The sequence below is a fragment of the Acrocarpospora corrugata genome (assembly GCF_009687845.1).
GTDB classification, from domain to species: domain Bacteria; phylum Actinomycetota; class Actinomycetes; order Streptosporangiales; family Streptosporangiaceae; genus Acrocarpospora; species Acrocarpospora corrugata.
In genome coordinates this window covers 123358-179749 of sequence record NZ_BLAD01000048.1, presented here as the reverse complement: position 1 = coordinate 179749, position 56392 = coordinate 123358, and the positions used below count along the sequence as shown (strand labels likewise).

Below are 56392 nucleotides of genomic sequence, written 5' to 3'. Positions count from 1 at the left end.
CTGTCCGGCGACCTGATGGACCGGGGGATCGCGCTGACCGGCGGCGGCGCGCTGCTGAAGGGCATGGACGAACGACTCCGTGACGAGACCGGCATGCCGGTGCACCTGGTCGACAACGCGCTCGACTCGGTCGCGCTCGGGTCGGGCCGGTGTGTGGAGGACTTCGACGCGCTCCAGCAGGTTCTGGTCCCCGAACCGAGGCACTGAGGGCACTGGCGATGAGGGACACACGGCGGACGCGGATCGTGGTGGGCACGCTGCTGGCGGGCTCACTGGTGCTGATCACGCTGGATCACCGCAGCGAGAACGTACCGGTGCTCGGGCCGATCCGGGGGGTGGTCGCGGGGGCGTTCGGCGCGGCCGAACGCGCCACGGCGGCGGTGACCGAACCGGTCGGCGCGTTCTTCGGGGCGCTGGCGGGCGCGTCGACGGCGCAGCGGCAGATCCAGCAGCTGTCCGCCGAGAACGGCAGGCTGCGCGGCGAGCTGACCGCGCAGCGGCTGGACAAGACGCGGGCTACGCAGCTGCAGGGCATGCTGGGCCTGGCCGGCCGGGGCGGCTACCGGGTCGTCCCGGCGCAGGTGATCGCGCGGCGGTCGGCGCCCGGGTTCGAGGAGGCCGTGGAGATCGACGCGGGCGCCAAGGACGGCCTCCGGCGCGACATGACGGTGCTCAACGCCGACGGCCTGGTCGGCCGGGTGGTGCAGGCGCAGGCGCATACCGCGACCGTGGTGCTGCTGTCGGATCCGGCCTCCTCGGCGGGGGCGCGGCTGGAGGGCGGCAACGAGCTCGGCGTGGTCAGCGGCCTGGGGCAGAACGGCAGCGACGGGCGGTTCGTCCGGTTCCGGCTGCTGGACTCGGCGGCGCCGCTGACGGTCGGGCACCGGATCGTCAGTTTCGGTTCGCTGCAGGGCACGCCGTATGTGGCGGGTGTCCCGGTCGGCGTGATCGAGCGGGTGGAGGCCACGCCAGGCGAGCTCACCCGCACCGCCTACGCGCGGCCGTTCGCCGATCTGACCTCGCTGGACGTGGTCGGCGTGGTGGTCCAGGCCCCGGCCAGGGCGCCCCGCGACTCGGTCCTGCCGGGCGGGCAGCCGGACGTGCAGAAGCCGCGCAAAAAACGCGACCCGAAGGTCTGACATGGGCCGGAACCTCGGCACCGCGGCGCTGATCTTCGGCGCGCTGGTGGTGCAGATGACCTTGATCAACCGGATGGGTTTCGCGGTCGCGCCTGATCTGGTGCTGCTGGCGGTGATCGCGCTGGCCGCGCTGCGCGGCCCGACGGCGGGCGCGGTCATCGGGTTCCTGGCCGGGCTCGCCGCCGACCTCGCCCCGCCCACCGACCACGTGCTGGGGCAGTACGCGCTGGTGATGTGCCTGACCGGATACCTGGCCGGGCGGGGGGCGGACCGGGCGCCGATGCTGTCGGTGGCCGCCTGCGCCGTGGGCGCGCCCGCGTTGGCGGTGGCGGTCGGGTCGCTGCTGGGCGATCCCGGCGTGGACTGGTCGACGTTCGTGGCCGTCTGGCCGGGCGCGGCGCTGTGCAACCTGGTGGCCGCGCCGTTCGTGGTGTGGGCGGTGCACGCGCTCTTCCGGCCGCGCCGGTCCAAGGACGTCCTGGTAATGGGATGGAGGCGGCCGTGAGCCGGATGCGTACCCGTTTCGTGGTCCTGCACGTGATGGTGCTGTCGTTGCTGGCGGTGCTGGCCGTGCGGCTCTGGCAGGTCCAGGTGGTGCGCGGGCCCGAGTTCGTCGCGGTCGCGACCGAGACGCGGACCAGGGATGTGGTGGTGCCGGCCATCCGGGGGCAGATCCTGGATTCGGCCGGTCGGCCGCTGGTGCGTAACCGGTCCGGGCTGGTCGTGTCGATCGACAGGACCCGGCTGGAACGCATGCGGGACAAGGGCGCGGGGGTGCTGGCGAGGCTGGCGGCCGTGCTCGGGTCGACGCCGGAGACGTTGCGGGAGCGGATCCGCGCCTGCGGGCCGGGGGTGACGCGGCCGTGCTGGACGGGCTCGCCGTACCAGCCGATTCCGGTGGATGACGCGGTGACCACCAGGGAGGCGCTCCAGATTCTGGAGCGTCAGGAGGATTTTCCGGGTGTGACGGCCGAGGTGCAGGCGGTGCGGGAGTATCCGGGGCGGAGCCACGCGGCGCAGGTGCTCGGGTATCTGCAGCCGGTCACCGAGCACGAGCTGGAGAAGCGTAAAGGGCTGAAGACCAGCTATTCGGGTGTGGACCTGGTCGGGCGGGACGGACTTGAGTCGGTCTACGACCAGGCGCTGCGCGGGAAGCCGGGGCTGCGGCGGGTGCAGGTCGACCGGATGGGCAAGGTCATCGGGATCGAGCAGCAGGTCGCGCCGGTGCCGGGGGACACGCTGATCACCAGCATCGACGCCGGGGTGCAGGGCCTGGTGGAGAAGGCGCTGGCCGGGGCGATGAAGCGGGCGCCGCAGGCGGACGGCGCGGCCGGGGTGGTGCTGGACGTGCGGACCGGGCGGGTGATCGCGATGGGCAGCATGCCCACCTATGACCCTTCGGTGTGGACGGGCGGGATCTCCGAGAACGAATATCAGCGGCTGCTGTCGGACAAGTCCGGCCGTCCGCTGGTGTCCCGCGCGATCAAGGGCACCTTCGCGCCCGGCTCGACGTTCAAGGTCACCTCGGTGTCGGCGATGGTCAAGGACGGGTATCCGCTGAAGGGCATCTACGACTGCCCGGGGGCGTTCATGGTCGGCAGCCGGCCGTTCCACAACTTCCGCGGGATCGGGCTCGGCCCGATGAACCTGCACACCGCGCTGGTGAAGTCGTGCGACACGATCTTCTACCGGGCCGCGTACGAGATGTGGCTGCGCGACGGCGGCATGAAGCCGAAGGCCAAGACCAAGGATCCGATGGCGGCGATGTCCCGGGCGTACGGGTTCGGGAAGGTCACCGGGATCGACATTCCCGGCGAGTCGCCGGGGCGGATTCCGGACCGGTACTGGAAGAAGAACCTGTGGGCGGCCACCCGGGCGACGAACTGCATCCGGGCCAAGTCCGGATATCCGGAGGTCAAGGACGCGAGCAGGGCGGCGTTCCTGAAGCGGCTGGCGTACGAGAACTGCCTGGAGGGCTTCCAGTGGCGGGCGGGTGACGCGGCCAACTTCTCGATCGGGCAGGGCGACGTGCTGGTGACGCCGCTGCAACTGGCCAACGCGTACGCGGCGCTGGTCGGGGACGGCAAGGTGCGCAGCCCGCGGATCGCCTGGGCGCTGGTCCGGCCGGACGGCACCAGGGTCAAGGAGATCAAGCCGCCGGTGATCGGCAAGCTGTCGATCAACGAGGAGACCCGGGCCTACATCAAGAACGCGCTCAGCCAGGTGGCCTCGGACGGAACTGCGGCCGGGGCGTTCGGCGGCTTCCCGATGAACCTGGTCCGCATCGGCGGCAAGACCGGCACGGCCGAGGTGTACGGCAAAACCGACACCTCCTGGTTCGCCTCATTCGCGCCCGCGGAGAAGCCGCGTTTCGTGGTCGTCGTCATGGTCTCCCAGGGCGGCATGGGCGGTTCGGCCGCCGCCCCGGCGGTCCGCGAGATCTACGAAGGCATGTACGGCTTCGGCAAGGACCACGCGCCCCCCGTCCTCACCGAACCCGCCAAGAACCCACCGGTGATCAAGCCCGACGGGACGGTGAAGCGATGATCCCCGTATCGGCGGTGCCCCGCCGCAGGTCGCTGGCGAGCCGCGCGGTCGGCGAGGGCTCCGCGCTCCGCCGGATGGACGGCATCCTGCTGGTCGCGGTGGCCGCGCTGTGCGTGATCGGCACCATGCTGGTCTGGTCGTCCACCCGGACCTGGGCCTCGGTGGAGCCGACCGGACTGGTCAAGAAGCACGTGCTCAACCTGGGCATCGGCTCCGCCCTGCTCAGCGCGGTGGCGCTGGTCGACCCGCACCGGCTGCGGGCGTACGCGCCGGTGGTGTACGCGGTCGCGATGCTCGCCCTGATCGTCGTGGTCACCCCGATCGGCACCACGGTCAACGGCTCGCACTCGTGGATCATGCTCGGCGGCGGTTTCGCCATGCAGCCGTCCGAGCTGGCCAAACCGGCGCTGATCCTGCTGCTGGCCATGCTGCTGGCCGAACCGGCCGAGGGCACCGACCGGCCCAAGACGCTGGACATCATGTTCGGGCTGGCGGCGGCCGGGCTGGCGATGGCGCTGGTGATGCTCCAGCCCGACCTGGGCACCACCATGGTGCTGTCGGTGATCACCGGCGGGGTCCTGATCTTCTCGGGGGTCCGGAAGCGCTGGATCGGCCTGGTGCTGGCGGCTGCGGTGATCGGGGCGGGGCTGGTGTGGTCGCTGGGGCTGCTGCAGCCGTACCAGGTGGCGCGGTTCACCGCGTTCCTGAATCCGGCCAGCGACCCGCGCGGGGTGGGCTACAACAGCACCCAGGCGCTGATCGCGATCGGTTCCGGCGAGGTCTACGGGAAGGGCCTGTTCCACGGCGGGCAGACCACCGGGCGGTTCGTGCCGGAGCAGCACACCGACTTCATCTTCACCGTGGCGGGGGAGGAGTTCGGCTTCCTGGGCGCCGCGACGGTGATCGCGCTGCTCGGCGTGGTGCTGCTGCGCGGGCTGCGGATCGCCCGCGCGTGCGAGGACCGGTTCGGGGCGCTGGTGGCCGGCGGGGTCGTCTGCTGGTTCGCATTCCAGATGTTCATTAACGTGGGGATGACGATTGGCATCATGCCGATCACGGGCCTGCCCTTGCCGTTCGTCTCCTACGGCGGCACGGCGACCTTCGCGAACATGATCGGAATCGGGTTTCTGCAGGCCATCCACATCAGAGAGCGTAGTTACATGGGGTGAGAGCGGGTCGCAGGATCCTGCGACCCGCTCTCACTGGCGCGACCCTCGTCAAGCGAACAATCTGGGAACGTCCACTGAATGTGCGATGACGCCATTTCGCGAAGACGGAGGAACGGTGACTCCGGACGACGAGGTGCAGGAGCGCGGGCGCGCTTTGGACCTGCTCCGAAAGGCATTTCCCGACTACCGGATCGTGTACGGCGGCGGCCGTTGGGCAGCCGCGGCGGCCGGGAACCCCCCCACGGTGTGGTTCGCCCAGACGGCGAGCAGCCTGTGCGGTCAGCTCTTCCTCGCCCAGTTGCGCAACGGCGGCACGGTGGGACCGTTCCGCGCGGAGAGCGACTCGCAGTGCGCCCGGTGACCGTTTCGTAACGAGCGCCGGGCTAGCGTGGTAGTGCCCCCTCTTGGAGAGTCAATGAGCCATTCCGCCCGTGACCGTTCGGCCATCCAGTTCGCCGGCGCCATCCGGGACCGCACCCTCGCGGCCCTGGGTGAAGCGCCGTCGACCGCCGTCATCCATCAGATCGCCGAGGAGATCCACCTCAGCTCCCCCCAGACCTCCCGGTTGAAATGCATGCGGCTGGCCAACGGCTGGACGGTGGAGGAGGCGATCGACCGGTTCCACCACATGTGCGACAGCTCCGGGATCAAGCGCCGCGGCCTGACCGAGCGCTCCTGGCGCGAGTGGGAGGCCGGCGCCCGCCCGGACCGCGAGTACACCGACCTGCTCTGCCGCCTGTTCGAGACCGGCCCGGTCCAGCTGGGCTTCGCCCGCGACTACACGCCGGAGGAGGCCCGCCGGGCCCAGGCGGGGGCGGGCGACCCGATCGCGGACGCCGCCCTGGAGGCCAGCGAGCACGCCGAGGAGGCCGAGACCAGCGAGCTCGGCTCTGGCGCGCTGGAACGGCTGCGCACCCAGGTGGTGTGGGTCGGCCGGAGGTACGTGTGGGAGACGCCGCTGCCGCTGTTCGTGGAGATGCGGGCGTTGCAGGAGCAGACCAGGAAGGCGCTGGACCGCCGGATCCATCCGACCCAGGCGGGCGAGCTTTATTTCCTGACGGGCGCGCTGTGCGGGCTGATGGCCAACGCCAGCATGGACATGGGCCGCCGGATCCCCGCCGACACACTGGCCAGGGCGGCTTGGACGTATGGGCGGATCTCCGGGCATCCGTCGCTGATGGGCTGGGCCCGCGGCATGCAGGCGTCGGTGGCGCTCTGGGACCGCCGCTACGAGGACGCGGCCCGGTACGCGGGAGACGCCCTCACCCACCTGTCCACCGGCAGCGGGGGCGCCAGGCTGCACATGCTCAGGGCGCGCGCCAGCGCGATGCTGGGCCGCTCCGCCGAAGCCAAGGACGAGCTGCGCAAGGCCGCGGAAGCCCGCGCGTCTGGCCGTCACGACGAACTGCACGACGAGATCGCCGGCGAATTCGCCTTCCGGCCCGCCAAGGAGCACTACTACGCGGCCGTCACCCACCTGCACCTCGGCCAGGCTCCCCGGGCGATCGAGGAGGCCAGAGCCGCCATCCAGCTCTACTCCGCCGACGAGCGGGAGAACCGCTCCTACGGCTGCGAGGCGATGGCCCGCGCCCACCTGGCCATCGCCTACGTCCTGGAGGACGACCAGGACGGCGCCGAACGCGCGGTGGCGCCTTTACTCGAACTGCCACCTGAACGCAGGATCGACAGCCTGGGCGCCACCCTGGCCGCCAGCAGGGCGCTGGTGTCGGACCGGATGGCCCAGCAGATCGAGGGATTCTGCTCGGTCGGCCTGGCCCAGAACCGCGACCTCTTCCCCACTTTCGACGCCCCGGCCCGGGCGCTGAACACATGAGCGCTCCCACTGTCGCCGGGGTTCCCGCGGCGCTCGCGCAAGCCTGCCTCGCCGCCGGACTCGACCCGGCAGGCGCCCGCCTGCTGCGCAGCTTCGCCAACGCCGTCTACCTGCTGCCGGGCGAGGCCGTGGTGGTACGCCTGTCGGACGCGAACGCGCTCGGCAAGTACGACCGCCTGGTCACCTCGCTCAAGGTCACCCGCTGGCTGGTCGAGCAGGGTTTCCCCGCCACCCTGCCGCTCGACGTCAAGCAGCCGCTGGCCGTGGACGGCGCGCTGGCCACCTTCTGGCACTACGAGGAGCACGCCGGGCCGCCCCCGGACCCGGCGCCGCTCGGCCTGATGCTCCGGCGGCTGCACGCGCTGCCGCCGGTGCCGTTCGACCTGCCGACCTTCGACCCTTTCGGCACGATCAGGCGGGCCATCGCGGCCAGCCGGGCGATCGACGACGAGGAGCGCGAGTGGCTGACCGAACGGTGCTCGGCGCTCTCCGACGCCTACTACGAGCGGCTGGAGTTCGCTCTGCCGTACGGGCTGGTGCACGGTGACGCGCACCGGGGCAACCTGCTCCGTACACCTGAGGGACTCCTGCTGTGCGACTGGGACTCGGTGAGCGCCGGGCCTCGCGAGATCGACCTGGTGCCCACGCTGGTGGGGGCCCGGTTCGGGTTGACCGAGGCGGAACGGGATGGATTCGTGGAGTCGTACGGGTATGACGCCAGGAACTGGCCCGGGTACGGCGTGCTGCGCGACACCCGGGAGCTCCAGACGCTGACGGCCGTGCTCAGGAACGCGCACCGGGATCCCGGATCGCGGGCGGAGCTACGATTCCGGCTCGCTTCGTTACGGGCGGGTGACGACCGTACCTGGCACGCCTTCTGAAGCGGATACCCTTGGACCATGTCTGTCGAGTCCCTGTTCCCCCGCCTGGAACCGCTGCTGCCCAAAGTGCAGAAGCCGATCCAGTATGTGGGGGGTGAGCTGAACTCGACCGTCAAGGATTGGGATGAGGCCACAGTCCGCTGGGCGCTGATGTATCCGGACGCCTACGAGGTCGGCCTGCCCAACCAGGGCGTGCAGATTCTGTACGAGATCCTCAACGAGCTCCCGGACACCATGGCCGAGCGCACCTACGCGGTGTGGCCCGACCTGGAGGCGCTGATGCGCGCCGAGGGCGTGCCCCAGTTCACCGTGGACGGGCACCGGCCGGTGCGCGCCTTCGACGTGCTCGGGGTGTCCTTCTCCACCGAACTCGGCTACACCAACATGCTGACCGCGCTCGACCTGGCGGGGATCCCGCTGCACGCGGTCGATCGGACCGACGACGATCCGATCGTGCTGGCCGGTGGGCACGCCGCGTTCAACCCGGAGCCGGTCGCCGACTTCCTCGACGCCGCCGTGCTCGGCGACGGCGAGCAGATCGCGATCGCCATCTCCGAACTGGTCCGGGAGTGGAAGGCCGAGGGTGAGCCGGGCGGCCGGGACGGGGTGCTGCTGCGCCTCGCCGAGACCGGCGGCGTCTACGTGCCCAAGTTCTACGACGTGGAGTATCTGCCCGACGGCCGGATCAAGCGGGTGGTGCCCAACCGTCCCGGCGTTCCCTCCCGGGTGTTCAAGCACACCGTGATGGACCTGGACGAGTGGCCGTACCCGAAGAAGCCGCTGGTCCCGCTGGCCGAGACCGTGCACGAGCGGTTCAGCGTGGAGATCTTCCGCGGCTGCACCCGGGGCTGCCGGTTCTGCCAGGCGGGGATGATCACCCGCCCGGTGCGGGAGCGGTCGATCACCGTCATCGGCGACATGGTGGCCAACGGGGTCAGGGAGTCCGGCTTCAACGAGGTCGGCCTGCTGTCGCTGTCCAGCGCCGACCACTCCGAGATCGCCGAGGTCGCCAAGGGCCTCGCGGACCGGTATGAGGGCACCAACACGTCGCTGTCCCTCCCGTCCACCCGGGTCGACGCGTTCAACATCGACCTGGCCAACGAGTTCTCCCGCAACGGGCGCCGCTCCGGCCTGACCTTCGCACCCGAAGGCGGCTCCGAGCGGATGCGCAAGGTGATCAACAAGATGGTCACCGAGGAGGACCTGATCCGCACCGTCACCACCGCCTACACGCAGGGGTGGCGGCAGGTGAAGCTGTATTTCATGTGCGGCCTGCCCACTGAGGAGGACATCGACGTCCTCGGCATCGCCGACCTGGCCAAGAAGGTCATCAAGGCCGGCCGTGAGGCCACCGGTTCCCGGGACATCCGCTGCACGGTCTCCATCGGCGGCTTCGTCCCCAAACCGCACACCCCGTTCCAGTGGGCCGCCCAGTGCGACCACGAGACGGTGGACCGGCGGCTCCGCGAACTCCGCAACAGCCTGCGCAACGACAAGCAGTATGGCAAGGCCATCGGATTCCGCTACCACGACGGCAAGCCGTCCATCGTGGAGGGCCTGCTCTCCCGGGGGGACCGGCGGGTCGGCGCGGTGATCGAGGCCGTCTGGGCGGCCGGCGGCCGGTTCGACGGCTGGAGCGAGCACTTCTCCTACGAACTCTGGATGAAGTCGGCCGCCGAAGTCGGCGTGGACGTGGACTGGTTCACCGTCCGCGAACGCGAGGAGCACGAGGTGCTCCCGTGGGACCACCTCGACGCCGGCCTCGACCGCGAGTGGCTCTGGCAGGACTGGCAGGACGCCGTCAACGACGTCGAGGTCGAGGACTGCCGCTGGACGCCGTGTTACGACTGCGGCGTCTGCCCGACCATGGGGACCGAGATTCAGATCGGGCCGACCGGGCGGAAGTTGCTGCCGCTGACCGTCGTGTGAACGACGCGTGGGGGCGGCATATGCTGAGAGAAGAATTTCTGACTAGTACAACATCGAAAGACCATCGATAACAGGAAAGACGAGACCGGAAGGACGACGGAACACTGAAACCCGTTCCCGATGGGCCCCCGCCCGCGCCCGTGGTGCAGCGCCTTCGTGTGCGTTACGCCAAGCGTGGACGGTTGCGCTTCACCAGTCACCGCGACATCTCCCGCGCGCTCGAACGAGCGGTGCGGCGGGCTGGCATTCCGGTGGCGTACAGCGCGGGGTTCAGTCCACATCCGAAGATCTCTTACGCCGGAGCCGCCCCGACCGGGGTGGCGAGTGAGGCCGAGTACCTGGAGATCGGGGTGAGCCGCGCGTGTGATCCGCTCCGGCTCCGCGCCGACCTGGACGCCTCGCTTCCGCCGGGCTTGGACGTGCTCGACGTGGTCGAGGCACGCGCGGGGAGCCTGGCCGACCGGCTGGAAGGATCGATGTGGGAGGTGCGGCTGACCGGGGTGGACCCGGCCGAGGCCGCATCGGCGGTGGCGGTGTTTCTGGCCGCGGCGAGTGTGGCCGTGGAGCGCCTGACCAAGAAGGGGATGCGTGCGTTCGACGCACGCCAGGCGGTCCAGACCCTCACCGTGGTGACTGACGCGGATGGAACGGCAGGTCAGGAGCCGATTCACTCGTGTGTCATACTTCGCATGGTTGTTCGGCACGAAACTCCTGCCGTTCGGCCCGATGACGTGCTCATGGGTTTGCGTCTCGTGGCAGGCTTCGCGCCGCCGTCACCCCCCGCGGTGACCAGGCTGGCGCAGGGGCCGCTCGACGCGATGACCGGTGAGCCCGCCGACCCGCTCGAAGCCGACCGGGTTGGTGGAGACCTATAGGACTTGCCGCCGCGGCCCCGTGAGGAGGCCAGGCGGACCGCGAGAGACGAATGCTCCCGCGCGGCGCGGAAACGCGCCCGGGGGCTGACGGGAGAGCGCCCGCATGCTCGACAACGAGCCCACTGTCGGCGATACGACAACAGAACAGCACACCAACGAGACGAAGACCGTGCGCCGCCGCGCCAGTCGTCCGGCCGGGCCTCCGCCCGAGCCCGACGACCTCCCGCCGGCGCCGGCGATTCAGGCTGCCGCCGCCCAGGCGCTGGCCGGTGCCAGCGTGGGTACGGCGGTCGCCGAGAAGCCCAAGCGCACCCGCACCAGGCGGACGCCGGCCGAACCTGCCGCTGCCGCGCCGGAGACCGAGGCGGCCGAGGTCGCGCAGGTCGCCGAGGTCGCGGCCGTCGCGGAGAAGCCGAAGCGCGCCACCCGCCGCCGGACCAAGGTCACGGACGAGGCCCCTGAGGCCCCTGAGGCCCCTGAGGCCCCTGAGGCCCCTGAGGCCCCTGAGGCCGTTGAGACGGCTGCGGCCGTTGAGGCCCCGGCGGCGCCCGAGGCCGTGGCGGTCACGGAGGAGCCGGTCAAGCCGGTCCGCCGGACCAGGACCCGCAAGAAGGTCGAACCCGCCGAGACGCCTGTTGCCGCGGCATCGGAGGAGAAGGCGCCGGTCGAGGAGGCCCCGGTCACCCGCCGCCGGACCCGCAAGAAGGCCGACGACGCAGATCATCACCCGGAACGATCCAGCGCGATGAGCGCCGCCGAAGCCCAGGTGGCCGCCGCGATGCTGCTGGCCATGCCCGCCGAGGAGCCGCTGGACGACGAGCCCGCCGGGGAGGACCTGGACGAGGATCTGACCCCGCAGGCGCGGCTGGTGGCCGACCCGTTCGGGCTGTCCGCGGCCCGGCAGGCCGATCTGCCGCCGGTGCCCTTCCAGCCGCCCGCCGCCGTCTTCCAGCCGCTGTTCCAGGCCCCGGACCCGTTCGCGGCCAAGCAGGTCCCGGCGAAGCAGGCGCCGGCCAAGCCCGCCGTACCCGTGCCGGTCGAGCCGGTCGAGGAGCCGGAGCCGGTCACCGCCGAGGCCGAGGAGGCCGAGGACGGCGACGACGAGCAGGGCGAGGACGGCTCCCGCCGCCGGCGTCGCCGCCGGGGCGGCCGCGGCCGTGGCCGGGCCCGCGAGAACGACGAGCAGGGCGAGGACGAGAGCGGCGACGAGGAACCCGCCGAGGAGGAGGACGCGCAGGCCGCGTCCGCCGACGAGGACGGCGAGCAGACCGGTTCCCGGCGTCGCCGCCGGCGGCGCAGGCGGGGCGCCGACGAGGCCGAGCCGATCGCCGACGACCCGCCGAACACGGTGGTCCGGATCCGCGCGCCCCGCGCCGGGCGGACCGCCCTGTCCACCACCACGTCCGTGGACGAGGTGCAGGGCTTCCGCGGCTCCACCCGCCTGGAGGCGAAGAAGCAGCGCCGCCGCGAGGGCCGCGAGATGGGCCGCCGCCGCCCGCCGATCATCACCGAGTCGGAGTTCCTGGCCCGGCGCGAGGCGGTCGAGCGGGTCATGGTCGTGCGCAGGCACGGCGGCCGCACCCAGATCGCGGTGCTGGAGGACGGCGTCCTGGTCGAGCACTACGTGGACCGCGAGGCCAGCCAGTCCTACGTCGGCAACGTGTACCTGGGCAAGGTGCAGAACGTGCTGCCGTCGATGGAGGCGGCGTTCGTGGACATCGGCAAGGGCCGCAACGCGGTGCTGTACGCCGGTGAGGTGAACTTCGACACCGCCGGTCTGGAAGGCCAGCCGCGCCGGATCGAGGCGGCGCTCAAGTCCGGCCAGCCGGTGCTGGTGCAGGTCACCAAGGACCCGATGGGCCACAAGGGCGCCCGGCTGACCTCCCAGATCAGCCTGCCCGGCCGTTACCTGGTCTACGTGCCCGACGGTTCCATGACCGGCATCTCGCGCAAGCTCCCGGACAAGGAGCGCACCCGGCTCAAGCAGATCCTGCGCAAGGTGATGCCGGAGAACGCGGGCGTGATCGTGCGCACCGCCGCCGAGGGCGCCTCCGAGGACGAGCTGGGCCGGGACGTGGCACGGCTGTCGGCGCAGTGGGAGGCGATCCAGCGCAAGGCCAAGTCGGCCAGCCCGCCGGAGCTGCTGTCCGGCGAGCCCGACCTGACCGTGCGGGTGGTCCGGGACGTCTTCAACGAGGACTTCGCCTCGCTGGTGGTCTCCGGCGACGAGGTCTGGGAGGACGTGGACGACTATGTCAGCCATGTCGCCCCGCACCTGGCCGAGCGGCTGTCCCAGTGGGACGAGCCGGGGGACGTGTTCGCCGCCTACCGGGTGGACGAGCAGATCTCCAAGGCGATGGAGCGCAAGGTCTGGCTGCCGTCCGGCGGCTCGCTGGTGATCGACAGGACCGAGGCGATGACCGTCGTCGACGTCAACACCGGCAAGTTCACCGGCCACGGCGGCAACCTGGAGGAGACCGTCACCAGGAACAACCTGGAGGCGGCCGAGGAGATCGTGCGTCAGCTCCGGCTCCGCGACGTCGGCGGCATCATCGTCATCGACTTCATCGACATGGTGCTGGAGAACAACCGGGACCTGGTGCTGCGGCGGCTGCTGGAGTGCTTGGCCCGGGACCGGACCAAGCACCAGGTGGCCGAGGTCACCTCGCTCGGTTTGGTGCAGATGACCCGCAAGCGGGTCGGCCAGGGCCTCCTGGAGGCGTTCTCCACGCCCTGCGACTGCTGCCACGGCCGCGGCCTGATCGTCTCGACCGAGCCGGTCGAGAACAAGCCTGAGCCGCGCGGCACCCAGGGCAAGATGGCCATCGAGAAGACCGTCGCCGAGAAGCTCGGCGAAGGTTCGGCGGTCGCCGCCGACGACGGCCGGGACAGCGTGACCGACAGTTTCGACGAGGGACAGCCACGTGGGCGGCGACGCTCCCGGCGGTCCAGATCGGCGGATTAGACAGACTTCCTAGCTCCGGTGTTCCGCCCGGTTCGACCTCGGTCCCGTTAATCCGGTACCCTTGTCAATCGGTGCGCCTGGTGGCGTGCCTGGCTTCGCGCGCTCCCCTGGTCCGCCGGCAACGTATCCAGCGATCGGGTGTCGAGGCGCAGCATCCAGCAGACAAGAAGGGTTTCCGCGGTGTACGCGATCGTTCGTTGCGGCGGCAGGCAGCAGAAGGTCTCCGTGGGAGACATCATCGAAGTGGACACGGTCGCCGGTGAGATCGGATCCACGTTTGCGCTGCCGGCGATTCTCGTCGTCAACGACGGCGATGTCACCACCGACCCGGCCGTGCTCGGCAAGTTCCAGGTGACCGCCGAAATTCTCGGCGCGACCAAGGGTCCTAAGATCCGCATCCTCAAGTACAAGAACAAGACCGGTTACAAGAAGCGCCAGGGGCACCGCCAGCGGTACACCCAGGTGAAGGTCACCGGCATCAACCCTGGGAAGTAGGGAGTCATGGCACACAAGAAGGGCGCCTCGTCCACCCGGAACGGCCGCGACTCCAACGCCCAGCGTCTGGGAGTCAAGCGTTTCGGCGGGCAGCTCGTGAACGCCGGTGAGATCATCATCCGGCAGCGCGGCACCCACCACCACCCGGGCGACAACGTCGGCCGTGGCGGCGACGACACGCTGTTCGCGCTCGTCGCGGGCCACGTGCAGTTCGGTCGCAGGCGCGGACGTCGCGCGGTGAGCATCATCCCGGTCGCGGAGTAAATCCCGCACATACCGGAGGACGAGGCGGGTCGGTGAGTTCCGATCCGCCTCGTTTCGTTTCTATTAACGAGAAACCCGTTCCATAGACAGCCGCACAGCTGCCGACCAGGCGACTCACCGCTGCGGCTGCCCAGATCACGAATTTCTCATTAATAAAGGAAGCAGGCCATGGCTGATTTCGTCGACCACGTCATCTTGCACATCAAGGCGGGTGACGGCGGCAACGGCTGCGCTTCCGTCCACCGGGAGAAGTTCAAACCCCTCGGCGGCCCCGACGGCGGCAACGGCGGCCCCGGCGGTGACGTGATCCTGGAGGTGGACGCCAACACCTCCACGCTGCTGGAGTACCACCACCGGCCGCACCGCAAGGCGGGCAACGGCAAGCAGGGCGCGGGTTCCAACCGGGACGGCGCGCACGGCGAGGACCTGGTCCTGCCGGTCCCCAACGGCACCGTGGTGAAGAACGCGGCGACCGGGGAGGTGCTGGTCGACCTGATCGGCGCCGGCACCCGTTACGTGGCCGCTCAGGGCGGTTTCGGGGGTCTTGGCAACGCGGCCCTGGCCTCCTCCAAGCGCAAGGCGCCCGGGTTCGCGCTGCTGGGCGAGCCGGGCGACGCGTCCGACATCGTGATGGAGCTGAAGACCGTCGCGGACGTCGCGCTGGTCGGCTTCCCGAACGCCGGCAAGTCCTCGCTGATCGCGGCGCTCTCGGCGGCCCGGCCGAAGATCGCCAACTATCCGTTCACCACGCTGATCCCGAACCTGGGCGTGGTCACGGCGGGCGAGGTCATCTACACGGTGGCCGACGTGCCCGGCCTGATCCCCGGAGCGTCCGAGGGCAAGGGGCTCGGGCACGAGTTCCTGCGGCACGTCGAGCGCTGCTCCACGATCGTGCACGTGCTGGACTGCGCGACCATGGATCCTGGCCGTGATCCGCTCACCGACTTCGACGTCATCGAGGCGGAGCTGGAGGCGTACGGGTCGTTGCAGGATCGGCCGCGCATGGTCGTGCTCAACAAGGTGGACGTGCCGGAGGCGCGGGAGCTCGCCGATCTGGTCCGGCCGCTGCTGGCCGAGCGTGGGCTGCGGGTGTTCGAGATCTCCGCCGCGTCGCATGAGGGGCTGACGCCCCTGGCGTACGCGATGGGGGAGATGGTGACGCGGGCCCGCGCCGAGAAGCCGGTCGAGGAGCCCACCCGGCTGGTCATCCGGCCCAAGCAGCTCGGCGACACCGGGTTCAAGCTGCGCCGGGTCAACGACGTCATGTTCCAGCTCACCGGCGAGAAGCCGGAGCGCTGGATCCGGCAGACCGACTTCACCAACGACGAGGCCGTCGGCTACCTGGCCGATCGGCTGGAGCGGCTCGGCGTCGAGGAGGCGCTCATCGAGGCGGGCGCCGAGGTGGGGGTGGAGGTCGTCATCGGGTCCATGGAGAACGGCTATATCTTCGACTGGCGGCCCTCGGAGGCCGCTCAGACCCGCATCGGCGGCCCCCGGGGCTCCGACAGCCGACTGTAAGGAGTCACGTGGCCAGGGACAGGGTCCGCACCGCGGCGCGGATGGTGGTCAAAGTGGGCTCGTCCTCGCTGACCACCCCGCAGGGCATGATCGACGTCGACCGGGTGGACGCACTGGTCGACGTGCTGGCCGCCCGCCGCCAGACGGGCACCCAGGTCGTCCTGGTCTCGTCCGGCGCGATCGCGGCCGGGCTCGGCCCGCTCGGCCTGCGGGCCCGGCCCAAGGACCTGGCCACCCAGCAGGCCGCCGCCTCGGTCGGCCAGGGCGTCCTGATCGCCCGCTACACCTCCTCCTTCGCCCGGTACGGCTTGCGCGTCGGCCAGGTCCTGCTCACCGCCGACGACATGATGCGCCGCTCGCACCACCGCAACGCCCAGCGCACCCTGGCCCGGCTGCTGGAGCTCGGCATCGTGCCGGTGGTCAACGAGAACGACACGGTGGCCACCGACGAGATCCGGTTCGGCGACAACGACCGCCTGGCCGCCCTGGTCGCGCACCTGACCCACGCGGACGCGATGGTCCTGCTCTCCGACGTGGACGCGCTCTACGACGGCGACCCGCGCAAGCCCGGCTCGGCCAGGATCGCGGAAGTGCGCGGCCCTGAGGACCTGGACGGTGTGGAGCTCGGCAGCGGCGGCAGCGTCGGCACCGGCGGCATGGTCACGAAGGTGCAGGCCGCCAAGATCGCCACAGGTGCGGGCGTCCCCGTGGTGCTCACCGCGGCCGCGCACGCCGCGCACGCGCTGGCCGGCGCCGACGTCGGCACTTACTTCCATCCGGGCGGCCGGCACCCCGGCACCCGGCTGCTCTGGCTGGCGCACGCCGCCACCGGCCGGGGGCGGCTGCACCTGGACTCCGGAGCGGTCGAGGCGGTTGTCGAGCGCCGTATGTCGCTGCTGCCCGCCGGTGTACTGAAGGTTGAGGGCGATTTCGCGGCCGGCGACCCCGTCGACCTGTACGGCCCGCACGGCCACCCGGTGGCCCGCGGCCTGGTCAACTTCGACGCCGCGGAGATCCCCGACCTGCTCGGCCGATCCACCCGCGAACTGGCCAGCGCCCTCGGCCCCGAATACGAACGCGAACTGATCCACCGTGACGACATCGTCATCCTGTAATGGAGGTATCCGCGATGAGTGAGTTTCTGAAGGTCGCCCAGGCGGCGAAGGACGCCGCCCAGCTGCTGGCTCCGCTGCCGCGCGCCCCGAAGGACCGTGCCCTGCGCGCCCTCGCGGACGCACTGGTGGCCAGGGCGGACGAGATCGTGGCCGCCAACGCCGAGGACGTCGCCAAGGCCCGCGAGGGCGGCACGTCCGAGGCGATGATCGACCGGCTGCGGCTGGACGTGGCCCGGGTGGCGAAGATCGCGGACGCGGTCCGCGAGGTGGCCGACCTGCCGGACCCGGTCGGCGAGGTGGTCCGCGGCAGCACCCTGCCCAACGGCCTCGAACTGCGGCAGCTGCGGGTGCCGCTGGGCGTGATCGGCATCATCTACGAGGGCCGCCCGAACGTGACCGTGGACGCGGCGGCGCTCTGCCTGAAGAGCGGCAACGCCGTGCTGCTGCGCGGCTCGTCGAGCGCGTACGAGTCCAACACGGTGCTGGTGCGGATCATGCAGGAGGCTCTCGCCGGGACCGAGGTGCCCGCCGGGGCGGTGCAGTTGGTGCCCGGCCTGACCCGGGACTCGGTCAAGGAGCTGATGCGGGCGCGCGGCCTGGTGGACGTGCTGATCCCGCGCGGCGGCGCGTCCCTGATCAGCAGCGTGGTGGAGGAGTCCACCGTCCCCGTGATCGAGACCGGCGTCGGCACCTGCCACGTGTACGTGGACGCTGACGCCGATCAGGACATGGCGCTGTCGATCCTGGTGAACGCGAAGGTCCAGCGCCCCTCGGTCTGCAACGCGGCCGAGACCTTCCTGGTGCACGCCGACATCGCCGACGAGTTCGTGCCGAAGGCGCTGGCGGTTCTCAAGAACGAGGGCGTCACCGTGCACGGTGACATGGCGGTCGCCGCGTACAGTCCTGACGTGGTTCCCGCCACGGAAGAGGACTTCTTCGCCGAATACCTGTCCCTGGACATCGCGGCGGCCGTGGTCGGCTCCCTGGACGACGCCGTCGCCCACATCCGCCGATACGGCTCGGGGCACACCGACGCCATCATCACCCGCTCCCAGCCGGCCGCCCGCCGCTTCGTGGCACTGGTCGACTCGGCGGCGGTGGCCGTGAACGCGTCCACCCGCTTCACTGACGGCGGCGAGTTCGGGTTCGGCGCGGAGATCGGCATCTCCACCCAGAAACTGCACTCGCGCGGCCCGATGGGCCTGCCCGAGCTGACCTCCACCAAGTGGATCTTCACGGGGGACGGGCACATCCGGGCCTAGACCGCCGCCCCCACCAGCCGCCGGGAGCCCAGGCCCGCGTCTCGGGCCAGCAGGGCGGCGTCCACCCTGCTGGCCGCCTCCAGCTTGGTCAGCACGTTGCTGACGTGGTTGCGCACCGTCTTGGGCGCCAGGTGTAGTTCGCGGGCGATCTCGGCGTTGGAGCGGCCGTCCGCCAGCCGCTCCAGCACCTCGTGCTCACGCTGGGTCAGGCCGGGAAAAGGGCTGCTCTGGCCCCGGCTGGTCATCCGGGTCAGCACACTCGGCCCCAGCCCCCGGCCGAACACCATGTGGCCGAGCGCCACCGAGCGCACCGCCGCCGCGATCTCGCCGGGGCTGGTGCCCTTCAGCAGGTAACCCTGGGCGCCCGCGCGCAGGGCCGTGACCAGGTCGCCCTCGTCGGAGCTCCCCAGCGCCAGCACCCGGACGTCCGGGCAGCGACGGCTCAGGTAGTCCAGCGCGTCCAGCATGCCCAGATCGATGAGCACTACATCCGGGTGCAGGCGGACGGCGAGCCGGAGCGCGTCGAGGGCGTCACTGGCGGTCCCGATCACGGTGATGCCGGTCTCGCGCTCCAGCGCGAAGCGCATTCCCTCCGCGTACAGCGGATGCTGGTCCGCCACGACCGCGGTGATGGTCCCGCTCATGTGTTCCTCCAACCGACGACGGCCTGATCAAAGAGTGACGTAATGGGCTTGGGAACGACTTGGCGGTCACTAGCGCCTGGGCGCGTGTCGCTACCGGTGGCTTTCCGTAGCGTCACCTTCACTTGTGGTTATGGATGTACTTATCGCACTGGGCTTCGCGGTGGTGGTACTGGTCATCGCCGACCGGCTGTTGCTGCTGCTGGAGAGTCACGGCCACCTGAACTGGCGCAGGAACGGCCGGAAGAAACTGCCCGCGGAACCGGGCGTCGACCTGGAAAGGCTGCTCGACGAGCCGGTCGGGGAAAGCCGGTGAGACGCGCCCTCTACGACCTGGCCGCGCTGGTCGGGCGGGTGGCGCTGGGGGTCGTCTTCATCGGGCACGGGTGGGCCAAATACCAGCGGGGGGTGGAGGCGACGGCGAAGGGCTTCGCGGACTGGAGCATTCCGGCGCCGCGGATCTCGGCCTATTTCGCGATCATCGCCGAGTTGGGCGGCGGGATCCTGCTGGTGCTGGGGCTGCTGACCATGCTGGCCGGGACCGCGCTGTTCGTGCTGATGGCGGGCGCGCTCATCTTCGTGCACGCTGGCAACGGCATCCTGCTGGCCAACTCCGGCTTCGAACTGGTGCTGGCGCTCGGCGCGGTCGCGCTGCTGCTGGCGGTGGCCGGGCCGGGCCGGATCAGCCTCGACTACCTGCTTTTCGGGCGTCGCCGGGAGGCCAAATCGGGCGCGTCGGTGCCGCAACCCGCGTGACACGGCGTGCCTCCCGCGAATTGCCGGGAGGGTCCACTAGCGTGGGCGACCCTATGGGTGGACGTCTGGGGCGGGTCGGCCCGTACGCGCTGCTGGAGCGGCTGGGCCGTGGCGGCATGGGCGAGGTCTACCTCGCGTCCACCCGGCGCGGCGAGCAGGTCGCCCTGAAGATGCTCCGCGATCCGATCGAGGACGACGCGGAGGCCCGATTACGTCTCGACCGTGAGGTGCGCGCGCTGCGCCGGGTCGAGAGCCCCTACGTGGCCCAGGTGCTGGACGCCGATCTGTCCGGTGATCGGCCGTATCTGGTGATGGAGCACATCAAGGGGGAGACGCTGCTCGACGCGGTCCGGCGGCGCGGGCCGCTGGCCCAGGGTGAGCTGGTCTCGGTCGCGCAGGGGCTGGCGACGGCGCTGGCGATCATTCACGCGGCCGGGGTGGTGCATCGGGACCTCAAACCGGCCAATGTGCTGATCGGTGAGGACGGCCCGGTTCTGATCGACTTCGGGATCGCGCAGGTTCTGGACGCGACCCGGCTCACCAGGACCGGCACCTTTCTCGGCACTCCGGGTTACGCGGCCCCCGAGTTGTTCGCCGATGAGGTGGTGGGGGAGCCCGCCGATGTGCACGCCTGGGCGGCGACGGTGGCTTTCGCGGCGACCGGGCGGCCCACTTTCGGGCGGGGGACGGTCGAGTCCCAGATGTACGCGATCCTGCACGGTCAGGCCGACCTCAAGGGCGTGCCGGCGGCGCTGCTGCCACTGATCAGGGCCGCTCTCAACCGGGAACCGGCCAAGCGCCCGACCGCCGCCCTGCTCGCCGACCGGCTGCACCGCCTGGCGCGGGCGATCGCCCCAGCCGAGGCGGACGAGCCGGAGCCCGAAGAGCCGGAAGAGGAAGAGGACGAGCCGGGATTCCGCTTGTTCGGGCGGAAGAAGGACGTCAAGAAATCCCCAAGAGGGGACGAAGCCGAAGGCCCCTCGGAGGCGGCCAAGCCCTCCGGCCCGGCGAACCGGAAGGCTTCCCGCGCGACCGGGGGCCGGAACCGGGCGGCCGGGGAGTCCGAATCCGCCTCGCGCACGACCCGGGGCCGGGGCGCCACGGAACCTGAAGCGAACGCCCGCGCGACCGGCGGTCGTGGCCGGGGCGCCACCGAGCCAGAATCGAACGCCCGCGCGACCCGGGGCCGGGCCGCCACCGAGCCGGAATCGAATGCCCGCCCGACCCGGGGCCGGGGCAACGCGGAGCCCGAATCGGCCGCCCGCGCGACCGGTGGCCGGGGCCGGGCGGCGGCGGAGCCCGAATCGGGGTCCCGCGCCGCCGGTGGCCGGAGCCGGGCCGGTGCGGAGGCCGAGTCCGCGCTCGCCGCCGAGGCGGTCGTCGAGGTGGGCTCGGGGATTCCGACCGGGAACGCGGCCCTGGCCGTGCTGGCCACGCTGGCGGTGCCGTGCGTGGTGGTGTCCGTCGTCTACCCGGTGTCCACCTTCGCGATCACCGGGACGTTCGTGGTGCTGACCAGGGCGCTGTGGAGCGGGCACTGGCTGGTCCGGAGGCGGCGGTCCGCGAAGGTCCGCAGCGTGCTCCGGGTGGCGTCGTTCCCGCTGACCCTGGCCGGGTCGCTGCTCGCCGCCCTGGCCTGGCCGGGCGTACCGGCCGGGGTGGCCGCGTTCGCCACGCTCTGGCTGACCGGGGGCGGGCGGCTGGCGCCGGACTGGTGGAATCAGCCGGTGCCGGTCACGGTGGCGGGGGTGGTGTTCGGGGTGGTGTGCGGCGGTATCATCGGGCGCGAGGTCGAGCGGATCGGGGCTGAGCTGCCCGACATGCGGCGGGAAGGGCTCCGGGCGCTCGCTGTGCTGGGCGGGTTCGTGGCGTTGTGCGCCGCCGCCGTACGGGCCATCGCGCTGTTCGTCTAGAAACGTTCGGCTAGGAAGGGAGCCCCGCGGGGAGCTCCCTCCGGCTAGTTCTCCCGGCGGGCGAAGCGGTTGAAGATGCGCTCACCCGCGTTCACCGCGCCCTCGGCGACGTCGCGGAGCACGCCGATGAACGGGTCCTGGGACTGGGCCCACGACTCGCGGTAGGAGTTGGCGGCGGCCTTGACCTCCTCGGAGATCTTGGCGTTGCCGTCGTCCTCGCGGCGCGGGTAGTTCCCGGCCAGGATCGCGTCGTATTCGCCGGCCCGGCGCCAGCGGTCGAGTTCGGCGACCCGGGTGACCGCGAACGGGTGGGTGGTGCCGAGCAGGTTGAGGACCTTGAGCAGGCCGTCGCGGACGTCGCCGGCCGTGTCGTACTCCCGGGCCTGGTCCAGGAACGCCTCGATGTTCATCTCGTGCAGGCGGGAGCCGCCCGCCAGCTTCATCAGGGCGCGGAGCGCGGCGTCGGGGTCCTGGCCGGCGAGCAGGCCGCCACGGTCGGCGGACATCTCGGCCTTGCGGGCCCATTCCTCCAGGGCGGCGACGATCACGCGCAGGCCGATGTAGCCGAGCGGGATCCAGGCCACCCGGGTGGCGAGCTGGGTCAGGATCTGCAGCATCGTGCCGTACACAGCGTGGCCGGACAGGATGTGTGAGGTCTCGTGGCCGATGACGAAGCGGAGCTCCTCCTCGTCCATCAGGTCCAGCAGGCCGGTGGACACCACGATGAACGGCTCGTCGAAGCCGATCGCCATCGCGGTCGCCCTGGGGCTCTGCTGGACGTAGATCTCGGGGATGCGGTGCAGGTCGAGGATGTAGGCGCTGTCGCGGCCCATGTCGTACAGCGCGCGGAACTGGGTCTCGGACGTGCGAACCGCGGAGGCCAGGAACATCAGGCGCAGGCGGCGCTCGCTGAACAGCCCGGACATGCGCTTCAACACCGAGTCGAACCCGGACAGCGAGCGCATCGCGACCAGGGCGGACCGGTCCGCGGGGTGTTCATACGCGCGGGAGCTTATTCCGGGTAGCTGGACGCGGTTGCGATCGGGAGTGGTCATGCTGGGCATGCTACGTCGGTGTTTCTTCTGATGCGCATGAACCCGCTTTCAGGACGGGCACGGTCCCCAGGTTATGGTCCGTCTTATGAGGAACGGGGCTGCCACCAGGCGGCTTGGCATCATGGGCGGCACGTTCGATCCCATCCACCACGGGCACCTGGTGGCGGCGAGTGAGGTCGCGCACCACTACGACCTGGACGAGGTGGTCTTCGTCCCCACCGGCCAGCCGTGGCAGAAGGCGGACAAGATCGTCTCCGCGCCCGAGGACCGGTATCTCATGACGGTCATCGCGACCGCCTCCAACCCTCGGTTCTCGGTCAGCCGGGTGGACATCGACCGGTCGGGGCCGACCTTCACCATCGACACACTGCGCGACATACACCGCGTCTACGGGCCCGGGGTGGAGCTCTACTTCATCACCGGCGCCGACGCGCTGGCGCAGATCCTGAGCTGGCGGGACGTCGATGAACTCTTCACCATCGCCCATTTCGTCGGCTGCACCCGGCCGGGGCACACGCTGCAGGATCCCGGCCTGCCCGAAGGCATGATCAGCCTGATCGAGATCCCGGCCCTGTCCATCTCCTCCTCCGAGTGCCGCGACCGGGTCCAGGCGGGGCAGCCGATCTGGTACCTGGTGCCCGACGGCATCGTGCAGTACATCGGCAAGCGGGCGCTTTACCAGGGAGAGATTGTCGGCGGCGGCGAATAGGCTTGAAGGGCCGCCGTCCGGTCGGCACCCTGGGAGGGGACTGGAACTGCCCCATCCCTATCAATGGAGGACAGAACCGCATCGTGACCGCATCCGAGAGATCCATCCAGCTGGTCCAGGTCGCCGCCGAGGCCGCGGCCGACAAACTGGCCGACGACATCATCGCCTACGACGTCAGCGACCGGCTCGTCATCACCGACGCCTTCGTCGTCTGCTCCGCCGCCAACGACCGCCAGGTCCGCGCCATCGTGGACGAGATCGAGGAGCGCCTGCGGGTGGACGCCGCCGCCAAGCCGGTCCGCCGCGAGGGCGAGCGGGAGGGCCGCTGGGTCCTCCTCGACTACATCGACATCGTCGTGCACGTGCAGCACGAGGAGGAGCGCACCTTCTACGGCCTGGAGCGCCTGTGGAAGGACTGCCCCGCCATCGCCCTGCCCGACAGCGTGACCAAGGTCGCGGCCCAGCGCTCCCGCGGGGCGGTTGAGTGACCAGAAGGATCGTCTGCCTCCGGCACGGGCAGACGCGCTGGAACGTGGAGCACCGTTTCCAGGGCCACACCGACATCCCCCTCGACGAGGTCGGCGTCGCCCAGGCCGCGCGGGCGGCGTCGCTGCTCGCCGCGCTCAAGCCGACGATGATCGTCTCCTCGGATCTCCAGCGCGCGTTCGAGACCGCTCAGGCGCTGGCCCGCCTCACCGGTCTCGACGTCACCGTCGACAAGGAGCTGCGGGAACGCGGCGGCGGCGCCTGGGAGGGCCTGACCCGGGAGGAGATCCGGGCCGGCTGGCCGGTCGAGTTCCAGGCCTGGCAGGCGCCCAACGGCGAGCCGGTCCCCGACGTGGCCCGCCGCGTCAGCGCCGCGATCCGCCGCTGGGCCGCCGTCCTGGACGAGGACGGGCTGCTGGTCGTCGCCTCGCACGGCGCGGCCATCCGGCTCGGCATAGCGGCCGTTCTGGGGCTTCCTGAGCCGCTCTGGCCCGCGCTGGGCAGCCTCGGGAACTGTTCCTGGTCCATCCTGGAGGAGTCGCACCGGGGCTGGCGGCTGACCGAGCACAACGCCGGCACCCTGCCGACTCCGGTCAGCAGCGACGACACCCAGGCGTAGTTTCCGGTTCGGCTGGAAACGCGGATTCGGTGCCGCACGCCGAAAATCGGTTGATGCGGTTGCTTAGGCTGGGTGGGTCCCCCTGGTTCCCCCGGCCTGAGGAGTGACCTGCCTGCCTATGTCCGCAGCTGGCGAAAGACCCAATCCTCCGTCCGCCTCCAACTCGCTCTGGCGGCTGAAGTCCTACCTTCGGCCTTACGTCGGTGTCACGATTGTCGTCTGGGTGGCCGCGGTCGTCGGGATCGCGGCCGGGGTCGTCATCCCGCTGGTCGGCGGGGAGATCATCGACGGCGCGGTGGTTCACCGTGATCTCGGGCAGCTCTACTGGCTGGGCCTGCTGGCGCTGGGGCTCGGGGTCGTCGAGGCGTTCCTGACCTTCCTGCGCCGGTGGTGCCAGGGCTCGGTGGTCTTCGGCGTGGAGACCGCGATCCGCAACGACCTGTACGCCCACCTGCAACGCCTGCCGATGAGCTTCCACGACGAGTGGCAGTCCGGCCAGCTGCTCTCCCGGGCCACCACCGACCTGTCCACGATCCGCCGCTTCTTCGGCTTCGGCGCCCTGTTCCTGGTCATGAACATCCTCCAGCTGACCACGGTCACGATCGTGCTGCTGCACCTGTTCTGGCCGCTCGGCCTGCTGGTGGCCGCGTCGGTGGTGCCGATCGTCTACGTCTCGGTCCGGTTCGAACGCCGCTACATGGTGGTCTCCCGCCAGGTCCAGGACGAGCAGGGCGATCTCGCCACCACGGTGGAGGAGTCCGCCCTCGGCATCCGCACCATCAAGGCCTTCGGCCGCGGCCGCCACGTCTTCGAGGGCTACGACGAGCAGGCCCTGAAGGTCCACCGCACCTCGATGACGAAGGTACGGCTGGCCTCCCGCTTCTTCACCTTCCTGGAGGTGATCCCCAACGTCACGCTCGCCCTGGTGCTGCTGCTCGGCGCGGTCGCGGTCGGCGGCGGCGGGCTGACTGTGGGCACGCTGGTGGCCTTCACCACGTTCGTCCTGCAGCTGGTCTGGCCGGTCGCCTCTCTCGGCTACATCCTGGCCATGGGCCAGGAGGCGATGACCTCGGCCGACCGGGTGATGGAGGTGCTCGACACCCCGCCCTCGATCGTCGGCGGTCACGCGGTCATCGACCGGCCGCGCGGGCTGCTGCGCTTCGAGGGGGTGGAGTTCCGCTTCCCCGGGGCCGCCGAGCCGGTGCTGCGGGAGCTGTCGCTGGAGGTGCGCCCGGGGGAGACGGTGGCGATCGTCGGGGCCACCGGTTCCGGCAAGACCACGCTCACCGCGCTGGTGCCGCGGCTGATCGACGCCACCGCCGGGCGGGTCACGATCGACGGGCAGGACGTGCGGGAGCTCACGCTGCCCGCGCTGCGGTCGGTGGTGGCGACCGCGTTCGAGGAGCCGACGCTGTTCTCGATGAGCGTGCGGGAGAACATCACGCTCGGCCACGGCGACGCCGGTGACGCCGAGGTCCGGGCCGCCTTGGAGATCGCGCAGGCCACCTTCGCGTACGAGCTGCCCTGGGGTCTGGACACCCGGATCGGCGAGCAGGGCATGTCGCTGTCCGGCGGGCAGCGGCAGCGGCTCGCGCTGGCCCGCGCGGTGCTGGGCCGGCCCAAGATCCTGGTGCTGGACGACACGCTGTCGGCGCTGGACGTGGAGACCGAGGCGCTGGTGGAGGAGGCGCTGCGGCGGGTGCTCGCGGACGCGACCGGCCTGGTGGTGGCGCACCGGGCCTCCACCGTGCTGCTGGCCGATCGGGTCGCGCTGCTGAAGAACGGGACGATCGCGCACGTCGGCACCCACCACGAACTGCTCGACGGGGTGCCGGAGTACCGGTCGCTGCTGGCCGCCGAGGAGGCGCTGCGATGACGGTCCAGGACTGGCGCGGGGTCGCCGCCGAGAACCAGGACGGCATGCCGGAGCGGATCTCGCTGCTGCTGCGCGAGCGTTCCCGCCGGCTGCTGGGCGATCTGATGCGCCCGCACCGCCGGGCCATCGGCGGGATGATCGCCGTCATCGTGGTGTCCAACGCGGCCGGGCTCGCCATTCCGTACCTGGTGGGGGTGGGCATCGACGCCGGGATCCCGCCGATGACGCGCGGCGAGGGCGCCAGGACGCTGGTCGTGATCGTGGCGGCGATCCTGGTGACGGCGCTGGTGCAGGCGCTGACCCGGCAGGCGTTTCTCCGCACCTCCGGCCGGATCGGGCAGGACATCCTGCTGGAGTTACGGCGGCGGGTGTTCACGCACTTCCAGCGGCTGTCGCTGTCGTTCCACGAGAAGTACACCTCCGGCCGGGTGATCTCGCGGCTCACCTCGGACGTGGAGGCGATCGCCGAGCTGCTGCAGGCCGGGTTCGACGGCCTGGTGACGGCGGTGCTGACGCTGGCCGGGACCGCGGTGGTGCTGCTCGTCCTGGACGTGCAGCTGGGCCTGGTGGCGCTGGCGCCGCTGCCGCTGCTGCTGCTGGCGACGCGCTGGTTCCGGCGCGCGTCGAGCCTCGCCTACCGCCGGACCAGGGAGACGGTCGCCCTGGTCATCGTGCATTTCGTCGAGTCGATGACCGGGATCAAGGCGGCCCAGACCTTCCGCCGCGAACCTCGCAACCAGGAGATCTTCGAGGAGCTGAACGAGGACTACCGGGCCGCCAACCACCGCAGCATGCAGCTGGTCGCGATCTTCATGCCGGGCATCAAACTGATCGGCAACGTGACGATCGCGCTGGTCCTGGTGTACGGCGGCTGGCTGGCCTTCCACGGCGAGGTCACCGCCGGCGTGGTCGCGGCCTTCCTGCTGTACCTGCGGCAGTTCTACGAGCCGATGCAGGAGATCAGCCAGTTCTACAACACCCTGCAGTCGGCGGGCGCGGCCCTGGAGAAGCTGTCCGGCGTGCTGGAGGAGCCGCCCGCCGTCGCCGAGCCGGAGCGGCCGGTCCCGCTCGACGCGGCCAGGGGCGCGGTGCGCTTCGACGACGTCCGCTTCTCCTACAAGGCCGACGTTCCCGTGCTGCACCGCCTGGACCTGGACATCCCGGCCGGGCAGACCGTCGCCGTGGTCGGCGCGACCGGCGCCGGCAAGACCACCCTGGCCAAACTGATCTCCCGCTTCTACGACCCGGTCACCGGCCGGGTGCTGCTCGACGAGGTGGACCTGCGCGATCTGGACGAGGCCACGCTGCGGCAGGCCGTGGTCATGGTCACCCAGGAGAACTTCCTGTTCAGCGGCACGGTCGCGGACAACATCCGGCTCGGGCGGCCGGGCGCGCCGATGGGCGACGTGATCGCCGCGACCCGGGCGATCGGCGCGCACGAGTTCGTGCGGAGCCTGCCCGGCGGCTACGAGGCCGAGGTGGGCAAACGCGGCGGGCGGATGTCGGCGGGGCAGCGCCAGCTGGTCGCCTTCGCCCGCGCCTTCCTGGCGGACCCGGCCGTGCTGATCCTGGACGAGGCCACCTCCAGCCTGGACGTGCCGAGCGAACGCCTGGTCCAGCGGGCGCTGCGGACCATCCTGGCGGACCGGACCGCCCTGATCATCGCGCACCGGCTGTCCACCGTGGAGATCGCCGACCGGGTGCTCGTGGTCGACGACGGGCGGGTGGTCGAGGACGGGCCGCCGGACCAGCTGGTCGCGGCGGCCGGGCGGTTCGCCGGGCTGCGCAACGCCTGGCTGGACAGCCTCTCGTCCTAGACCTTCTTCAGGTAGGCCAGGGAGGGCATGAAGAAGTACTCGCCGCCGCGCATGGTGACGGTCTGCGGGATCTGGCGGACCTCGGGGGTGAGCGTGTCGGAGCCCCAGGAGTCCGGGTGGGTGACCTGGATGTCGCGCGGGCCCTGGCCGATCACCGGGTCGTGGCCGACGCTCCCGTCGGGGAAGTCCGGGTTGTTGGCCCAGCTCTGCTGGGTGAACTCGAACTGGGCCTCCAGGCTGGAGTTGAAGGCCATGAAGAGCAGGCCGACACCGCCGGTCGGGCGGGTCTCCGGGGAGGCGTCGTCCCAGGGCTGGTCGGTGCGCACGCCGTAGGTCTGGCCGCGGCGGGCCATCATGACGCCGCGCTCCAGGCCGTCGCGGGGGTTGGTCTTGCGGATGTGCGCGGCCATCGGGCACTTGCCGCCAGGGTCGCGGGTGTAGTTGAAGTTGTTCTGCACCGCCCAGCCGTCCGAGCTGGGGTCGGGGTGCAGGAGCAGGGGCGTACCGTTCCTGAACCGGCCCACCAGGAGGGCGCCGGCGCGGGCCCTGGCCGGTCCGGACAGGCCGAGGGCGTCGGCCAGGTCCTGTTCGGCGCGCTGGAAGGCGCGGACGTTCTGCTCCAGCTTGCGGAAGACGAAATAGCTGCCGAAATGGCGGTCGGGGTCGGGGGCCAGCGGGTCGGGGACCAGGATCTGGGAGAGCGGGAAGAACGGATCCCAGTTGCGGCCGGGCTCCTTGCTGACCTGGTCGGCCAGGAACAGGGGCTGGCTGCGGCCGTCCACGTAGCCGAAGTGCTCGATCCCCTCACCGGCCTTGTTCCGCTGCGCGACGCCGGTCTCCTCGCCGAGGATCCGGGCGTCCGGCGGGATGAGCGCGCGCACCCTCGCCAGGGTCGCCCGGTACGCCTCCGGGTCGGAGTCCCCGACCAGCACGACGGCGTGGATGTCCCGCTGGTAGGCCGCGTCCCACTCGTGGCTCGGCGGATCGTCCAGGACCACCGCCCGCTTCTTCATCCCCTCCCGGAAGGCCAAATCCCCAAATTTCCGCAAATCCGAAATATCGTGACCTAAGTGGCGGTAACCGGATCTGCTTAGGCCGAGGCCGACGTAGGGGCTGCCCTGGGTGCGGGACTGGTCGAAGCGGCGGACCTCCTCCAGGTGCCGCCTGGCCGACTTCATCAGCGGGACCAGGCCCCGGACGAAGCGCCGCCCGTCGTCTGGTACGGCGAAGCGGACGAACAGCACCGACAGGTGTTCCCGCACGTGAGCGCGGAGAATGTTGGGCTGGAGCGTGGCCAGCATCTCGCGGGTGTCGGCGTCCAGATCGGCCGAGTCCCAGGCGAGCGGTTTCGGGTTGAAGAGCTCTACCGCCATGTGGTCTATCCCCGTTTCGTGGGTGTAAGTGGTCCCCACTGCTTTGAGTCGCGAGAAGTGTGAAATGTTTCATTTGCCGGTCAATGGAATTCGCGCGCTGCATACCGGGGCAAGTGGGTAAATCCCCTTGCATGACTCACAAGGTGGCACTAGGCGTCGAAGAGGAGTTCCACGTCGTCGATCTCGTGAGCCGGAGGTTGACCCCGCAGGCGCACGTGGTGCTGGACGGGTTGCCCGAGGCCGCATTCTCCGCCGAGCTGCAACGGGCGGTGGTGGAGACCAACAGCGAGCCCACCACCGACCTGGCCGCGCTCCGGGCCGACCTGGTCGGCCTGCGGCGCCGCCTGATGGCGTCCGCGGCGCCGCACGGCCTGGGCATCTCCAGCGCCGGCACCTCCCCATTGCACGGCGCCGGCGGGTTCTCGCTCACCGCCGACGACCGCTACCAGTATCTGCACGACACCTATCAGTTCATCGCCAGGGAACAGCTGATTTGCGGGGCGCAGGTCCATGTGGACATCGATGACCGGGATCTGGCGGTGCTGGTGGCCCAGCGGGTGGAGCCGTGGTTGCCCGCCCTGCTCGCGTTGAGCGCCAGCTCGCCGTACTGGTTCGAGGCCGACAGCGGCTACGCGAGCAGCCGCGCGGTGGCCTGGCAGCGCTGGCCGACGGCCGGCATGGTCGGGCCGTTCTCGGGCGCGGCCGAGTACGACCAGGCCGTCGCCGACCTGGTCACCGCCGGGGTCATCGACGACGCGGGCATGGTCTATTTCGACATCCGGCTGTCCACACATGTGCCAACGATGGAACTCCGGATCTGTGACGCCTGCCCGTTGGTGGACGATGTCATCCTGCTGGCCGGGCTGTTCCGCGCCCTGGTCGTCAGGGAGACGGCCGCGATCGAGGCCGGCTCGCCGCCGCGTGGCGACGTCCGGCCCACGCTGCTGCGCGCGGGGCACTGGCGGGCCGCGCGGTCGGGCCTGGAGGGCGACCTGATCTCGCCGGTCGACGGCAAGCCGGTGCCGGCCCCCGGGCTGATCGAGTGGCTGCTGGAGGATCTGCGGCCGACCCTGGAACAGCTGGAGGACTGGCCGACGGTGGCGGCCCTCGCGGCGGACGCGCTGGCCCGGGGGAGTTCGGCCGCCCGGCAACGGGCCGCCTTCAACCAGCGGGGCCAGCTCACCGACGTGGTGGACCTGGTCCTGAAGGAGACCGCCGTAGGCTGACGCTTCCCCTGGAGCGTCCTCGCGGTGCTCTCGCCTCGCGGTGCCCTGCTCGTGGTGCTCTCGCCTCCGGGGTGCCCTCCTACGGGTGCTCTCGCCTCGGGGGTGCCCTCCTTCCGGGTGCCCTTGACTCCCGGCGGCCTCCTCCCGGTGGAGGAGGTTTCTGTCGGTGGCGGCGTTTACGCTGCGGGCGTGGCGTGGATCGAGCGCATCTTCGAGCCGGATTACCTGCTGGCGCGGCTGGCGATTCTGCTCGCCGCGCTGGTGGGCGATCTGCTCTGGCTCGTGCCCGGAGTGACGGCGCGCGACTGGGTCCAGGCGCTCGCCGCGCTCGTGCTCAGCGGGCTCTGCCGCTGGTCGCCGCTGTCCGCCCTGCTCGTCCAGTCGGGCCTGCTCCTGGTCGCCGATCAGTACGGCTTCGCGGTCGCGCCCGTGCTCAAGGTGCTGGCCTGCGTGCTGCTGTTCGAGCTGGCCGTGCGGGTGAGCGGGCGGCAGGTCGCGGTGGGGGCGGTCGTGCTCGGTGCGGTCGTCTGCTTCAACCTGCTCGACAAGCTGCCCGCCACCATCGGCGCGGCCGGGTTCCGCATGGTCATCATGGTCGGGCTGCCGCTGCTACTCGGGGGATATGTCCGGCTTGAGCGGGATGCCGCCCGGCGGGAGCGGGACAGCGCGGCCGGACGCATCGCCGCCGCCCGCGCCGCGGAACGCACCGCCATCGCCAGAGAACTGCACGACCTGGTCGCCCACCACGTCTCCTCCATGGTCCTGCGCGTCGGCATCGCCCGGCACGTCCTCCCCGCCGGCACCGACCCGCGCCTCACCGAAGTCCTCGACGACCTCCACACCTCCAGCACCGCCGCCCTCGCCGACCTGCGCAAACTCGTCGGCATCCTGCGCGACCCCACCCCCTTCCCGGCCACCGCCTTCGTCGACCCCGGCGGCCTCCCCGACGCACTCACCGTCGTCATCGACCGCGCCAGAGCCACCGGCCTCCGCGTCGACGCCACCATCGACCCGTCCGCCGTCCACCTGGACCCACTCCGGGGCATCACCGTCCTCCGCCTCACCCAGGAGGCCCTCGCCAACACGATCCGCCACGCCGGCCCGTCCGCGCGGGTGACCCTCGACGTCGCCGTGACATCCGACGACTCGGTCCGAATCCAGATCGAGGACAGCGGCCGCACGCCAGCGGACCCCTCAGAACCGGCCGCGGCCCGGGGCGCCGGGTCAGGTATGGGGCACGGTTTGGTCGGGATGAGAGAGCGCGTCGAGCTATTGGGCGGTGCCCTGTCCGTCGGCCCGATGGGCCGGGGCTGGCGCTTGGCTGCGGTATTACCCGCCGAGCGGAGAGAGCTCACGGGGAGACGCGAGGCGGGGGTGGTTTGACCGTGCTGCCGGTCAGACGGAGGGGATCCGGAGGTGCGGGTTCTGGAAGGGCGCTTGAGTTGCGGGTGTGCCGAGCCGTCTCCGTCCGGTCGGACTTGGAGTGGTGGGTGGGGTCAGGCCGATCTCCGTATCGCCGGAATCGGAGGGGAACGTCTCGAGCCGGAACTCGTGCTGGTGATCTGCGCGGGCGGCGAGAGCGTTGGGTGGCGGTGGGGGTTGGTTGTAGGACGGGAGGTGGAGGGTGATTCGGGTTTTGCTGGTGGATGATCAGCAATTGGTGCGGATGGGGTTGAGGATGTTGTTTGAGTCTGTGGTGGATATGGAGGTGGTGGGGGAGGCGGCGAGTGGGGCGGATGCGGTGCGGTTGGTCGATGACACCGTGCCGGATGTGGTGTTGATGGATTTGCGGATGCCGGGGTTGGATGGGGTGGCGGCGACGAAGAGGATCATGTCGGCGCGGCCTTCGACTCGGGTCATCGCGCTGACCACGTTCGATGATGACGATCATCTTTATCCGGTGCTGTCGGCTGGGGCGTGTGGGTTTCTCGTCAAGGACACCGAACCGGGTGAGTTGCTGGATGCGGTGCGGCGGGCGGCGGAGGGGGATCGTGCCTTCAGTTCCAATGCTCTGGCGCGGCTTGTCGATCGGGCGGTGGGCACGCGGGCTCCGGTGGTTCCGGCGCCGCTTCCGTTGACTCGGCGGGAGCGGGAGGTGCTCGCTTTGATCGGGGAGGGGCTGTCGAATCCGGAGATCGCTCATCGGCTCAATGTCGGGATCACCACGGTCAAGACGCATGTTTCCAGCGTGATGATCAAGACGGGGTGTTCGAATCGTATTCGGCTGGCCATCTTGGCGTTCCAGCACGACCTCACCTGAGCTGACCGGGATCAAGGGCGGGGTGGGGGGGACGATAGCCTTCTGGCCATGTCTCCTTGGGGTGGTCGGTGATGTCCGGGGCGTATTCGGGGTGGGTTATCGGCGGGGCGCTGGTTCTGGCGCTGGCCTGTCTCATCACGGCGGGGCGCAACCGGCCGATGGGGATCAGTCTGCTGGCGGCCGTCGCGGTGCTGGAGATCGCCCTGATCGTGCAGGCGGTGATGGCGTTCACCCAGCTGGACAAGGTGACCGAGCGGGCGACGTTCATCGGCTATCTGGCGGGAACGCTGGTCATCCCGCTGGTGGCGCTGTGGTGGGGTAAGGCGGAGCGCACCCGCTGGGGGCCCGGGGTCATCGCGGTCGGCGCGTTCACGGTCGCGGTCATGACCGGCCGGTTGCTCCAGATCTGGAATGGCATCTCATGAGCCAGAACCACCTCGGCGAGGGCGAAAGCCAGACACCTACGCTGCGCGGCGGCCCCGGCCGTGTCCTGGTCGCCGTTTACGCGGTCTTCGCGATCGCCGCCACGTCCCGGGCGGCCGTGCAGATCGCCACCCGGTTCAGCGAAGCACCCCTCGCCTACCTGCTGTCGGCCCTCGCGGCGGTCGTCTACATCGTCCTGACGGTCGCCCTGGCGAAGGAACACCGAATCCTCGCCTTCATCGCCTGCGGGATCGAACTCGCCGGCGTCCTCATCGTGGGAACCCTCAGCCTCCTGGACCCGGAGGCGTTCCCCCGCGCGACCGTGTGGTCGGGCTACGGCAGCGGTTACCTGTTCATCCCGCTCGTGCTGCCGATAGTCGGCCTGGTGTGGCTGCTCAGAAACCGCGCACGCCCCGGAAATATCAGCACATAGACGGTCAGTCCCATCGAGGGTTGCCAGCGTGGCTGGCCCGCTGAGGGACTACGTGGGGGTTCTCGGGCGTTCTGTCCCGTTGTGAGTGGTGTGGGTAACGGGGTGGACTCATTCGATGATTCGGTGAGCGGGGGATCGGTCAAGGCCCGGAGGGCTGGGGCGGTTACTCGGCTGGTCTTGTTGGGTGTGGTGTTGGCCGCGCTGAACCTGCGGGTGGCGGTCACCAGCGTGGGGGCGGTGCTGCACGAGATCAACTCCGGGCTGGGGATGTCGGGGCTCGTCTCGGGGCTGCTGACCACGTTGCCGGTGCTGTGTTTCGCGGTGTTCGGGGCGGCGACGCCGTGGCTGGCGCGGCGGATGGGGGAGCATCGGCTGCTGGTGGCGGCGCTGGGACTGCTGGCGGTGGGGCTGGTGGGGCGGGCGCTGGTGGGGTCGGCGTGGCTGTTCCTGGTGGGGAGCGCGGTGGCGCTGGCGGGGGGCGCGCTCGGCAATGTGCTGATTCCGACGCTGATCAAGAGGCATTTTCCCGGCCGGACCGGCGTCATGATGACCGTCTACACGACCGCGCTCTCGGTGGGGACGGTGTTGGGGGCGGCGTTCACGCTGCCGATCGACCGGGCGGCGGGCGGGAACTGGCGGGTGGCCATCGGCGTCTGGGCGTCGCTGGCGGTGATCGCGGCGGTGCCGTGGCTGGCCGTACTGCGGGAGGATCCGAAGCAGGACGGGCCGAAGGCGTACGCGGGGCCGCGCGCGATGGTCCGCAGCCGGTTGGCCTGGTCGCTGGCCGGATATTTCGGCAGCCAGAGCACGCTCGCGTACGTGATGTTCGGCTGGCTGCTCCAGGTTCTGCTGGACGGCGGCTACAGCGAGGATCAGGCGGGGCTCGTGCTCGGCGTGTTCACGGCGCTGTCGATCCCGAGTTCGCTGGTGGTGCCGGCCCTGGCCGCCCGGATGCGGAACGTCCGCCCGCTGGTGGTCCTGTTCTGCGGCATGTACGTCGTGGGCTTCCTCGGCCTGCTCAGCGGCCAGGGGCTGTGGGTCTGGGCGATCGTGGTGGGCGCCGCGATGGCCGGGTTCCCGCTGGCGCTGGCGCTGCTCCCGCTGCGTACCTGCACCCCGGAGGGCACGGCCGCGCTGTCGGCGTTCGCGCAGAGCACCGGATACCTCGTCGCGGGCGTCGGACCACTCGTGGTCGGGCTGCTCTACGGCGCCACCGGCGGCTGGACGTGGCCGTTCGTGGTCCTGCTCGTCGTGGTCGCGGGCCAACTGCTGAGCGGCTGGTACGCGGGCGCCGATCGCGTCCTCGAAGACGAGCTCCCGCCCCGCGTTCCGGCGGAGGATCTGGTGCCGGATCGGGCCTGAATAAGGGTGGCCACCCGAGGCGACCTGACCTCGCCTCGGGCGACCACAGATCAAGAGTAGGCCATCTCACCTCAAACCGGCGAAGGACCCCGCCTTCACACAGGTAAAAGCTCGGTCAGGGTTCGTCACTGTTAGCGTTACCAAGCCATCCGGTCAAGCCGCTGGCCCCATAACAATCCGGTCTCAGCTGTGGGATCGTTGATTCTTCGTGATAGGTACTAACGAGGTATTGACAGCGGCAGTGTTATCGCAAACACTCGGAAACCAATCCGCAACACAGGTTACGACGCACCACGAGAACGGATCGCGGACGATGACATCGAGCAACCCGACGGCTGACTCTCCGGCCGACCGCCCCAGGGCGGCCGTCATGGAGGATGTCGCCGGGCTCGCCGGTGTCTCGGCGATGACCGTCTCCCGGGTGCTCAACGCGCCGGAGAAGGTGCGGCCGGAGACCAGGGCCCGCGTCCTCGCGGCCGTCCAGGAACTCGGTTACCGCCCCAACTTCGCCGCCCGTTCCCTGGTCACCGGCCGCTCCGGCGTCCTCGGCGTGGTCAGCATGGACACCACGCTGTACGGTCCGGCCTCCACCCTCTACGGCATCGAGCGCGCCGCCCGCCAGCACGACTACCTGGTGAGCATCGCCAGCCTGCAGGCGCTCACCCGCCGTTCCATCGCCGAGGGCGTCGAACGCCTGCGCTCCCAGTCGGTGGACGGCGTCATCATCATCGCCCCGCACGAGTCGGCCGCCGAGGGCCTCAGGCACCTGCCGAAGGACCTCCCGGTGGTCGACGTGGGCGGCGGCGAGGGTGTCCCTGTTCCGGTGGCCGCGGTGGACCAGGCGTCCGGTGCGGCCCGCGCGACCAGGCATCTGCTCAGCCTCGGGCACCGGACGGTCTGGCACCTGTCCGGCCCGGCCAACTGGATAGACGCCAGCGGCCGGATCCGGGGCTGGCGGTCGGCCCTGGAGGCGGAGGGGTGCGAGATCCCGGAGCCGCTGGTCGGCGACTGGAGCGCGCAGTCCGGTTACGAGCACGGGCGGCGGATGGCCCACGATCCCGAGATCACGGCCGTCTTCGCCGCCAACGACCCGATGTCCCTGGGCCTGCTGCGCGCGCTGCGCGAGGCGGGTAAGCGGGTGCCGGAGGACGTCAGCATCGTCGGCTTCGACGACGTTCCGGAGGCCGCGTACTTCTGGCCGCCGCTGACCACGGTCAGGCAGAACTTCGGCGAGGTCGGCGGCCAGGCCCTGCAACTCCTCCTGGACCGAATCGGGGGTGTCGAGGGAGACGTCCGGCGGATGGTCGAGCCCGAGCTCGTCGTCCGCGAGTCCACCGCGCAACGCCGATAGAGCACAGCAAGCCGTTCAGAGAGCAAGCAGGGTCTCATGAGCCTCGTGAGGTCCGTGATGTTAGCGCAATCACAAACTATTGCTAGGTTGATTATGATCGAACTCCGGCAGCAACTCGCCGACCTGCATCAATTACTTGTGACCTCGGGACTGGTGGTCTGGACGGCGGGCAACGTCTCCGCGCGGGTTCCCGGGGAGGATCTGCTTCTGATCAAGCCGAGCGGCGTGCCGTACGAGGACCTGACTGCCGAGTCGATGGTGCTCTGTGATCTGGACGGGAAACCCGTACAGGACGGGTTGAAACCCTCCAGTGATGTGTACGCGCACGCGTACGTGTATCGGCAACGGCCGGATGTGTCCGGGGTTGTGCATACGCATTCCACCTACGCGACCGCCTGGGCCGCGCGCGGGGAGCCGATTCCGTGTGTGCTCACCGCGATGGCCGACGAGTTCGGCGGTGAGATCCCGGTCGGGCCGTTCGCGCTGATCGGCGGGGACGACATCGGGCGGGGCATCGTGGCCACGCTGGCCGGGCATCGTTCGCCCGCCGTGCTGATGCGCAACCACGGCGTGTTCACCATCGGGCGTACCGCCCGGGAGGCCGTCAAGGCCGCCGTGATGTGTGAGGACGTGGCCAGAACCGTGCACATCTCCCGGCAGCTCGGCACGCCGGACAAGATCGCGCCGGACGACGTGGACCGGCTCTACGACCGCTACCAGAACGTCTACGGACAGGGAGTCCGATGAAGCAAGTGTGGTTCCTCACCGGCAGCCAGGGCCTGTACGGCGAGGACACCCTGGCCCAGGTCGCCGACCAGTCCCGGCTGATCGCCGAGACGCTGGGCGACTCGGGCCTGCCGGTCCAGGTGCTCTGGCGGCCCGTGCTGACCGACGCCGGCGCGATCCGGCGGATCTGCCTGGACGCCAACGCCGACGACGACTGCGTCGGGGTGATCGCCTGGATGCACACCTTCTCACCCGCCAAGATGTGGATCGCCGGCCTGGACGCGCTCCGCACCCCGCTGCTGCACCTGCACACCCAGGCCAACGTCGCGCTGCCGTGGCACTCCATCGACATGGACTTCATGAACCTGAACCAGGCCGCCCACGGCGACCGCGAGTTCGGCTACGTGCAGTCCCGCCTTGGCGTGCCACGCAAGACGGTGGCCGGGCACGTCACCGACCCGGTCGTGGTCGGCCGCGTCGCCTCCTGGGCCCGCGCCGCGCTCGGCCTGGCCGAGATGCGCTCGCTCCGGCTGGCCCGGTTCGGCGACAACATGCGCGACGTGGCCGTGACCGAGGGCGACAAGGTCGAGGCGCAGCTGCGGTTCGGCGTCTCGGTCAACACCTACGGCGTCAACGAACTGGTCGAGGCCGTGGACGCGGTGGCCGACGCCGAGGTGACGACCCTGGTCAAGGAGTACGCGGACAGCTACCAGGTGGCGGCTGAGCTGCTCGGGGAGCGGCTCGACTCGCTGCGGTACGCGGCCAGGATCGAGCTCGGCCTGCGCGGCTTCCTCACCGACGGCGGCTTCGGCGCGTTCACCACCAACTTCGAGGACCTCGGCGGCCTGCGGCAGCTGCCGGGCCTGGCCGTGCAGCGGCTGATGGCCGACGGGTACGGCTTCGGCGGCGAGGGCGACTGGAAGACCGCCCTGCTGGTCCGCACCCTGAAGACGATGGCGGTAGGTCTCCCGGGCGGAACCTCGTTCATGGAGGACTACACCTACCACCTCGAACCAGGACAGGAACGCGTGCTGGGCGCGCACATGCTCGAGGTCTGCCCGAGCATCGCGGCCGCCGTACCGTCCTGCGAGATTCACCCGCTGAGCATCGGCGGCCGGGAAGACCCGGTGCGGCTCGTCTTCGACGCGGCGCCGGGGGGCGCCGTCGTGGTTGGCCTGGCTGACATGGGGGACCGGTTCCGGCTGGTCGCCAACCGGGTCGAACTGGTCGCGCCCACCGAGCCGCTGCCGCGGCTGCCGGTGGCCCGCGCGGTGTGGAAGCCCGCACCGGACTTCCGCACCGCCGCCGAGACCTGGCTGATGGCCGGCGGCCCGCATCACACCGCCATGTCGGCGGCGATCGGGGCCGAGGAGCTGACCGACCTCGCCGACATGGCGGGGACCGAGCTGCTCCTCATCGACGAGACCACCACGACCAGGCAGTTCACCAAGGAGCTCCGTTGGAACCAGGCGTATTACCGGCTGGCTCAGGGCCTCTGACACCCCCCAACACCCGAAGGAGACAGTTCATGTTGAGGAAATTATCGGCGGTAGTCGCCACCGGTTTGCTGGCGACGGTACTCACCGCCTGCGGCGGTGACGACGCCGGATCAGGGAAGATCGTGCTCGGTTTCTCCCAGGTCGGCTCGGAGAGCGGCTGGCGCGCCGCCAACACCAAGTCGGTCAAGGATTCGGCGGCGACAGCCGGGATCGACCTGAAATTCTCCGACGCGCAGCAGAAGCAGGAGAACCAGATCGCCTCCATCCGCTCCTACATCCAGCAGAAGGTGGACGTGATCGCCTTCTCACCGGTGGTCGTCACCGGCTGGGACGCGGTGCTCAAAGAGGCTCAGGCCGCCAAGATCCCGGTAATTCTGACCGACCGGGCCGTCGACTCCGACGCCTCCCTCTACGCCACCTTCATCGGCTCCGACTTCGTCAAGGAGGGCGAGGAGGTCGGCAAGTGGGCGCTGGCCGAGTTCACCTCCGCCACCGGCCCGGTCAACATCGTCCAGCTGGAGGGCACCGTCGGCTCGGCGCCGGCGATCGACCGCAAGAAGGGCTTCGAGGCCACCATCGCGTCCAACCCCAACATGAAGGTGATCGCCTCGCAGAGCGGCGACTTCACCCGGGCCAAGGGCAAGGAGGTCATGCAGGCCCTGCTGCAGGCCAACCCGAAGATCGACCTGCTGTTCGCGCACAACGACGACATGGGCCTGGGCGCGATCGAGGCGATCAAGGCCGCCGGTCTCAAGCCCGGCGTCGACATCAAGATCGCGACCATCGACGCGGTCAAGGACGGCATGACCGCGCTGGCCGCCAATGAGATCAACTTCATCGCCGAGTGCAGCCCGCTCCTGGGCGACCAGCTGATGGAGCTGACCAAGAAGGCCGCGGCCGGCGAGGCGCTGGAGAAGCGCATCGTCACGAAGGAGACCACCTTCACCCCGAAGCAGGCCGCCGAGGCCCTGTCCACGCGTCAGTACTGACCCCGTTCGCCGGGCGGCCGTCTGCACGGCCGCCCGGCCCCGAAGGAGGGCTCGCCGTGCTGCGGATGACGGGCATCACGAAAAACTTTCCGGGGGTACGGGCGCTGGACGGCGTGGACTTCCGGCTGCTTCCCGGCGAGGTGCACGCGCTGATGGGGGAGAACGGCGCGGGCAAGTCCACGCTCATCAAAGTGCTCACCGGAGTGCATACGGCTGATTCCGGCTCGGTGCGGCTGGACGGGGCGCCGGTCGTGATCGGCAGCCCGAAACAGGCTCAGGCGGCCGGGATCAGCACGGTCTACCAGGAGGTGAATCTCTGCTCCAACCTCACCGTGGCGGAGAACGTGTTCATCGGGCGGGAGCCGTACCGGTTCGGGCGGATCCAGTGGAAAGAGGCACGGCGGCGGGCGGCGGAGCTGCTGGAGCGGTTCCAGCTGGACATCGATCCGGGTGCGCCGCTGGGGTCCTATTCGCTGGCCGTACGGCAACTGGTGGCGATCGTTCGCGCGGTGGATATTTCGGCGAAAGTGCTCGTCCTGGACGAGCCGACGTCGAGTTTGGACCGGGATGAGGTGGAGCGGCTGTTCAGGCTCATGCGCCGGTTGCGGGATGACGGGGTGGCCGTGCTGTTCGTCTCGCATTTTCTCGACCAGGTGTTCGAGATCTCGGATAGGATGACGGTGCTGCGGAACGGGCGGCTGGTCGGGGAGTACGAGACGCGGGCGCTGAGCCGGGTTGAGCTGGTCGGGCACATGACGGGGCGGGTGCTGCGCACCCTGGAGGAACTGCACGCGCCGCGCGAGGACGTCCGGGACGCGATCGCGAGCCGGGAGCCGGTGCTGGCCGCGCGGGGGCTGGGGCGCAAGGGCGGAGTCGCGCCGTTCGATCTGGATGTGCATCCGGGTGAGGTGGTGGGGTTCGCCGGACTGCTCGGTTCCGGGCGGACCGAGGCCGCCCGATTGCTGTTCGGGGCGGACGGGGCCGACAGCGGGACGCTTGAGATCGGCGGAGCCGCGGCCGTGTTGCGGACGCCCGGGGCGGCTATCGGGCGTGGAATCGCGTTCTGCCCTGAGGATCGCAAGAGCGAAGGGCTGGTCGAGGATCTGACGGTGGGGGAGAACATCGTGCTGGCCCTGCAGGCGGCCCGGGGGTGGCTGCGGCCGTTGTCGGCCTCCCGGCGGGCAGAACTGGTCGGGAAGTACATCAAGGCGCTCAACATCAGGCCTGGGGATCCGGAGATGCCCGCGCGCAACCTCAGCGGGGGGAACCAGCAGAAGGTGCTGCTCGCCCGCTGGCTGATCACGCAACCTCGGCTGCTCATCCTGGATGAGCCGACCCGTGGGGTGGACGTGGGGGCGAAGGCGGAGATCCAGAAGCTGGTGGTTTCGCTCGCCGGGGACGGGATGGGCGTGGTGTTCATCTCGGCCGAACTCGAAGAGGTCCTCCGGATCAGCCACAAGATCGAAGTGCTCCGGGACCGGGAAGTGATCGCCGAGATCGCCAACGAGGCCGACGCCACCCCGGAACGCCTCCTGGAGATCATCGCGAACGGAGTCGCGAGATGAGAGAACTGACCCGGCATCGGCTGTTCTGGCCGGCTGCGATTTTGGTGGTCATGTTGCTGGCGAATCTGATCTTCACGCCGACGTTCTTCCGGATCGAGTTGAAGAACGGGCACCTGTATGGAAGCTTGATCGACATCCTGTTGTACGGGGCGCCGCTGATTCTCATCGCGCTGGGGATGACGATGGTGATCGCGACCGGGGGGATCGATCTGTCGGTCGGCGCGACCGTGGCGATCTCCGGGGCGCTGGCCTGTTCGATCATCGCCGAGCAGGCGGATCAGGAGGCCGTCGGAGGAGTGCTGACGGCGGTTGGGCTGGCGCTCGGCCTGTCGTTGGTGCTCGGGTTCTGGAATGGGCTGTTGGTGGCCCGGACCGGGATTCAGCCGATCATCGCGACGTTGATTCTCATGGTCGCCGGTCGGGGAGTGGCGCAGCTCATCACCGATGGGCAGATCATCACGATCAACAGTGATCCGTATGAGCTGATCGGCGGCGGGTATCTGTTCGGGTTCCCGTTCGCGGTGCTTGTCGTTGTCGTGGTGTTCGCGGCTACGGCGGTTCTCATCCGGCGGACGGCGCTCGGGTTGCTGCTGGAAGCTGTGGGCGGCAATGCGGAGGCGTCGCGGCTGGTGGGTATCCGGGCGCGGCGGCTGCTGGTGCTGGCCTATGTGTTCTGCGCGTTCTGCGCGGGGATCGCCGGGTTGATGATCAGCTCGAATATCCGGGCGGCGGATGGCAACAACGCCGGGCTCTGGATCGAACTGGACGCGATTCTCGCGGTGGTCATCGGCGGGACGTCGCTGATGGGCGGGCGGTTCTCGCTCGCCGGGACCGTGCTGGGGGCGCTGATCATTCAGACCCTGTCCACGACGATCTACACGACCGGGGTTCCGCCCCAGATCACGCTCGTTTTCAAGGCGGTCGTGGTGACGGTCGTGTGTTTGATCCAGTCACCGGCGTTCCGGGCGAAAGCGTTCCATCGGAGCCGGCCGTCTACTCCTGCTCCAAGCGAAGCGGAGGTTCCAGCATGAAGCGCACGTCGAAGGACTCTTCGGTTCCTGGGGCTGGAGGTGCCGTCGCGGGTAAGGGTGGCGCTGAGCCCGGCGGTGGGCAGGGGCCAGGGGCGGGCGGGGCCGAGGGTGAGCGCGGCTCGTCCGGAGGAGTGGATTCCGGGCGTGCGTCGGGTGGGGCCGAATCTGGCCACGGGTCCGGCGCAGCCGAGCTTGGCGGAGGGAATGTCGGGGCCGAGTCGGGGGCGGCCGAGCGCGAAGGCGAACTGGGTGGTGCCGAGCGGGAGCGTGGGCTGGGTGGGGCCGAGCGCGAGCGTCCCAAAGGGCGGGTGGGTGGAGAGAACCACTTGAAGCTGGGCGTGGCGCGGGTTGTTCGGCGGGAGTATTTGCCGGTTCTGGTGACGCTGGCGTTGTTTGTTGTGTTGTTTGGGACTGGGTCGGCGGTTTATCCGGCGTTCGGGTCGGGGCAGGTTGTCATTGATCTGTTCATTGACAATGGGTTCTTGCTCGTTGCGGCGATCGGTATGACGTTCGTCATTCTCACCGGTGGGATCGACCTTTCGGTGGGAGCGGTGATCGCGCTGTCAGCGATGTTGTCGGCTTCGCTGGTCGAGCACGTCGGGTGGTTATGCATTCCCATCGTGATGGGCGTCGGAGCGGCGCTCGGGTTCGCGATGGGGTATGTGATCCATCATTTTGAGATCCAGCCGTTCATCGCCACTCTGGCCGGCATGTTCCTGGCCCGCGGCCTCTGCTTCGTGATCAGCATCGACCAGATCTCGATCAAGCATCCGCTCTTCGCCGAGTGGCCGCACATCCCGATCCAGCTCCCCGGGGACATGTTCGTCAAACCGACCGTGTTCGTCGCGCTGGCCGTGCTCGGCCTGGCGTTCTGGGGGCTGCACTACACCCGGTTCGGCCGGGGCGTCTACGCGATCGGCGGCAACGCGCAGTCCGCGCTGCTGATGGGCCTACCCGTCGCCCGTACCAAGATCGGCGCGTATGTTGTGAGCGGGACCTGTTCGGCGCTGGCCGGAATCCTGTTCGCCACCTACACCCTGTCGGGCACCGGCGTGCACGCGGTCGGCATGGAACTCGACGCGATCGCCGCCGTCGTCATCGGCGGCACCCTGCTGACCGGAGGCTCCGGATATGTCCTCGGCACCCTGCTGGGCGTGCTCCTCCTCGGATCGATTCAGACGCTGATCCGATTCGAGGGCACGCTCAGCTCCTGGTGGATCAAGATCGTCACAGGCGTGCTGCTGTTCGTCTTCATCATCCTGCAGCGGGCGATCTCCGCGAGGAAGTCGCCGAACGGGTGACGGCTGCCAGCGCGTGCCCGGCGGCGATCAGCGCGCTGTGCATCGCCACCTCACTGAGCAGGCCGGGGGCGGCAACGCTGTCCCCGGCCAACCAGACGCCGTCGCCGCGCTCGATGGCCGGCCGATCCCGCCAGCTCGTGCCCGGCAGGTCGAGCGCGCCGGTCCGCCCGTTGGCCAGCGCGTCCCGCCGCCAGGTGACCCGGTCCCGCCACCCGGGCAGCCCGAGGTCGGCGATCCGCTCCAGCCGTACCAGCGCGTCGGCTTTGGACTCTGACGGGCGCATCGGCAGCTGGAGCTGGACCAGGCTCTCCCCGTCCGGCGCCAGCGTCGGGTCGGGGGAGGAGTAGCGCTCCAGGAAGCCGCCCTCGTCCAGGTCGGAGAGGAGGAACAGGTCGCGCTCGTCCCGCCGTACGCCGAGATCGAGGAGGACGGCCCGGCCGCTCTCCCAGCGCAGCGAGTCGTCGGCGAGCAGCACGCGGGCGGCGTCGAGCGAGGTCGCGACGATGGTGGGCCCCGCCGGCAGCGCGTCGGCCCGGCTCCCGGTCTCGATGCGGACGCCCAGCTCACGGGCGTGCGCGGCCATCCGGTCGATGACCCGGCCCCAGCCGCCGACGACATACCTGGGCGAGGGGAACTTCGGCGCGAGCGCCCGCCGGAACCGCTCCCACACGAACCCGGCCGACAGCCGCCCCGGATCTGCGTCGTACGTGACGACTCCCAGCGCCCCCGCCACCGCATCGGTGGCGTCGACGCCCAGCCGCCTGACCCCCCACGACCGGAAGTCCTCCGCCACCGGCGCCGTCAGCCCCCGCTTCGCGATCGCCACCAGCAACGGCCGAGGCACCCACGCCTTCACTTTCCCGTCATGCCGGACTCGCGCCCTCCGCCCCTCACGAAGGCCCAGCCGCCGATACGGCTGCACCAGCCCCCGCCGGGCAAGCCACCGAAACGGCTCCCCATCCGAGTAGAAGACGTGAGTCCCATCATTCGCGACGTACGGCTCCGCCGACGACCGCGCCCGCCCTCCGAGCGCCCGGTGCCCTTCGAGAAGGACGACCCGCGCACCTTCTTCCGCACAGGCGATGGCAGCCGTCAGCCCGGCAAGCCCGCCTCCGATTACGGTGATTTCATCCATGCCCCCTGGACGCAACCCATCCTCAAAACGTGACATCAACCGATCCGGCGACGTCACCGGGACCGAGAGGTGACGCCAACCCGTCCAGCGACGTCACCGGGACCGTGATTCACCTTCAGAACGTGACATCAACTCGTTCAGCGATGTCACGAGAAACCGCGATCCACCCTTCGGTGCGCGCCGTCTGCTCAGGCGTCGGCACGCTGACCAGACCCAGCGCCGCCGCCCGCGCCGTAACTACGTCATCGGAAGTACGGCAAACCAGCTCGACCGCGCCCAACCAGGGCGCGGTCCCCAGTCGCCAGATCGACCCCGACCGTGATCACTCACTCACGATATGCGCGAGCTTCTCGGGATTGGCCAGCAAGTAGATGGTTTCGATCCTTCCGTCCACGACCAGCAACGAGATCACTGTGAAGGCCGTACCTCCCGTGGAAGCCACGATCGCCGGTCCGCCGTTCACTTCCGAGATCTCCAGGTCGAACGCGGTGTCCGGCGGCATCCCCGCGTGGGCGAGGAAGGCCGCGACCCCTTCTGGGCGGGTGACCGCGAGCAGGAAACGGCACACGTGATCGACGCCAACCAGCATCCGTCGTGGTGCCCGCGCTTTTCCGCCGCTGTCCGAGACCAGGGTCACGTCCTTGGCCAGCAGTTCCATCAGCGCCCGCAGGTCGCCGCCCGTACAGGCGCCGATGAACCGCTCGGTGACCTCCCGCCGCTCCCGCCGATCGACGTCGAAGCGTGGCCGCCGCTCCCGCACATGCTCCCGGGCCCGCCGCGCCAGCTGCCGCACCGCGGGTTCCGCGCGCCCGATCGTCTCCCCGATCTCCGCGTGCGAGAACCCGAAGACCTCCCGCAGCACGAACACGGCCCGCTCCAACGGCGACAAGGTCTCCAGCACCACCAGCATCGCCAGCTCGACGCTGTCCGCCAGCTCGGCCCGCTCCGCCACCTCCGGCCCCGTGCTCACCGGCTCGGGCAGCCAATCCCCCACATACGACTCCCGCCGCACCTTCAACCGCCGGAGCCGATCGATCGCCAGATTCGTCGTCACCCGCACCAGAAACGCCCGCGCATCCGCCACCTCCCCCCGCTCCACCTCGGACCACCGCACCCACGCCTCCTGCACGATGTCCTCGGCGTCCGCCGCACTCCCCAGGATCCGGTACGCCACCCCGACCAGAACCGACCGATGCTCCAGAAACGCCTCCACACCCATGACCCTCCAGACGCACCGCACCGACCCGATGTGACATTCCTACGGTTACCTCTTCACCCCCGAGGTCCGATACACTCACACACACCGCAAGGGGCTATAGCGCAGCTGGTAGCGCACCTCCATGGCATGGAGGGGGTCTGGGGTTCGAATCCCCATAGCTCCACTCAGGGCCGTTCTTGAGACGGTTCGATTGAAGTTGACCGGGATCCCGTCTGATCTTGCTGATCGGGCGGGATTTTGTCGTTTCAGGGGATTCCGAGCTCGGTTCTGCCTGGTTTGGGCCTTGCTGTGTAGGTTGCGGAAGGCCCGGGTGGTGTCAGGCCGCTTGTCCACTTCGCTGGACGTAACCCCGCTGCCCGGCGTCGATCTCCGCCCGGCCCGAGGCCGTGGTCCTGCTGAACGTGATCAATGCCGCGCAGCGGCTGGCTTCACCCTGGATGAGGTCGTCGCTCTGACCGCCACGGCCAGAGTAAAGAATGATTGAGCAATCGTTCCCGTGTGTAAGCGTAAAGTAATCGGATATCTACTTTCCGTAAGCATCGCAGGTCAAGGGCCTCGAACTTGACCTCACCCGCTGGCCTTCAGGCCGCGGGACATGCAGAGGAAGGGACGACATCATGACCCTCGCCGAGCGGATCACCCCCGCGCTCACCGTGTGCGCCACCATCGGCTGGCTGCTGGGCACCGGCCTGCCCGCCCAGGCCGCCGCCCGCACCGCCGACAGCTCTGCCAGCAGCTTCGCCCCGGTCTGCACGCACCAGGTCACCGGCGTGCGGGCGGGCAGCCAACTCGACGTCTACTCCGGTGCCGGATGGCAGTTTCCCCGGATCGGCACGCTGACGGCCGACGGGCGCACATCCGGAGATTGCACCCCGGTCAACGGCTGGACCAAAGTCAAGGCCTCCAACGGCAAGGCCGGCTGGGTGCCGGCGGTGAACCTGTACAAGACGAGCCCTCCTAACCTGGCCTGCACCTACCGGCTCACGCACGTGCGGACCGCCAGCTACCTCAACGTCCGTTCCGGCGCCGGGCTGCGCTTCCGCCCGATCGGCAGGCTGACGGTGGCCGGCGGGGCCGCGTCCGGTGAGTGCGCGCCGGTCAAGGGCTGGATCAAGGTGAAGGCCTCCAACGGAAAGGTCGGCTGGTCTTCGGCCAAGTATCTGCGCAAAGTGAGCGGGAAGTAACCACCGCCGGACGACGCTCATGACTCTGCTTGCCCGCCTCCGGCCGCTGCCGGCCGGAGGCGGGTCACCCGCTCCGCAGGCTGCGCCTGCGGTCGTTCGGGGAGTGTTGGCGATCTCCTCGCTGGCGCCTCTCCTGTTGAGCTCGAGCGCCGTTGCGCACGACCTCGCCCAAGCTGCGCCGGCGACCTGTACGGTGCCCGGCCTGATATCCCATCGGGGCTACCCGGCCGCCACGGGAACGGAGAACACCCTGCCGGCGTTCCAGCGCGCCCTGGAGGCGGGTTCCGACCGCGTCGAACTGGATGTGCGATTCACCAAGGATCACCGCCCGGTGCTGATGCACGACGCCACGGTCAACCGCACCACCACGGCGACCGGCCGGGTCGCCGACATGACACTGGCACAGTTCCGCGCGCTGCGAACCGCCGACGGCCGGCACCCGCCGACCCTCGGCCAAGCCCTGCGGTTGCTGCGGGGCAAGACCGAGGAGACCCTGGTAGAGCTGAAGCAGGTGCCCGACGCGGCCGACCGGCGCTCTCTGCAGGACCTCTACCGGCGGCTGTCGGCCTCGACCTGGGCGAGCCTGACCTCGTTCTCTCCCTCGGCGCTGCGCGCCGTGCGTTCCATCCCGGCCCGCAAGGGCCTGCTGTCGGTATCCGCACCCCGAGTCGCGCTGGCCAAGGAGTTCTCCTTCGTCGCAGTCCGTTACGACAATCTGAGCCGTGCGCGGGTCCGCGAATACCGCGCGGCGGACGCGACGATCTACGCCTGGACTCCCAACAACCCCAGCGCGTGGCAACGCCTGGGCGACTACGGCGTGCACCGGATCGTCACCGACCAGACTCCCGCCTACCTGGCCTGGGCCGCACAAGGCTGCCGGTCGTGAACCCACTACCAAGCATGTCCGTACGTCGCCGGAAAATGGCATTTGTAGGCTTTGTTCCATTCTTGACCGATTCTCTGGAACTCGCCGTGAAAAGAGCGGGACAAACGAGATCATTTGCTGTGAAGTCCGGGAAGCTTGGCATATGAGCCCCTTTATCGGCCGGGCCGCGGCGGCCTTCCTCGTTCTGGCGGCAGCCGTCATGGTGCCTTCGCCCGTGCTGGCTGCGGATCCGGTCCTGCAAAGTCATCCGCTGCCGGAACTCCGGCCCAAGGCGGCGCTTCTGGATCTGGCCGCGCCGGAGCAGAATCAGATCTGGATCGTCGGGTATCAGGCGCTCAAGCCTGGCTATCCCGGCAATCCCGTGGTCCATCGCTGGAACGGCAGACGGTGGGCCGGGTTCACGATTCCCAACTTCTCCAGTCGGGGTGTTCTCAGCAGCGTGAATGCCACCACCGGTGGTGAGGTGTGGATCGGTGGCACCAAGAACGGCGCGGCCTATATGGCTCACCTCGTCAACGGCGCGTTCGTGCAGGTCCCGGCACCTCCCGGGCTGACGTCGGCCGCGCCTGAGCACACCCCTTCGGGGCTGTGGGTTCCTGGGATCCGCACGCAGCCCGGCGCGAGCACGATCTGGCGGCTGGAGGGCACTGCGTGGGTGCCGCACTCCATGCCGATGCAGCGGGTTCTGGCCCTCAAGGGCATCTCCGCCGAGGCGTGGGCGGTGGGTAACGCCCCGGGCGAGGATGACTCGGTCCCCGGGGTTGCGCACTACACCGGGTCGGCCTGGGAGAACGTTCCCTACCCGGCCCCGTTCAGCGAGGGGTCCACGCTGGAGGACGTCCTTCCGCGTACCTCCGATGACATCTGGGTCGTCGGCACCAACTACACGCGGGGGGAACCCCGGCCTACCGAGCCCCTGCTGAGCCGCTACGACGGCAGTACGTGGACCACGGTGGCGCTTCCGCCCGAGATCATCGGCCTGCAGTCGATCGCGCAGGACGCCTCCGGCAAGGTCTGGATCTCGGCTCTGGCGCTCTCGCCCGCGGAGGGCGCGCAGCAGCGGCCGGTGGTCATCGGCACGTCTCCCGACTCCATCGCCTGGACTGTCCAGGAGGTTCCCAGCTCTGGCGAGTTCGCCGTCCATCATGAGGGGCGGGACAACTTGGGCATCGAACTCACCACCTCGCGCCTCTGGCTTCTGTCGGATATCTATCCCGCCGGGCCCGCGCTGTTCACGGGGTCGCTGCTGCCGTAGGGCGATGTTGAGGATCCCGGGCCGGAGATTGACGGTCCGGGTGTCGCCGAATAATGTTCGGTCACCTTGGGTTGGAGGGCTGGGATGGCTTCGGTTGGGGCGGCGCGGCAGGCTTGGCGGCGGCTGGAGCCGTTGCACGCGATGGTCTACTTCGTGCCGGAGGCGCCGGAGCGGTATCGGGCCCTGGGAGTCGAGGATCGGCAGGCGGGTTATTTCGCTTCCCGGGTGGCGGCTATGGGGGCCGTCCCGGCCGAGGTGGTCATAGCCACATTTTTCAACTTCTGTCCTGACCTGGTACGGGAGGGCATTCCCGCGGTCTGGGATGTGGTGACGCCGGAGAAACTGCTGGAAGCACGCCTGGACGCGGCGGGGGCCGCATTACGGAGGGCCGGATTCCACGAGTATCCGGAGTTGCCGGAGACGCTGGAATTGGCGACTCGGGCAGCCCTGGAGGCTTGCCGGCACGTGCAGGGACGCGCGCTGTTCGCCGCGCACGCGGCACTGCCGTGGCCGGATGAGCCGCTGCTGCGGTTGTGGCACGCGCAGACCCTGCTGCGGGAGTACCGGGGCGACGGGCACATCGCCGCCCTCGTGACCGAAGGACTCACCGGACTCGAAGCCCTCGTCCTCTACGCGGCGACCACCAAAGGCATGGTGGACCTGCTCAGAGCCACCCGCGGCTGGCCCAGGGAGGTCTGGGCGGCGGCCGAGGAGGATCTTCGCGCCCGCGGACTGCTCGGCGACGGGCTCACCCTGACCGAGCGCGGGCAGGCGTTCCGCCAGGGCATCGAGGACCGGACGGATGTGCTGGCGTTCCCGGCGTATGCCGTACTGGACGATCAGGAATGTGAGCGGCTGGCCGAGCTGGCTCGGGTTTTCGGGCGGGCCGTCGTCGGAGCGGGGCTACTGAACTTCGGTTAAGTTGGCGCCACCCTGTCGGCTGTCCCGGAAAATGATGGGAAAGTAGTGCACAGTAGCAAAGTTGCCGCTTGACGGTGAACTTGACTGTCCAATTCCGGCAAGTTGCCGGTAATCTCCCACGTCGCGGCCCGGAAACGACGAATTTACGCCGATATATCTTGACTTGTGTACGATGTGCCCCTATCTAAGAGTGGGCAGATGACGGCTGATCACAATGGCGGCATAGATGACAACTGAATCCGAGTCCGGAAGCTCCCGCGAGGAGTACCGTGCGCTGCAGGCTGAGGCCTTCAACCGTATCGGCTCCCGCTACGACGACGCGTTCCCGCACAAGGAAGGCCAGATCGCGGCAGGTGAGTGGCTGATCAAACAGCTCCAGCCGGGCGCCCGCGTCCTGGACGTGGGCTGCGGCACGGGCTCGCCCACCTCGCAGCAGTTCGCCGAGGCCGGTTGCGAGGTGGTCGGGATCGACATCTCGCCGGTCATGCTCGACATCGCGCGCAAGAACGTCCCCGAGGGCACCTTCCTCGAACGCGACATCACCGAGCTGGACGACTCGCTCGGCCGGTTCGACGCGGTCGTCGCCTTCTTCGTGCTGCTCATGCTGCCGCGCGAGCAGATCGCGACCGCGCTCAAGAGGATCCACGACGTGCTCGTCCCGGGCGGCGTGCTCGCGCTGAGCATGGTCGAGATCGACCTGGACGACGTGCCCTTCCAGTTCCTCGGCGCCCCCGTACGGGTGACCGGTTACCTCCGGGACGACCTGCGCGCCGTCATCGAGGAGGCCGGGTTCACCGTCGTGCTGGAGACCGACATCTCCTACGCCCCGGCCACCACCCAGGCGCCGCCGGAGATCCAGCTGTTCCTCAACTGCCGCCGTAACCAGTTCTGAGCCGAGGAAGCCCGTGTCATGGGACGGGGAGACTCTGTATGAGGCCATGCGCGCGATCGGGGACAGCCTCGATCCCGAGCAGGCCACCCGGTTGTGGTGCGAGGCCGCCGTACCGTGGCTGGCCGACGCCGCCGCCGTCTACCTGGACGGCGGCGCGCTGCACCGGATCGACCCGCGCGGGCGGCTGCCCGCGCGGTGGGCCGAGGACGACAGCCTGCTCAAACCGGCCGTGACGGCCGGTGGCGTGCTGGTGGTCCCGCTTCGCGCGTACGGCAAGGCGATCGGCTGGGCCGTGCTCGCGCGGGAGCGTGAACGCCCGCCGTTCGACCAGGCGGATCTGCACTTGGCGGGGCAGCTCGGGGTGCCCGCGGCGCTGACCATCTACCACGGCCGGTTGCACCGGCAGCAGCTGGAGACGGTGGAGACGCTGCAGCGGGGGATGCGTCCCGGACGCCCGCCGGAGTTACCCGGGCTGGAGATCGCCTTCCGCTACCAGCCGGCCGCCGCCAGGGTCGGGGGTGACTGGTTCGACGTGATCCCGCTGCCGGGCAGCCGGGTGGCTCTGGTCGTGGGGGACGTCATGGGCCACGGCCTGGACGCGGCGGCGATCATGGGGCAGCTGCGCACCGCCGTACAGACCCTGGCTTCGCTTGATCTGCCCGCCGAGCAGGTGCTGCACTCGCTGGACGAGATGGCCCAGCGGCTGGCCGCGCAGACCATCACCACCTGCGTCTACTGCGTGTACGACCCGGTGCTGCGGCGGTGCACGATCGCCAGCGCCGGGCATCTCCCGCCGATTCTGGTCGCCTCGGACGGCAAGGCCGAGGTGCTCGCGCCGCCGAGTTGCGCGCCGATCGGGCTGGGGCGCACCCCCTTCGAGACCACCGAGATCGCCGCCCAGGACGGCAGCATGCTGGTGCTCTACACCGACGGGCTGGTGGAGGAGCGCGGCGAGGACATCCTGGTGGGGGTGGAGCGGCTGCGCCGCCGGCTGTCGGACGGCGAGCCGATCGAGGACCTGTGCGACAGCCTGATCCCGGACGGGCACGGCGACGACGTGACTCTGCTGGCGATCCGGTTCAAGGGCATCCCCAGCCAGGACGTGGCGCAGTGGATGCTGGAGCCGCAGGTGACCACGCCGGGGCGGGTGCGCGGGCTGGTGGGGCGGACGCTGGAGAGCTGGGGGCTCGGCCATCTGGTCCCGGCCGCGCAGCTGCTCGCCTCCGAACTGGTCACCAACGCGGTGCGCACCACCCCGCGGCCGATCACGATCCGGCTGCTGCGCACCGATGTGCTGCTCTGTGAGGTCAGCGACGACGATCACCGGATGCCGGTGCTGCGCGAGCCCGGCGGGCTGGACGAGGAGGGGCGCGGGCTCTATCTGGTCAGCCAGCTGTCGGCGCGGTGGGGGACCAGCCGGGTGGCGGGCGGGAAGACCGTGTGGTTCTCGCTGGCGATCTAGGCCAGGTGCGGCCGTACGTGCCGGGTGAAGAGTTCGACGGCGAAGCGCGCCAGGCCGATCCGTTTGCGGAACAGGTCGGCCAGTTCGGGGGTCGGGTCCTCGCCCAGGCGTTCCACCGGGATGGCGGTGAACAGGGAGCGCACGAGCAGCGCGCCGATGTATCCGAAGCTCGCGTCGGTGCCGATCGCGTCTGAGTACGCCGTGAGGATCGTCTCGTGGATCGCGGGCAGGTCCTCCGGTTCGGTGACGCCGTCGTGGGATTGGCCCACCAGGAGTTGGCCGAGGTCGAAGCCGATGCCGGTGGGGCAGCCCCAGCTCCAGTCGATCGCCACGAACTCGGCCGATCCGTCCATCGGGACCAGCAGGTTGGCGGGGCTGGCGTCGCCGTGGCAGCGGGTGAACGGGAGGCGGTCAAGTCCTGCGAGCAGGGCCGGGAAATACTCGGCGACGGTCAGCAGGTCCGCGCGCAGCGGGTCGTCAGGGCCGGGGAGCAGCGGATGCCGCCAGGTCGCCGGGTCGGCCAGCGTCGGGATGAAGAGGTGCAGCGTCGGGCCCTGGTACACCGCGTGCAGGCCGAGGTTCGTGCCAGGCGCGGCCGGCCGGCTTGCCGCCAGCTCGCCGAGCAGCCTGGCCGCGGTGCGATACCGATCCAGGTCCCAGGGTTTGGCGCAGGCGTCGACGTCCTCCATCCAGGCGACCAGGCGGTCGTCGCCCAGATCGTCGAGATGGTAGAGCCGGGGCAGGCGCAGACCCTCCGGCAGCGGCTCGTCCGCCAGGTAGGCGTCCACGTCGGTGCGCCACGGGAAGCCCGCGATGAAATCGTCCTGGAGCTCTTTCGGCACCGTGTCCAGGCCGGGCCAGTGTTTGACGGAGTGGATGGACTTGACCACGAACGACCACGTCCGGCCGGTCGTGGTGGTGCCGCGCACGCGGGAGAGCCCGGCGGTCGACAGCATGCCGGTCGGGTGGTGGATCGGTTCGACCCGCTGTTCGGCGATTTCCGCCTCCGGGGCGCCGAGGCTGGTTCGTACGAGATCCGTCAGGTCCATGACCTGATCCTGGCGGGCGGTTCGGTGGGCTCGCATGAGTAGGGCGTACTCAAATACTGCGGCTGAACGTCCGCCGGTAGGACGACGGCGAGGTGTGCATCGCGCGGCCGAAGTGGTGCCGGAACGTCACCGGGCTCTCGAAGCCGACCGCCTGGGCGACCTCCTCGACCGGGACCGACGTCCCTTCGAGCAGGGCCAGGCTCGCGGCGACGCGCTGCGCGATCACCCAGCGGAGCGGGCTGGTGCCGGTCTTGCGGTGGAAGTGGCGCAGGAACGAGCGCGGCGACATGGCCGCCCGCCGGGCCAGCGCGGCCACGGTGATCGGCTGGGCCAGGTTGGCGAGCGCCCACTCCATCGCCCGGCTGATCGAGTCGTCGTCGGTGACGGTGATCGGGGCCTCGATGAACTGGGCCTGGCCGCCCTCCCGGTGCGGCGGGATCACCAGCCGGCGGGCGACCGCGTTGGCGATCGACGGGCCGTGGTCCTTGCGGATGAGGTGCAGCATGAGGTCGAGTCCGGCGGCGCTGCCGGCGCTGGTGAGGATGTCGCCGTCGTCGACGTACAGGACGTCGGGGGTGACCCGGATGGTGGGGAAGCGGAGTTGGAGCTGGTCGGCGTACTTCCAGTGGGTGGTGGCCGGGCGGCCGTCCAGCAGTCCGGCGGCGGCCAGCACGAACGCGCCCGAGCAGATGGCGACCATCCGGGCGCCCCTGCCGTGCGCGGCCCGGAGGGCGTCGCGGAGCGCCGGCGTGATGGCGTCGCCGAGGCGGGGCACGGCCGGGATGATCACGGTTTCAGCGTCTTCGAGGGCTTCCAGGCCGTGCTCCGTGCGCATGGTGAATCCGCCGACGACGCGCAGCGCTCCGGTGGTCTCCGAGCAGACCCGCAGGTCGTACCAGGGCACGTTCAGTTCTGGCCGGGGCAGCCCGAAGATCTCGACCACGCAGCCGAGCTCGAAGGGCGCCATGCCATCGAAGGCGACGACGGATACCCGCATGGCTGGATATTAGCGGTATAGGGCATTCACGCCACTCGTTGGTAACGGCGTCAGCCGCGAGGATCGTCGCAACCCCTTCAGATCGGAGCCGACATGTCGCGCAATTCCACGGCCGTGACCCACTTCGCCGGCCGGCTCGCCTTCGAGACCGACCCCTCCGACGTGGCCGACGACCTCGGGAACGTGGTCCTGATCGACACGCGCAGCCGCCAATCCTGGGACGCCGGCCACGCCGCCGGCGCCCGGCACCTGCCCACCCGCGAGATCGCCGGCCGGGCGCGCCAGGAGATCGACCCCGCCGCGAACGTCGTCGTCTACTGCTGGGGCCCCGGCTGCAACGGCGCCACCAAGGCCGCGCTCGAATTCGCCAGACTCGGCTACCGGGTCAAGGAGATGATCGGCGGCTTCGAATACTGGGCCCGCGAAGGATTCCCGATCGAACGCGCCGACGGCACCGTCGAACGACTCCCCGCCGACCCGCTCGCCGCGCCGCCCGGCGTCGCCTGCGCCTGCTAGTAACGCGGCGGGTACGGTTTGCCGTCGCTTGAGTGACGGGCTCGGCGCGATCACCTCAGGGCGTCGTCGTACGGGAAGAGCACCATTCCTATGGAGGCGACCAATGAGAGCACGACCGTACGCCCTCGTCCTCGCGATCTCCGCTCTGCTGCTCGCCGCCTGCGGCGGGTCCAGCGACAACACCACGGCGCCCAACCCGGTGCAGCGCCCGCCCGACCCGCTGGCCGGGGCGGCCCAGGAGCAGCCCGCGCAGCGGGACACGCTCACCGACCAGGTGTCCACCTTCGCGCTCGACGTGGACACGGCCTCGTACGCGTACGCCCGCCGCCTCATCCAGGACGGGCGGCTGCCCGAGCCCGGCCAGGTCAGGACCGAAGAGTTCGTCAACGCGTTCGCGCAGGACTATCCGCAGCCGGCCGACAACGGCTTCGCCGTACACGCCGACGGGGCGCGGACGCCCGGCGGTGAGGCGCTGATCCGGATCGGCCTGCAGACCCGGGCCACCGACAGCAGCGCGCGCCGCCCCGCCAACCTCACCTTCGTCGTGGACGTCTCCGGCTCGATGAACGAGCCGGGCAGGCTCGACCTGGTCCGCGACGCCATGCACACCCTCGTCGACCAGCTCATGCCCGGCGACCAGGTCGCCATCGTGCCGTTCAGCACCACCGCGGAACTGCTCATCCCGATGACCCCCGTCGCCGAACGCTCCGGCCTGCACGCCGCCATCGACCGCCTCGCCGTGGACGGCTCGACCAACCTGGAAGACGGGCTGATCACCGGCTACCAGGAGGCGTCCCGGTCGTTCCGCTCCGTCGCCACCAACCGCGTCATCCTGCTCTCCGACGGCCTCGCCAACACCGGCTCCACCTCCTGGCAGACCATCCTCGACCGGGTCGCCGAACACGCCGCCAAGCAGATCACCCTGCTCTCCGTCGGCGTCGGCCGCGACTACGGCGACGACCTGATGGAACAGCTCGCCGACAACGGCGACGGCGCCGCCATCTACGTCAGCTCCCTCGAACAGGCGCGCAAAGCCTTCGTCGAACAGCTCCCCGCCACCCTCGACCTGCGCGCCCGCGACGCCAAAGCCCAGGTCGTCTTCAACCCCGGCGTCGTCGAGACCTACCACCTGCTCGGCTACGAGAACCGCGCCCTCGCCCCCGAAGAGTTCCGCGACGACTCCCGCGACGGCGGCGAGATCGGCCCCGGTCACTCGGTCACCGCTCTCTACCGCGTCCGCCTGCGCACTGGCGCCGCCGGCCAGCTCGCCACCGTGACCGTCCGCTGGCAGGACCCCGACACCCGCCGCCCCGCGGAGACCACCCACTCCCTCGACAGCGCCACCCTCGCCGCCGACCTCTGGACCGCCACCTCCCCCCGCTTCCAGATCGACGTCCTGGCCGCCGCCTTCGCCGAATACCTCCGCACCCGCCAGCCCCTCCCCGGCGTCACCCCCGACGACCTCGCCTCCC

The 56392-nt window shown here is 70.0% G+C and carries 54 protein-coding genes and 1 tRNA gene (1 of these 55 cut by a window edge); 47 read left to right on the top strand and 8 right to left on the bottom strand.

The annotated features are described in order from the left end of the window. From Acor_RS16000 to Acor_RS15925, 16 genes are all read left to right on the top strand, one after another. Positions 1-207: the final stretch of a rod shape-determining protein gene (locus Acor_RS16000; protein ID WP_155337436.1), read on the top strand. The gene continues 825 nt to the left of window position 1, outside the view; 207 of the gene's 1032 nt are visible here — the last part of the coding sequence; the start codon falls outside the window, past its left edge; it ends in the stop codon at positions 205-207. 11 nt (positions 208-218) lie between these two features. Beyond that, positions 219-1139 (top strand): rod shape-determining protein MreC, encoded by a 921-nt coding sequence (gene mreC / locus Acor_RS15995; protein WP_155337435.1) that lies wholly within the window; start codon positions 219-221, stop codon positions 1137-1139. A 1-nt stretch (position 1140) separates the two neighbouring features. Beyond that, positions 1141-1644: a rod shape-determining protein MreD gene (gene mreD, locus Acor_RS15990; RefSeq protein ID WP_155337434.1), complete on the top strand. Its 504-nt coding sequence runs from the start codon at positions 1141-1143 to the stop codon at positions 1642-1644. Between the two features lie 5 nt (positions 1645-1649). After that, a complete protein-coding gene (mrdA, locus tag Acor_RS15985) occupies positions 1650-3686 on the top strand; it encodes a penicillin-binding protein 2 (RefSeq protein ID WP_246238682.1) in 2037 nt (678 codons plus the stop codon). Continuing rightward, entirely contained in the window at positions 3683-4855 is a 1173-nt protein-coding gene (rodA, locus tag Acor_RS15980) for a rod shape-determining protein RodA (RefSeq protein WP_155337432.1), read from the top strand. Before mrdA ends, rodA begins: the two co-directional genes overlap by 4 nt. A gap of 115 nt (positions 4856-4970) precedes the next feature. Beyond that, positions 4971-5216: a hypothetical protein gene (locus Acor_RS15975; RefSeq protein WP_155337431.1), complete on the top strand. Its 246-nt coding sequence runs from the start codon at positions 4971-4973 to the stop codon at positions 5214-5216. 54 nt (positions 5217-5270) lie between these two features. Further along, positions 5271-6689, top strand: a complete 1419-nt coding sequence (locus Acor_RS15970; protein WP_155337430.1) for an NsdA family TPR-like regulatory protein — start codon at positions 5271-5273, stop codon at positions 6687-6689. Beyond that, positions 6686-7570, top strand: a complete 885-nt coding sequence (locus Acor_RS15965; RefSeq protein WP_155337429.1) for a phosphotransferase family protein — start codon at positions 6686-6688, stop codon at positions 7568-7570. Before Acor_RS15970 ends, Acor_RS15965 begins: the two co-directional genes overlap by 4 nt. Before the next feature lie 18 nt (positions 7571-7588). Further along, positions 7589-9499: a TIGR03960 family B12-binding radical SAM protein gene (locus Acor_RS15960; RefSeq protein WP_155337428.1), complete on the top strand. Its 1911-nt coding sequence runs from the start codon at positions 7589-7591 to the stop codon at positions 9497-9499. 143 nt (positions 9500-9642) lie between these two features. Beyond that, entirely contained in the window at positions 9643-10374 is a 732-nt protein-coding gene (locus Acor_RS15955; RefSeq protein ID WP_155337427.1) for a TIGR03936 family radical SAM-associated protein, read from the top strand. Positions 10375-10477: 103 nt separating this feature from the next. Continuing rightward, positions 10478-13339: an Rne/Rng family ribonuclease gene (locus Acor_RS15950; protein ID WP_155337426.1), complete on the top strand. Its 2862-nt coding sequence runs from the start codon at positions 10478-10480 to the stop codon at positions 13337-13339. 180 nt (positions 13340-13519) lie between these two features. After that, positions 13520-13834, top strand: coding sequence for a 50S ribosomal protein L21 (gene rplU, locus Acor_RS15945; protein ID WP_155337425.1), 315 nt, complete (start codon positions 13520-13522; stop codon positions 13832-13834). Between the two features lie 6 nt (positions 13835-13840). Continuing rightward, positions 13841-14098 (top strand): 50S ribosomal protein L27, encoded by a 258-nt coding sequence (gene rpmA, locus Acor_RS15940; RefSeq protein WP_155337424.1) that lies wholly within the window; start codon positions 13841-13843, stop codon positions 14096-14098. 168 nt (positions 14099-14266) lie between these two features. Continuing rightward, positions 14267-15616 carry a GTPase ObgE gene (gene obgE, locus Acor_RS15935; protein ID WP_155337423.1) on the top strand — a complete coding sequence of 450 codons (1350 nt, stop codon included), beginning with the start codon at positions 14267-14269 and terminating at the stop codon, positions 15614-15616. A 41-nt stretch (positions 15617-15657) separates the two neighbouring features. Then, positions 15658-16731, top strand: coding sequence for a glutamate 5-kinase (proB, locus tag Acor_RS15930; protein WP_155337454.1), 1074 nt, complete (start codon positions 15658-15660; stop codon positions 16729-16731). 14 nt (positions 16732-16745) lie between these two features. After that, positions 16746-17993 (top strand): glutamate-5-semialdehyde dehydrogenase, encoded by a 1248-nt coding sequence (locus Acor_RS15925; RefSeq protein ID WP_155337422.1) that lies wholly within the window; start codon positions 16746-16748, stop codon positions 17991-17993. On the opposite strand, the gene Acor_RS15920 is transcribed toward Acor_RS15925, so the two are convergent. Continuing rightward, positions 17990-18637 (bottom strand): LuxR C-terminal-related transcriptional regulator, encoded by a 648-nt coding sequence (locus Acor_RS15920; RefSeq protein WP_155337421.1) that lies wholly within the window; start codon positions 18635-18637, stop codon positions 17990-17992. The two genes, Acor_RS15925 and Acor_RS15920, sit on opposite strands and share 4 nt — an antisense overlap. A gap of 130 nt (positions 18638-18767) precedes the next feature. Between Acor_RS15920 and Acor_RS15915 the strand changes: the two genes are divergently transcribed. Genes Acor_RS15915 through Acor_RS15905 form a run of 3 tightly spaced genes read left to right on the top strand, consistent with a single transcriptional unit; the run spans position 18768 to position 21303 of the window. After that, positions 18768-18950, top strand: a complete 183-nt coding sequence (locus Acor_RS15915) for a hypothetical protein (protein WP_155337420.1) — start codon at positions 18768-18770, stop codon at positions 18948-18950. Further along, a complete protein-coding gene (locus tag Acor_RS15910; RefSeq protein WP_155337419.1) occupies positions 18947-19390 on the top strand; it encodes a DoxX family protein in 444 nt (147 codons plus the stop codon). Before Acor_RS15915 ends, Acor_RS15910 begins: the two co-directional genes overlap by 4 nt. A gap of 53 nt (positions 19391-19443) precedes the next feature. Then, positions 19444-21303 (top strand): serine/threonine-protein kinase, encoded by a 1860-nt coding sequence (locus tag Acor_RS15905; RefSeq protein WP_155337418.1) that lies wholly within the window; start codon positions 19444-19446, stop codon positions 21301-21303. 44 nt (positions 21304-21347) lie between these two features. Here the strand turns inward: Acor_RS15905 and Acor_RS15900 are convergent, their stop codons facing one another. Further along, the gene (locus Acor_RS15900) at positions 21348-22367 is read right to left on the bottom strand and encodes a M48 family metallopeptidase (RefSeq protein ID WP_155337417.1); all 1020 of its coding nucleotides are present in this window, start codon (positions 22365-22367) and stop codon (positions 21348-21350) included. Positions 22368-22443: 76 nt separating this feature from the next. Here Acor_RS15900 and nadD point away from each other — a divergent pair, with 76 nt between their 5' ends. From nadD to Acor_RS15875, 5 genes are all read left to right on the top strand, one after another. After that, on the top strand, positions 22444-23067 hold the full coding sequence (gene nadD / locus Acor_RS15895) for a nicotinate-nucleotide adenylyltransferase (protein ID WP_246238675.1): 624 nt from the start codon (positions 22444-22446) through the stop codon (positions 23065-23067). 83 nt (positions 23068-23150) lie between these two features. Then, positions 23151-23555, top strand: a complete 405-nt coding sequence (rsfS, locus tag Acor_RS15890; protein WP_155337415.1) for a ribosome silencing factor — start codon at positions 23151-23153, stop codon at positions 23553-23555. Next, on the top strand, positions 23552-24172 hold the full coding sequence (locus Acor_RS15885; protein WP_155337414.1) for a histidine phosphatase family protein: 621 nt from the start codon (positions 23552-23554) through the stop codon (positions 24170-24172). The genes rsfS and Acor_RS15885 overlap by 4 nt, the downstream gene beginning before the upstream one ends. Positions 24173-24395: 223 nt before the next feature. After that, positions 24396-26048 carry an ABC transporter ATP-binding protein gene (locus Acor_RS15880; RefSeq protein ID WP_246238674.1) on the top strand — a complete coding sequence of 551 codons (1653 nt, stop codon included), beginning with the start codon at positions 24396-24398 and terminating at the stop codon, positions 26046-26048. Next, entirely contained in the window at positions 26045-27865 is a 1821-nt protein-coding gene (locus Acor_RS15875) for an ABC transporter ATP-binding protein (RefSeq protein WP_155337412.1), read from the top strand. The genes Acor_RS15880 and Acor_RS15875 overlap by 4 nt, the downstream gene beginning before the upstream one ends. Here the strand turns inward: Acor_RS15875 and Acor_RS15870 are convergent. Then, positions 27862-29238, bottom strand: a complete 1377-nt coding sequence (locus Acor_RS15870; RefSeq protein ID WP_155337411.1) for a Dyp-type peroxidase — start codon at positions 29236-29238, stop codon at positions 27862-27864. The genes Acor_RS15875 and Acor_RS15870 overlap by 4 nt on opposite strands. A 131-nt stretch (positions 29239-29369) precedes the next feature. On the opposite strand from Acor_RS15870, the gene Acor_RS15865 reads away from it, so the two are divergent. From Acor_RS15865 to yjfF, 13 genes are all read left to right on the top strand, one after another. Then, positions 29370-30464: a carboxylate-amine ligase gene (locus tag Acor_RS15865; protein WP_155337410.1), complete on the top strand. Its 1095-nt coding sequence runs from the start codon at positions 29370-29372 to the stop codon at positions 30462-30464. A gap of 189 nt (positions 30465-30653) precedes the next feature. After that, positions 30654-31847 (top strand): sensor histidine kinase, encoded by a 1194-nt coding sequence (locus tag Acor_RS15860; RefSeq protein ID WP_155337409.1) that lies wholly within the window; start codon positions 30654-30656, stop codon positions 31845-31847. A 241-nt stretch (positions 31848-32088) separates the two neighbouring features. Beyond that, positions 32089-32724, top strand: a complete 636-nt coding sequence (locus Acor_RS15855) for a response regulator transcription factor (RefSeq protein WP_155337408.1) — start codon at positions 32089-32091, stop codon at positions 32722-32724. A 71-nt stretch (positions 32725-32795) separates the two neighbouring features. Then, positions 32796-33149, top strand: a complete 354-nt coding sequence (locus Acor_RS15850; RefSeq protein ID WP_155337407.1) for a hypothetical protein — start codon at positions 32796-32798, stop codon at positions 33147-33149. After that, positions 33146-33580, top strand: a complete 435-nt coding sequence (locus Acor_RS15845; RefSeq protein WP_155337406.1) for a hypothetical protein — start codon at positions 33146-33148, stop codon at positions 33578-33580. The genes Acor_RS15850 and Acor_RS15845 overlap by 4 nt, the downstream gene beginning before the upstream one ends. 186 nt (positions 33581-33766) lie before the next feature. Next, positions 33767-34942: a CynX/NimT family MFS transporter gene (locus tag Acor_RS15840; RefSeq protein ID WP_246238681.1), complete on the top strand. Its 1176-nt coding sequence runs from the start codon at positions 33767-33769 to the stop codon at positions 34940-34942. A gap of 313 nt (positions 34943-35255) precedes the next feature. Further along, complete coding sequence (locus tag Acor_RS15835; RefSeq protein ID WP_155337404.1) at positions 35256-36293, top strand: LacI family DNA-binding transcriptional regulator; 1038 nt, start codon at positions 35256-35258, stop codon at positions 36291-36293. Between the two features lie 93 nt (positions 36294-36386). Further along, positions 36387-37040, top strand: coding sequence for an L-ribulose-5-phosphate 4-epimerase (locus Acor_RS15830; RefSeq protein WP_155337403.1), 654 nt, complete (start codon positions 36387-36389; stop codon positions 37038-37040). Beyond that, positions 37037-38518 carry an L-arabinose isomerase gene (gene araA, locus Acor_RS15825; protein ID WP_155337402.1) on the top strand — a complete coding sequence of 494 codons (1482 nt, stop codon included), beginning with the start codon at positions 37037-37039 and terminating at the stop codon, positions 38516-38518. The genes Acor_RS15830 and araA overlap by 4 nt, the downstream gene beginning before the upstream one ends. A 29-nt stretch (positions 38519-38547) precedes the next feature. After that, positions 38548-39507 (top strand): ABC transporter substrate-binding protein, encoded by a 960-nt coding sequence (locus Acor_RS15820; RefSeq protein ID WP_155337401.1) that lies wholly within the window; start codon positions 38548-38550, stop codon positions 39505-39507. Positions 39508-39572: 65 nt separating this feature from the next. Further along, the gene (locus Acor_RS15815) at positions 39573-41072 is read left to right on the top strand and encodes a sugar ABC transporter ATP-binding protein (RefSeq protein WP_155337453.1); all 1500 of its coding nucleotides are present in this window, start codon (positions 39573-39575) and stop codon (positions 41070-41072) included. Further along, positions 41069-42103, top strand: coding sequence for an ABC transporter permease (locus tag Acor_RS15810; protein WP_155337400.1), 1035 nt, complete (start codon positions 41069-41071; stop codon positions 42101-42103). Before Acor_RS15815 ends, Acor_RS15810 begins: the two co-directional genes overlap by 4 nt. A 308-nt stretch (positions 42104-42411) precedes the next feature. Then, complete coding sequence (gene yjfF / locus Acor_RS15805; RefSeq protein WP_308805655.1) at positions 42412-43404, top strand: galactofuranose ABC transporter, permease protein YjfF; 993 nt, start codon at positions 42412-42414, stop codon at positions 43402-43404. Here yjfF and Acor_RS15800 read toward each other — a convergent pair. Beyond that, positions 43358-44500: an NAD(P)-binding protein gene (locus Acor_RS15800; RefSeq protein WP_246238679.1), complete on the bottom strand. Its 1143-nt coding sequence runs from the start codon at positions 44498-44500 to the stop codon at positions 43358-43360. The two genes, yjfF and Acor_RS15800, sit on opposite strands and share 47 nt — an antisense overlap. Here Acor_RS15800 and Acor_RS45445 point away from each other — a divergent pair. Beyond that, positions 44441-44572 (top strand): hypothetical protein, encoded by a 132-nt coding sequence (locus Acor_RS45445; RefSeq protein WP_281353231.1) that lies wholly within the window; start codon positions 44441-44443, stop codon positions 44570-44572. The two genes, Acor_RS15800 and Acor_RS45445, sit on opposite strands and share 60 nt — an antisense overlap. Before the next feature lie 82 nt (positions 44573-44654). Here the strand turns inward: Acor_RS45445 and Acor_RS15795 are convergent, their stop codons facing one another. Together Acor_RS15795 and sigJ are read right to left on the bottom strand one after the other, a co-directional pair. Continuing rightward, on the bottom strand, positions 44655-44819 hold the full coding sequence (locus tag Acor_RS15795) for a hypothetical protein (RefSeq protein ID WP_155337397.1): 165 nt from the start codon (positions 44817-44819) through the stop codon (positions 44655-44657). A gap of 42 nt (positions 44820-44861) precedes the next feature. Further along, positions 44862-45758 carry an RNA polymerase sigma factor SigJ gene (gene sigJ / locus Acor_RS15790; RefSeq protein WP_155337396.1) on the bottom strand — a complete coding sequence of 299 codons (897 nt, stop codon included), beginning with the start codon at positions 45756-45758 and terminating at the stop codon, positions 44862-44864. 90 nt (positions 45759-45848) lie between these two features. On the opposite strand from sigJ, the gene Acor_RS15785 reads away from it, so the two are divergent. From Acor_RS15785 to Acor_RS15755, 7 genes are all read left to right on the top strand, one after another. Further along, positions 45849-45921 (top strand) — tRNA-Ala (locus Acor_RS15785). Positions 45922-46375: 454 nt separating this feature from the next. Next, on the top strand, positions 46376-46942 hold the full coding sequence (locus tag Acor_RS15780) for an SH3 domain-containing protein (RefSeq protein ID WP_155337395.1): 567 nt from the start codon (positions 46376-46378) through the stop codon (positions 46940-46942). 136 nt (positions 46943-47078) lie between these two features. Further along, the gene (locus Acor_RS15775; protein ID WP_170316952.1) at positions 47079-47828 is read left to right on the top strand and encodes a glycerophosphodiester phosphodiesterase; all 750 of its coding nucleotides are present in this window, start codon (positions 47079-47081) and stop codon (positions 47826-47828) included. A 142-nt stretch (positions 47829-47970) separates the two neighbouring features. After that, positions 47971-49083: a hypothetical protein gene (locus tag Acor_RS15770; protein ID WP_155337393.1), complete on the top strand. Its 1113-nt coding sequence runs from the start codon at positions 47971-47973 to the stop codon at positions 49081-49083. 84 nt (positions 49084-49167) lie between these two features. Beyond that, positions 49168-50004: an SCO6745 family protein gene (locus Acor_RS15765; RefSeq protein WP_155337392.1), complete on the top strand. Its 837-nt coding sequence runs from the start codon at positions 49168-49170 to the stop codon at positions 50002-50004. A gap of 226 nt (positions 50005-50230) precedes the next feature. After that, a complete protein-coding gene (locus Acor_RS15760) occupies positions 50231-50896 on the top strand; it encodes a class I SAM-dependent methyltransferase (RefSeq protein WP_155337391.1) in 666 nt (221 codons plus the stop codon). A gap of 46 nt (positions 50897-50942) precedes the next feature. Further along, positions 50943-52358: an ATP-binding SpoIIE family protein phosphatase gene (locus Acor_RS15755; RefSeq protein WP_155337390.1), complete on the top strand. Its 1416-nt coding sequence runs from the start codon at positions 50943-50945 to the stop codon at positions 52356-52358. Here Acor_RS15755 and Acor_RS15750 read toward each other — a convergent pair. Together Acor_RS15750 and Acor_RS15745 are read right to left on the bottom strand one after the other, a co-directional pair. After that, positions 52355-53443 carry a phosphotransferase gene (locus tag Acor_RS15750; protein ID WP_155337389.1) on the bottom strand — a complete coding sequence of 363 codons (1089 nt, stop codon included), beginning with the start codon at positions 53441-53443 and terminating at the stop codon, positions 52355-52357. The two genes, Acor_RS15755 and Acor_RS15750, sit on opposite strands and share 4 nt — an antisense overlap. Positions 53444-53456: 13 nt before the next feature. After that, positions 53457-54404, bottom strand: coding sequence for a helix-turn-helix domain-containing protein (locus tag Acor_RS15745; RefSeq protein WP_155337388.1), 948 nt, complete (start codon positions 54402-54404; stop codon positions 53457-53459). A gap of 93 nt (positions 54405-54497) precedes the next feature. Here Acor_RS15745 and Acor_RS15740 point away from each other — a divergent pair, with 93 nt between their 5' ends. Further along, complete coding sequence (locus Acor_RS15740; protein WP_155337387.1) at positions 54498-54920, top strand: rhodanese-like domain-containing protein; 423 nt, start codon at positions 54498-54500, stop codon at positions 54918-54920. A 103-nt stretch (positions 54921-55023) separates the two neighbouring features. Next, positions 55024-56392, top strand: a 1369-nt coding sequence (locus Acor_RS15735; protein WP_155337452.1) for a vWA domain-containing protein, incomplete at its 3' end; no start/stop codon positions are given.

Excerpts from the sequence above, each read along its gene's own strand:
- Acor_RS15870 (WP_155337411.1), bottom strand. The coding sequence starts at position 29,238 with ATGGCGGTAGAGCTCTTCAACCCGAAACCGCTCGCCTGGGACTCGGCC.
- Acor_RS15830 (WP_155337403.1), top strand. The coding sequence starts at position 36,387 with ATGATCGAACTCCGGCAGCAACTCGCCGACCTGCATCAATTACTTGTG.
- Acor_RS15850 (WP_155337407.1), top strand. The coding sequence starts at position 32,796 with ATGTCCGGGGCGTATTCGGGGTGGGTTATCGGCGGGGCGCTGGTTCTG.
- mreC (WP_155337435.1), top strand. The coding sequence starts at position 219 with ATGAGGGACACACGGCGGACGCGGATCGTGGTGGGCACGCTGCTGGCG.
- Acor_RS15745 (WP_155337388.1), bottom strand. The coding sequence starts at position 54,404 with ATGCGGGTATCCGTCGTCGCCTTCGATGGCATGGCGCCCTTCGAGCTC.
- mreD (WP_155337434.1), top strand. The coding sequence starts at position 1,141 with ATGGGCCGGAACCTCGGCACCGCGGCGCTGATCTTCGGCGCGCTGGTG.
- sigJ (WP_155337396.1), bottom strand. The coding sequence starts at position 45,758 with ATGGGTGTGGAGGCGTTTCTGGAGCATCGGTCGGTTCTGGTCGGGGTG.
- Acor_RS15770 (WP_155337393.1), top strand. The coding sequence starts at position 47,971 with ATGAGCCCCTTTATCGGCCGGGCCGCGGCGGCCTTCCTCGTTCTGGCG.
- Acor_RS15915 (WP_155337420.1), top strand. The coding sequence starts at position 18,768 with ATGGATGTACTTATCGCACTGGGCTTCGCGGTGGTGGTACTGGTCATC.
- Acor_RS15810 (WP_155337400.1), top strand. The coding sequence starts at position 41,069 with ATGAGAGAACTGACCCGGCATCGGCTGTTCTGGCCGGCTGCGATTTTG.
- Acor_RS15765 (WP_155337392.1), top strand. The coding sequence starts at position 49,168 with ATGGCTTCGGTTGGGGCGGCGCGGCAGGCTTGGCGGCGGCTGGAGCCG.
- Acor_RS15820 (WP_155337401.1), top strand. The coding sequence starts at position 38,548 with ATGTTGAGGAAATTATCGGCGGTAGTCGCCACCGGTTTGCTGGCGACG.
- Acor_RS15905 (WP_155337418.1), top strand. The coding sequence starts at position 19,444 with ATGGGTGGACGTCTGGGGCGGGTCGGCCCGTACGCGCTGCTGGAGCGG.
- Acor_RS15875 (WP_155337412.1), top strand. The coding sequence starts at position 26,045 with ATGACGGTCCAGGACTGGCGCGGGGTCGCCGCCGAGAACCAGGACGGC.
- Acor_RS15960 (WP_155337428.1), top strand. The coding sequence starts at position 7,589 with ATGTCTGTCGAGTCCCTGTTCCCCCGCCTGGAACCGCTGCTGCCCAAA.
- Acor_RS15845 (WP_155337406.1), top strand. The coding sequence starts at position 33,146 with ATGAGCCAGAACCACCTCGGCGAGGGCGAAAGCCAGACACCTACGCTG.
- Acor_RS15865 (WP_155337410.1), top strand. The coding sequence starts at position 29,370 with ATGACTCACAAGGTGGCACTAGGCGTCGAAGAGGAGTTCCACGTCGTC.
- Acor_RS15965 (WP_155337429.1), top strand. The coding sequence starts at position 6,686 with ATGAGCGCTCCCACTGTCGCCGGGGTTCCCGCGGCGCTCGCGCAAGCC.
- mrdA (WP_246238682.1), top strand. The coding sequence starts at position 1,650 with ATGCGTACCCGTTTCGTGGTCCTGCACGTGATGGTGCTGTCGTTGCTG.
- proB (WP_155337454.1), top strand. The coding sequence starts at position 15,658 with ATGGTGGTCAAAGTGGGCTCGTCCTCGCTGACCACCCCGCAGGGCATG.
- obgE (WP_155337423.1), top strand. The coding sequence starts at position 14,267 with ATGGCTGATTTCGTCGACCACGTCATCTTGCACATCAAGGCGGGTGAC.
- Acor_RS15760 (WP_155337391.1), top strand. The coding sequence starts at position 50,231 with ATGACAACTGAATCCGAGTCCGGAAGCTCCCGCGAGGAGTACCGTGCG.
- Acor_RS15740 (WP_155337387.1), top strand. The coding sequence starts at position 54,498 with ATGTCGCGCAATTCCACGGCCGTGACCCACTTCGCCGGCCGGCTCGCC.
- rpmA (WP_155337424.1), top strand. The coding sequence starts at position 13,841 with ATGGCACACAAGAAGGGCGCCTCGTCCACCCGGAACGGCCGCGACTCC.
- Acor_RS15780 (WP_155337395.1), top strand. The coding sequence starts at position 46,376 with ATGACCCTCGCCGAGCGGATCACCCCCGCGCTCACCGTGTGCGCCACC.
- Acor_RS15835 (WP_155337404.1), top strand. The coding sequence starts at position 35,256 with ATGACATCGAGCAACCCGACGGCTGACTCTCCGGCCGACCGCCCCAGG.
- Acor_RS15815 (WP_155337453.1), top strand. The coding sequence starts at position 39,573 with ATGACGGGCATCACGAAAAACTTTCCGGGGGTACGGGCGCTGGACGGC.
- Acor_RS15970 (WP_155337430.1), top strand. The coding sequence starts at position 5,271 with ATGAGCCATTCCGCCCGTGACCGTTCGGCCATCCAGTTCGCCGGCGCC.
- Acor_RS15900 (WP_155337417.1), bottom strand. The coding sequence starts at position 22,367 with ATGCCCAGCATGACCACTCCCGATCGCAACCGCGTCCAGCTACCCGGA.
- araA (WP_155337402.1), top strand. The coding sequence starts at position 37,037 with ATGAAGCAAGTGTGGTTCCTCACCGGCAGCCAGGGCCTGTACGGCGAG.
- Acor_RS15920 (WP_155337421.1), bottom strand. The coding sequence starts at position 18,637 with ATGAGCGGGACCATCACCGCGGTCGTGGCGGACCAGCATCCGCTGTAC.
- rodA (WP_155337432.1), top strand. The coding sequence starts at position 3,683 with ATGATCCCCGTATCGGCGGTGCCCCGCCGCAGGTCGCTGGCGAGCCGC.
- Acor_RS15925 (WP_155337422.1), top strand. The coding sequence starts at position 16,746 with ATGAGTGAGTTTCTGAAGGTCGCCCAGGCGGCGAAGGACGCCGCCCAG.
- Acor_RS15750 (WP_155337389.1), bottom strand. The coding sequence starts at position 53,443 with ATGCGAGCCCACCGAACCGCCCGCCAGGATCAGGTCATGGACCTGACG.
- nadD (WP_246238675.1), top strand. The coding sequence starts at position 22,444 with ATGAGGAACGGGGCTGCCACCAGGCGGCTTGGCATCATGGGCGGCACG.
- Acor_RS15755 (WP_155337390.1), top strand. The coding sequence starts at position 50,943 with ATGCGCGCGATCGGGGACAGCCTCGATCCCGAGCAGGCCACCCGGTTG.
- Acor_RS15950 (WP_155337426.1), top strand. The coding sequence starts at position 10,478 with ATGCTCGACAACGAGCCCACTGTCGGCGATACGACAACAGAACAGCAC.